Genomic DNA, 46957 nt, shown 5'->3' on the forward strand with positions numbered 1-46957 from the left:
TTGACCCAGCCGACTCGTAACTCCTGGGCCAACGAACACACAGTAAGAACGCGCCCCGAGTTTAACTTGCATTCGGGATTCCTTTTTATCATTGGATTTCAGCTTCACGAGACTTTACTCCGCAAAATCTTAATAATTCCATCCGCCACTTCGCTTGGTGATTTTTTGTCAGTTTGAACTTGCACAGAAGCCTCAGCATACTGCGCTTCGCGAGCTCGCAAAAGATTTTGCAAGTGAGTGATTCGATCACCGCTCGTCTTTAAAAGGGGACGTTCCTCCCATTCACTTGAAAGACGCTCCAACAGGCTTTCGGGGCTGGCCTTTAGATAAAACAAATCACCCGCCTGGCCAATCAGTCGGCGATTTTCTGGACTGATCAAGGCACCACCTCCCAGCGCACAAACGCCACCCGCCGAAATCCGGCGCAAAAGATCCTGCAATGCCTGACTCTCCCATCGACGAAATTCGATCTCACCGCCCTCAGAAAAAATTTGCGGGATTGATTTTCCCGCCAATTCGACAATCAATGCGTCTAAATCAAAAAAAGGGCAAGCCAATTTCTGGCTTAGGATTCTTCCCGCCGCCGACTTTCCGACACCCATAAATCCACACAAAAAAATCGGCCGCTGGAAGTCGGCCCGCGGCAAGGGCTTGGCGCTATCAAAACGTAAAATATCACGCAGAAATGCAGTCAAATCACTCGCCAAGACTTCTTTGGTCCTAGCCGACAATGGACCAAACCAAATTTGCCAAGTCGCCAAAGCTTGACTAACAAACATGGTCAATCCACCAATGGCCCGCAAGTTTGCACGCTGCGCCTCTTGCAAAAACAAGGTCTGCTCTGGCCGGTAAATCAAGTCCAGGGCCAAAGCTTGCCGCGAACAGCGAAGAAAAATTTCTGAAAAGTCGATAGGCCCTGAGCCCCTATTAGTCGGGCGAGTATTTGCTAGGTCCCCGTTCATGCGATCATCATAATGGACCATTCCCACGGGCGTCGCCTGCACCACCAGATCAGCCAAGACATCGATTGAAGCGGCCGTTGCCACCGACGAAAATTCTGTTGATTTGAAAACGGCCGACAGATCATTGAGGAGGTTCTGCGCCCTTTGCACTCCACGGTTGATCACTACAATCCTCTGCGCACCAGCTTTCGCACAAGCGTAAACGGTTGCCCGTGCAGCCCCTCCTGCGCCAATAATCAAAATAGTTTTTCCATGACAGACAAATCCAACTTTTTCCAAAGTGGCCTCTATGCCTGCCACATCAGTGTTGTAACCACGTAGTCGCTCGCCCATGACCTTAACAACATTGGCCGCACCAAGCACCTGAACTTCTGGGGCCAGTTCATCGAGATAACACAAAATCGATTCCTTGTGAGGAATCGTGACATTAAGTCCCAACCATTGAGCCCCCTCAGACTGTTTGCGCAATCGCTGACAGAAATTCTCAAGCTGCTGTGACTCCACATCCAGCGCCTCATATCGCAACCGATTGTCCCCCAAACTTTCACCAATAAAGCCAAACACCTGAGGAGAAAGCGAATGCGAAATGGGATGTCCGATGACGGCCGCACGTAAATTCATTTTGTGAGGTCTTGCAAAGTAGAATAAAATTCTGGATAAGAAATCCCGACACAATCAGATCCGCAGATCAGACTCTCCCCTTCGGCGATCAATGCCGCCACGCTGAATGCCATGGCGATCCGGTGATCGTGAAAGCTATTGATTTCTGCACCAATTAGCTTCTGTGGACCCTCGATAATAAATCCGTCCCGGGTTGTTTCAATCACTGCCCCCATAGCCCGAAGATTGGTGGCCACGGCCTCGATCCGATCGGTCTCTTTCACCCGCAATTCTTCAGCGCCCGTGACTTTCGTTGTTCCGTGTGCCTGCGTGGCCAATACTGCGAGGATGGGCAATTCATCAATCAGCGATGGGATCTCGTGTTCCGACACCACAACACCTAACAGCGGTCCATGGCAAGCCTGAATCTCGCCCATGGGTTCTGGATTTTCCTCCGTTAGGGCTACACGGATTGTCGCACCCATGCGCCGTAACACCTCAATAAATCCCGTGCGTGTTGGATTGAGTGAGACACCGCTCAGCCGCAAATCCGACCGGGGAACCAAAACGGCGGCCGCCAGCCAAAATGCGGCGGTGGAGGGATCGCCAGGCACACGTAAAATATTGGCCGAAAATTGTTGACCACCACACACCCGCACCTCCTCGGAGTTAGACTCAATATGCACTCCGAAATGTTTCAACAGCCTCTCTGTGTGATCACGACTATGAATCTCTCCCCAAATCCGCGTATCACCGTCTGCTAACAAACCAGCCAAAATAATCGCCGTTTTAATTTGGGCGCTGGCGATTTTCAGTTCGTAGTCGATTCCGTGAAGACGACGACCCAGAACTTCCAAAGGAGCGAAATCCTTGCCGGTTAGTTCGATCTGCGCGCCCATTTCTCTCAATGGATCTGCCACCCTCCTCATCGGCCGTTTTATCAGGGACTCATCACCTGTCATCTTCACCCGTATACCTTCTACGGCGGACAAAACACCCATCATCAGGCGCATGGTCGTCCCTGAATTCCCGCAATCCAATATTTGCGTGGTATTTATAAAACTTTCAGGGCCTCTTCCTTCTATAATAGTCACATGCCCTTCTTTGCGGATGGGCACTCCAAGTTGTCGAAGAACACGGGCTGTTGATTGGACATCAGCACTTTCTAAAATATGATGAACCTCGGTTCGACCCTGGCTAAGCGCGCCAAAAATCAGTCCGCGGTGGGAGATAGATTTATCTCCCGGCAATTTCAAAGATCCGCGAAAGTTACTTACCGGGCCCACGCGACTGTCCATCATCAATTCTCCAGTTGTATCTGTATATATCGCGCCCATAATAGGCATTACGCGAATACGCGTCAAACGCTAGAGTAAGATTTAACGAATTAGACGCGCTTCCGGGAGGTCTCAGCAGGCCCTTGAGGCTTCGGATCAATTTTTCTCCTGGTCACCTAAGGTTTTCAAAATCAAATCTGAGGTAATGAGTGCTTCTTTAGATGAACTAGAAGCTAATAGGGACAGTTCAACTAAAGAGACATTTAGCTCTTACAGCTATTTTAAATCTGATTATATCCGATTCTTTACCAATGGCTATATATCGCACTTAGCAAACAAATTTGAACCGGGTAGTCTTGAAAGTAGTTATGAAAACGACGGAGTTGAGGCTCTTTTTTATCAGATTAAAGGAATTGGAGGCTGGCTGTTAGAAGATGCTTTCAATGGTACATACACGGACAGGGAGATTAAATATGGTTACTGTGAGGCGAACCCAGGCAGCACGGAGTCTATATGCGAAGAAGGAGTTTATACCCCTTGTATGCTTTGATTGTTCGAAGTATTTCAACAGAGTCATTCATCAAGAATGCGTGTGGCCCTTTTACTGATGTTGTGGTTTGGAGGTTTGGCTGGAACTTGGTTAGTCCAAGCCCCAGAGCTCAAAAAAGATGAGTTCCTTCAGTCACTCGATAATTTTTTGGGCGCATTAGACTACCTTAAGAAGAGTGAAACATGGGACGTCTCCGAAGCTTTTATGAAGAAGCTTGATCAGTTTTCATTGGCAGGGGAAGTTAAACGTGCTCTGCGCAAACGTTATTACGATAGGGGGCCAAAGCTCATGGCGAATTTGGCTGACTGTGCTGCAAGAGCGAAGCAAAAGATAACCGATGCAACATCCCATGTAGTGCCCGACTCAGTAATGACCGAGAAAATGGATAGCGTTTTTGGTTTTAGAGAGTTTCGGTTGCCATACGATGAGCCTGATGTAAAGAACCCATTCAGTGACTCCATGATTTCTAGCGATTTTTCAACCAATGAAAACTTGTACCGCCTTTTCAGGCAGTTGCCGGATAGTTATCCGGTAGTTATTGATTTGAACTTTCAGGGAGCACGCTTAAGAAGCGACGATGGCGAAATAGTAATCAAATCGGGCAATATGCCGCAACTGTTAAATTTTGTAAATCTTATTGATCAGCGTTTTCACTATCAGATTATGACGGATAAGGATGTGGAAAAGGGCATTTACCAATATAACTATAATCAAAGGTATGAGTTTGGTGGCTTGGGGAATCATTTCTGTGTTTTGAACCAGGAGGAAGAGCTGATCTCAATCAATGTGGATACCGATAATGGCAGCGTCTCTTCTAAAAGAGTCAATGCGTGTTTAACCGATAGATACCTCATAGAAAGACGACTAAAGTAATCAATTACGATTTACCCGTATTTGTATTGCCCAAAAACTTTCGTGATCTGGGTCGGCTACTACAGCTCATGTCGGTTACCCGTGATCTAGGCAATAGAAGACCTAACCGAATGCCGTTCAGCGGAAGAATTCTAGTTTTTGCGCATAGAGAATCTACCAAATCACCAAGATCTGGGGTAGGTTTTTTCGGGGACAGTGAAATATACCAACGCCAGCTCGGGTGAAAGAGAGTGGACGGGTTCCGGGGTCAAGACTAGCAAGGATAAGCATGGTCCCGCATGAGAATTGCTACGGATACTTGAGTTTGTAAACATGACGGCCAGAAATCTCAAGCTGAACGCCCCAACTTGTGAGATGAGCACACAACCATAGATCCGGGTGAAAGCTGTATGTCTCTATATGAGCTGTAGGAGCCGACCCAGATCACGAAAGTTTTTGGGCAATACAAATACGGGTAAATCGTAATTTTGTGAGAAATGGAAACGAGATGAAATGTGTTTGGCTTGCAGTCCAATTACTAGCCCTCACCCTCGGTTGGACCGCGAAGGGAGCGATCCCTTCGACGGCTTGTAACCGACTATTGATGGGTCGCAATCGAGTCGTTGGTGTCGAGATCCGCACTACCTCTGAACGCGAAGCAATTCTTCCAGAAATTGGCAAGTCCTACGACCTTAGCTTCTTTTGGGAGGATCGACCGATACAATTTAGCGTAAGTTTTGGGGAAAGGTTCGTGACATGGCTCAAAGAGGGTGGACACCACTTTGACATCGAAGCTGGAATGATAGTGACAAAGGACTCTAAGAGATTTGCCGTCGGAGGAAACAATGAACTATATGAGGAACGCACGGGAAGAACCGCTCCTCCCTGGCTTTTCTACGCTGCAGACAAAAATGTGTTTGGCCTACCAAGAGGAGAATTTTTCCTTGATTTGCACGACTCCGCAGTTACGGCCAACTATTCCGCTCTAAACATTATTGATCGCGCAATTGCACCGTAAGCGATTCATAACCTGTATTTTTCAGGCTCGAGAATCAGGTGATAAAATGATCTCAGCGAGGCGCTCGAAGTCTTCTAGGGATTTGGCCAGTGGTAGCTCAGTGAGCATTCGAACCATGGCCGCGTAGGGGTTCACCCCATTGATTTTGGCTGTTACCGTGAAGCTGTACATGACACTGCTGGCCTCGGCCCCCGCGGGGTGTGTCGGAAAACAGCCACGCATTCCTGCCGATGGCATACTTGCGGATCGCTCTCTCCGTAAAGCCATTGTCCGCCTCCAGACGCCCATCCTTGAGGTAGCCTGTCAGGTACTCATACTCATTCAAAAAGTAGCGGAGGGCCCCTCCGATCTTGCTTTTACTGGAACCTTTGGCTGATGCCTTTCAGCCCACTCCTTCATCTCTTTCCAAATGGGCTCAGCTATTTCCAGCCTCAGGCGGTACCGCTCCTCAGGCGGCATCTCGCCGATTTTTTCTTCCAGATCATACAGTTTTTTAAAGTAACCAAGTCCTGCCTCTCCAAGGCTTCGGCCGGACTTAGCCCCATCCACTGTGGCGGATTCAAATTTCCTGCGGGAGTGCATCCCACATCCTATGCGGATCACGCCCTCTTGTTTTTCCAACACATCATAGGCATTCAATCCGTCACATTGCAGATATCCTGTAATTCCGTCCAGAAGCTGCCTGGCCGCTTCCTGGCTCCGGGATATGCGGTAATCAAACAGAACAATCTTCTTGTCCCCGTAGGGCGTACTCCTCACCCACATCCATGATTTGTCTTCGGCCTTCCTGCCATTCTCTTTGAGAACCTGCACTTGCGTCTCATCCACGGCCACATAAAAAGAGGTTATCAGCCGGTCTGAAAGAACATTCCAGACAGGCACGAGAGCCTGCGCCACTTGCACCACCCAGCGGGCCATCGTGCTGCGGGGAAGATCAACTCCCTGACGCTCCATGATCTCCTCAATCCGATACAGCGGAAGTCCATCGCAATATTTGGAGGTGATAATGGCGGCAAGCAACTCGGGAGTGGCAATCCCCTTAGGGATCACGCAAGGCACTGGCGGAGCGGTCTTCACATAGTCCCCGCTATCCACTCCATACTTGGCCCGCTCATAGCGGATCACACTGACTTTAGCTGGCTCATACTTGAGCTTCTCCGAGAACTCCCAGCCAATCACCTTGAGAGGTTGCCCCTCTTCAGAAAAACGCTCGTTTTCTGGAAGCTCGATCTTCACCACTTCCCGCTCAAGGTTCTCGGGGATTGGACGACGATGACCCCGCTGCCTCTTATGCGAAGGAACCGTGACCTCGACCTGCGCCTCATCCTCTTCGGGTGTCCCTTTGGAGACTTCAAGTTCCACTTCGTTGTAGAGAACCCTCTGTTCCGGCGACACCCAAGACTCCGACTTTCTACCAAACTGCGCTCGTTTGAGAGAACGGATCTGCTCATGCAACCAAGTGACCTCACTTTGCAGGAACTTGATCTTCTCTTCATCAAGACGAGCACGCGCTCTCAGGCCTTCATTCTCTGAGGACAACTCTTCTTGTTTTGAAAATAGCTCTCGCGGCTGCATGCGCGGGACTCTTCAACATTTTCTTCGAAAGATCAACAGACTCTTTCAAAATTTATTTCTGAAAATGGCTTCATTTTCCAAACATCATAACCTTCCAGAAGCCAGCTCAATTGCTCTGTGGATATGTGGACTACTTCCTGCAAAGATTTCCTCGGCCATGGGAACTTTTCCACATCCAATTGCTTTTGCCATAGACAGAACCCACTTCGATCAAAATACAGAATCTTGATCGTGTGCCGTCGTCGACCACAGAACACGAAAAGATTTTTCCCGTTCAACTTTCCCATCTGGGCACTCTCCACAATCTGACTCAATCCCGGAATCCCACGGCGCAAATCGACAGGATCTCGATGCAGAAAAACACCCTCAAATTGACTGGGAGATTTCACCTAGTACCTCCCTGCAGATAAAAGATCAGCTCAGCCACCCATTGTGCGTCAGGGAGCGAACGAACCGCTCTTGGTTTCTGAATTTCCACTGGCACAAAAGCAGAGCTCACCGGCTTTCGGCGTCCAACACTCCCTCTCTTGCTTCCCTTGGATAGTCGATACTTCCAGTTCTTGAACGTGGTGTTGTTCAGTCCCTCTTGCCGACAGAACTCGGTCTCGGAGCCAGAGAAATTTTCTGCCTCCCTGATTTTAGTTTGCCAATATTCTTTGGTTTTTAATCTTTGATCAGAATTTTCCACTCAAGCCTCCTTGGTTGTTGAGCAATATATGTGGAAAGTTCAAATCACAAAAATAGGGTTTATGGAGCGCTTACGAGGAGTCGATCTGGACATGCTAAATGATGATGTACTGGGCAGGTCGCTTGATGCGATCCATGCCTATGGACCCTCGAAATTCTTTTCAGATTTAGTATTTTCTACTCTATTGAAAAATAAATTGGTCTCAAAATTCATTCACATGGATTCGACAAGCCATTCATTTTTCGTGAAGAAATACAGCAAGGATTCTGGGATTGAGGTTAGGTACGGACATTCAAAAGGCCGAAAAGACCTCACTCAATTAGTTCAGTTATTAATGACTACTGATCAAGGGATTCCATTCTGGTCAAAAACCTATTCGGGCAATGCAAATGACCGTGAGATATTTCAGCAGTCAGTCCAGTCGGTTAATGAATATTTTAAGACGTGTGGATTTGCTGACGAAGTTTGCGTGGTATCTGATTCAGCGCTTTACTCAAAAAAGTTCCTACTTAACAAAGACATCACAGGCAGCTGGATGGCTCGAGTACCTGAGTCGATCAAGAGGGCAAAACAACTGGTTGAATCTGATCACAAAAAGGCCCCATGGATTAAGATCAACCAAGACTACAAATACCGAGAGGAATCGGTGTCCTACGGCGGGAAACGTCAGAGATGGATTATAGTTAATAATCGAGAGGCCAGGTATAAGGAGTTGAGCACACTCCAACGAAATTTGGACAAGGAAGAATGGCTCCTTGAGAAAAAGACAAAAAGCCTTATGAATACGGTTTTTCAAAGCCGCGAGACCTTGAATAGTGAGTTCAAAAGAATCGTTAAGCGACATCCTCTGTTTGAGCTGAGAAAAACAATCATTGGCCATTACAAAAGACGTCGAGGTAAAAAGCGCCCGATTCAGTCCGGATATAAGGTCATCATAGGATTTTCAAGGCACGAAAAGCTGATTAAGAAATTAGAAAATAAGAGGGGAAAGTTTATCATAGGAACCAATGACTTGGATCCAAAATTAACTCCTGAAAGAATTGTTGAAGTCTACGGTGGGCGAAACCAGAACATTGAAGGTTGCTTCAAATTTATCAAGGATTCAAGCTTTAGGCTGAACGAAGTATTTCTAAAACGTGTCGATCGAATCGAGTCCTTAATGGCGATCATGGCTCTATCGCTATTTGTAAATAACCTCGGGCAATTGAAGCTGAGAGAAGCGTTGAAGACCAAGCAGCTCAGTTTGCCAAGTCAAAACGGAAAAAGAACTCAAAGTCCGACCTTAAAATGGGCCTTTCAAACGATGAGAAATATCATCAAGGTACGAGTAAATATTTTTGGGCGCATCTATGAAGAGTTCAAAGGGCTCGAGGCCGCTCAGCGAATTATCATCGAGTGCTTCGGTTCGAGCGCCAAAATGATCTACGGCAGCAGCCCTTAGCTCCTTCAAATCGAAGCTAGATTCAAATGACCTCTGATCCCATTTCTTTGGGAAGGGGAGAGCTCCGTTCGGACTCCTTAGAATTGCTCTAGAAAACCCAAAACTTTAACCCGCCAGATAAAATTGAACAGATGGACGTTGAATTCGACCCATTTCTGCCCTCGACCAACAAAAGTTTGGAGGTGGATTTGAAGTTCAACTGCGAAATGTCAGAATATAGGTTATCCCGTCTCAATTAGGGGACCGAGATGGCGCAGACAAATCTTACAAAGGTGAGCTCGTTATGTGAGATTAGCCAGCACAGGGTGTGATACGGGACATCCGCACCCGCCTACACGTGTATGAGGCCAACCTTTTTCAAGTCTATACGGGCATTCGCAAAGCCGTTCATGAACTGGTTGAAATCGCCTAGCTGACAAAAAGTAGTTGATAACCCAGATAGGCCCTCATCAACCTGCAACTTGCGGTTATTTAATACCAGCGCTTCACCTTGCGCACACTGTTATTGTCAGAGTCAGATATAAATAAATTGCCTTCGCTATCAAAGGCAAGACTGGTCGGATAGGAGATACTGGCCGAAGTGGCGACAACTCCCTCTTGGGAAAGGTCGAGAGTTGTGCGCGCTAATCCCCCACCGCTTGAGCCCATCACTAAGGAAGCAGATCCTGACAATCTATCTCTACATTTTACAAAAGAAAGGTTGGAAGAAGTGCTAAATGAGCTGTAGCAAATTTGCTCAGCATTCGCCGTAAGACCATACAAAGTATTCGAGCTCAGTGCCGCATCCTGATAAAGGCTTTTCAAATAGTTGGCTGGGACTGTCACTCCCATGACATTGACGGATGATCCCGTATCATTGATATATTTAATTTTTCTGTTGGCTGAATCGAGCAAATAGTAGCCACCCGCCACGAGGGGATCAGCAATGATTTTAGTTGGTACCCCGAATCGAGCTGACAAAAGAGGGCTATCGATATCTCCAGTGGTGCCACAGGTGCCAGCAAAATCAGCTATCACACCGAAGGGATCAATTTTTGCGATACAATAAGCCGCATTTAGTCCCACCAAAAGTCCCCCACCACTTTCAAACTCAATCGTTTTGGGATCCACAATTTCTGAAATAGCGGGATTGTAATTCACATAAGTTCCACAAGTTGAGGTCCCCGCCACCCGACTTATCTTAAAAGGATTCACATTAACATTGAACAAAGAAGCGAGTCCCCCAGTTCGATTGTAGGCTCTAATTCGGCAGGTGCTCGATGTGGCCGTCGCATAGACAAGGGTACTGGCGCTGACCGTGAAGTCCTGAAGTTTATTGGCAGCAATCAAATTAGATAAGGGGTCAAGATCATCGATTGAATCAGCAGATCCCCCCCCACCAATATAGGTTTCTAAATATCCAGTCCCTAAATCCAAGCGACGAACTTCTGTCGAACTGGGCATATCCCCAATCAACAGGCTATTGGTCAATGCGTCGTAACTCAATTGTTTCGGAAAACTCAACAGAGAGCTCGCCGCCGCGTGAGCTGTCGAATTTATTTTGCCACCTCGGCCCAATCCAGTTCCAACAACTCCATTGATAAGATTGCTAGTGAAGTTGAGTTCCTCAATGTAACCATTTTGATTGTCAGCGACCAACAATCGATTACCCTCTAAAATCATGTCTTTTGGATAGTACAATTCAGAGGCAAGAGCTGGTCCCCCAAAGCTCGGGACCCCCAAGGTCCCTGTTCCCCAAATTGGACCTCCCATATAACCGCTAATACTTTGCCCACCCCAGACAAGGGGCGATGGGGAGTTATTTAGATAAGTAATTCGCGCACCGGTTGAATAGCTGATAAAAAAGCCCCTCACGATGGAAGGATCGTCAATCGTTAGAAAAGCCGGCATCGGAAATTGATTTGCCAGAGCAGTCATTTCAGAGGGATTGCCTGAGGTGCAGCCGCCAGCCATTCCCGCAATGGTACCGACGTTGCTTGAAAACACTGTGCTTGCCCCTCCAAAAAAGCTAATGGAGCCTCCCGTGGTATTTAAAACTCTTAAAGCACAAACGCCAGTATTGTACTCGACCCAATACATATTGCCCGAGTTATCAAAGGCAATATCCATCGGCTTTTGAATCGTCGCACTGCCAGCGGGCCCATTGGTATTTCCAGCTGCACCAGTACCCACCACGGTATAGGCCAGTCCATTGGATAAATCGACACGCTTAATTCGATAAATAGTGGAACAGCCCACATACAAATTGTTCCCATAAATAGCCAAGCCATAGGGGCCATTGCAAGCTTGGGTGGTGCCTGAAGTGCCATCCGTGTGACCTCCAGATGGTCCCAAGACAATGCTGACAGTTCCAGCGCTGGTCACGGAAAACACAGCATTCTGAGTGGTGGTTGTGTAGTAAAGAGTCTGAGTGGTCGAATCCCAAGCCATGCTATTGACAATGTTGATAGGCATATTGGCTGCTGTCCCCGAGGTGGCATTACTCACTCCACCCGTACCCACCAGAACCTTCATCTGACCAGGAGCTATCGCGGTTCCCAATTTTGTGACCGCAGAAGAGCTGGTATTGTAAAACCATATGAGACGATTGCCCGTATCACTGACAAAATATCCGTAACCGGAATCCTCAGCTAATGCCCACGGTTCTATCCTTAAACGACTCGCCTCAAGCGGAAGGATCGCACCGTTTCCGACGTCCGGCTGACCCACCACCGTGCAAACCTCGCCGCCCTTTAGTTTGTTACATGCCGAGCTAAATCCATTGACCGTGATATTCCAAGAGTGTGAAACCGTGGTCGTGCCATCGGTGACGCTCACTTTGAGCATATTGGACCCCAAAAAGGATGAATTTGAATTAAAAGTTGCCGTAGCACCCGAAGCCGTGAGAGCGGCATTGGCGGAATTGTTCAAGGTCCAAGAATAGGCAAAGGTCCCCGAACCACCTGAAGCATTGGCGGATAAACTGAGTGATTTATCGACTGTCACAAAATCAGAAGTCCCAGAGGGCGATATCGGTGTGACGGTCAGTGGTCCCCCGATCGGCGACGAAGCTCCAAACCGTGTGCAACTGGTGACAAAATCGGCTGACATATTGGCAGTGAGATCAAGGCTCACATCACCGGGTTTCAAATCGATCACTTTGCTGGCTAAGCGCACGGGACGCGAGAGATTGTCATAGTCGGGGGGAACCCCTTCAGGAACCTTTTTGCACTCAGCATTTATCGATCGCAATCCCAGCACAGTAATGACTCGGGCTGCACCGCTGGGAACAATCAGTTCAGCAGTGCCACCTGCTGGCACGAACGCAATTGAGGGACCAAACTGAATACTCGGACCTGAAGTGGTACAATTGTGTCGCATCAATCCAGGATCTGGACCACCTACTGTCACCATGTAGCAGTTGATATCGGCCAGTGACTGAGGATCACTCAGCGCCCAAGTTTCACTGTTCTGAGAAGAAACGCCTTGGCCAGCTTTTCTCGCTCCAGTTGCACTAATCATTGATGCGTTGATCTTCTCAGCATTTGATTTTGCCGCCGGAAATTGAATTCTAACGGTGCTGCCCGAGTTCGATTTTTTAGTACAGCCAAAAGCCATTGCCGCAATGGCAATACTCAAGCATGACAATACTCTTAAATCACAGCAAAACAAATTAAGTGCCTCCGATTTATGTCCCCTCCTGGCTTATCGGAGGTTTCATCTGGGGAACGAGATCCAATGTGAGAAAGATACTGAGAATCGAATAAAGATTAGGTACGAGGCGAAGGGAAATATGGAAGATGGAGATCTCTCCATCTTTATCAAAACAACACAAACTCATTTTTTGGCGAAAATTGCTTCGCCAATTAAAACCATGAGGCATGGATATTGCTGATTCAGCCCTCGTTTGACTTCTAACCCGATAGCGAGGTGATAAATGGCAATAACCCCTGCAATTGTTATAGCGTTGATACTTCGATCTACAGGTGAAACCCAATTCGGTTTGAACCTGGATTGTGCTCTAAAACAAAACTCCAACACCGGCGGTATCTCTTCTGAATATCAGGACACTCAGAGAGACTCAGATCCTCAGGCTGAAAATACCCAATTAAATATTCGCATTAGCGAGATGACTTCCTTATATGGTGAAAAATTCTACTGGATTAGTCTTGCCGCCAACGGAGAACACATCGGAAGTGGTTTTAAGGCCAGCCCGAGAAAAGTCCAAGTCTCTGTGGGCGAATCTGGATATTCGCTTGTCTGGAAAGAAAGACAAACAAGGAGAAGGGGCAATGCTAATTCAGGAGAAACCTTTCTTACAGTGAAAATGGCAGATCCTGATCAAAGACTTGACTTTGGGAGCACTCAATTGGGCGAAGATGAGTTTAGGGCGAATGTCTCTATTAATCCCATAATTGCTCCCTCGATGCCACCTCACTTCGTCAAGAGTCTCACCAACGCCACCTGCAAAATTAAGAATGCTGACCCCATCTAGGGATCAGACAAAGCAAACGGGCCAATCGTAGTGGCAATAATTGCAGTTCAGGCCGTCTATGTGCACTTCAATGTCTAGCCTGAAAAAATGAGCTTGGACTATCATTTGACCCGCCAACATGCGATTTTTACTTAGGCTGGATATTCGGTTGGAAGTCACGAGATCAAATTGGGAAATTGCTGGTCTCAAGATCAGTTTGATCTGGCAGATCTCAATATTATTGGCTTTAACGACGAAGGGAGCTCCTCCAGAATTGATATCTGCTATGATTTTTTTCAGCTTGAGATGACAAACAAGGTAAAAGTTCTAGTTACAGAGTGACAAATAAATGCAAAATCAATTCGCAACCGGTAATGAAAACGACCACAATAGCGACTACCTGTTGAAATTTCAATAGACGACCATATTTCGATTCAAATCGAAACGTTTTCACTGAAATTGCCCCGCCATTTTCATGGTAAACTAAATGGGAGTGTTTTTCAAACTGGAGGTGCTGGAGCTTATGACTTTTTAAAAAAGTGGGACCGTGAACTAAGGCACTCGTGCAACTCCACGAAAGAAGACGACAGGCGACCGGGGCTCAACGGTAAATTTTATGGATGAGACGGATATAAACGGCGACTCCGAGATGCGACGGCCAAAAGCGCGGAGCGGAAGGCCCACTTGAGCCACTGAGAATGGCTCCCATAGGAATTGTTAATCTTAAAAGTCTCTTGTTTAAAGAGCCCAGGCAATTCCGTTCAGGCACACGCCGCCGCCCGTTTGATATTCATTGTTTTGCAACAGGTAGTCACTGTGGCCTATTTGTATATCGTGGAAGGAATTTACAGTGGCCTCAAAGAGGGACAGAAATTCGGTCCAAATACGCTGGTAATATCGACGAGTGTTGGGGGCTTTTTGATAGAGCCAGGAGAAAAGTAGGCCCTGCTCCTGGCTTGAGAGTTTTGAGAAAACGGTTTTGCAGTTGAGGGAGATATTTTTACTAGCTGGCAAATCAAGGGCCTTATTCTCGGCTCGCGAGTTAGTTGGAGAGTTTGGTGAAATCAGGGGGCTTTTTGAGGGAATACCAAGGTGATTTGCCATATTAAAATCCTAGCACACCTGACGAATAGAGAAAGGTAAGAAAAGCCTAATAATCATACATGATTTTATGCGCTAAAATTCGAGTTTCAGATGGTACTTTGATGTTACGTTTGTTACGATTCGATTTGTGAAGCCTAGATTGTCCCCCCTTCATTATCCTGTTGTCATAAAGCAACATCTTGATTTTATTGTTCTTTCTGTGCCTGATTTGGGTATTAGTCTCGTTGAAAACGCTCCCCTCCAAGGCAAACTAAACCCCGAATATGTTCTTAAAATCGCCACTGCGCTCGCAAATGTTTGGCTTAAGGCTCAAAAAAGACTTCTTGAACATCAGTCCGCTGGGAAAAGTGCACCCTCCCCGTCTAAACAGAAAATGTCGGTTGATGCGAGGAGATTGCAATACATGACGGCCTCTGAGGTGGCGAAACGACTTGGCGTCAGCCGAATGACCGTTCATCGATTGGTTAAGAAGGGTTTACTAACTTGTACAAAAACAAGGGGCCAACACTCTCGCTTTTCCGAACTAAACCTAAAGGCCTACGAAAAGAAATACTGCGTCAAAAATGAATGATGATCCGTGTTATTGTTCTAAAAACATTAGGCTCAGCGCTAGTGATTCAAATTAGAACCTTCAGAAATCTCTGATTGTTTGATGGAAATTTCGTCTATCGATTCGGCCTCATTAGCTTCAAAAAGAACGCTGCCCTGACTGTCTGTGTCGATTCCACCCTCCGACTCGGATGCCTTCTTGACTGGTATTTTCTTAACGCCGGGCTTCTTCCGTTTTACTTGGGGCGACTTTGAGGATTCTGCCGCTTGGTCCACTCCGATGAGTCCTCCCATATTCTCCTTGAGAGATTGAATTCTATCATCGGTCAGTTTTTTCAGCTTAGCCTTAGAAAGATTGAACTTATCAGCCAACATCAGTGTCTCATCAAACTCAACTTTCGCCTGTTCAAACTTAAGTCTGGCTTGCTCAAGTTGATTTTTCGCGCATTCAAGATTTACAGAAGTCCGATCCATCTGAGACAAGAAGTCCATAAGTTGCATATCGTCTCCCACCTTCTCCGGAAATATCTGCCGGTTGCATAATGAAGCGCCTTACTTTTAAGTTCTTTTAATTCCCGAAACAATAAAAAAATGCACGTCATCGCTGATCAAAAGAGCCAGCTCTGATAAGACAGAATTCATAGTGTATCGTTATTATTACGCGATCGTTCGTTTTCAATAATTCTTGCCAAGACTAGTTTTTGATATGAGACACTGCCTAGCTTTGCAAGATGGCTCTCTGGCACCAAGTGCCGTTTCTCGTCGTCTGTCAATTTTTGAAATATCTCGGTGGCGGCTGCCACCAAGGCTGTCTCTGCTGTTTTCCGACGAAGATCTAGGGTTTCGCGCCTGCGAAGTTCGTTTGCCTCTACCTGCATCTTAAGCTCGCTCATATAGGCTTCCGAAACGTAGGCTCCAGAACGTCTCAAAATGCCCATGAGAAAGCCTAACTTGGACCCGCGGCTTTTCACCTGACCTGCATCAAGATCGTAGGCAAAAGCTTCCAAGGAATCCTGAACTTCCGTCGCTAAAAGGGTACCCGTATGGAAAAGCTGGCGAATTTGTGTTCTCCCAAATCCAATGTCCTGCAAGGAAGGAGGTATCTGAATATCCGACCAATCAATGGGGAGATCTATTGGTGTTGATGAAAATGACGGGTTGGTTTCTGATGTTGTGTTGTTAGTAGTAGTAGCTTTTTTGATTAAATTTACACTACTACTACTAGAGGGCGTTGTGTCCGGTAACGTGTTCGCTTTGTGTTCGCTTTGAGGGGTTTTTGTGTTCGCTTTAGAGGTCATTTGTATGGCGAGATAGCCGTCAAAATGCTGATCTGGAACGCCAAATTCGATGAGACATCCCCTTCCTAATCCAAGCGGTCTTTTTGTTAAAAAGCCGTCTAGTTTCATCCGTTGTGTCGTTGTTTTTACCGACCCAAGCCTAATATTTGAAGCCTTTGCGAGGTATTCATGAGTTGTTGAAATCGTGCGGCTTCTTGATTGCAAACAGAGCTCAAGAATGCTTTCAAAGATCTTTAAGCGATTGCCTGAAAGATTTTGCACGGAGTGTTCAGTTCGAAAAATGTGGCTAGACGGTGTGTTCGGGTTTTGTGTCCAGTGTAGTGTTCGCTTTGTGTTCGCGTTGTGTTCGCTATCTGTGTTCGACTCATGTTGTGTTCGCTTTGTGTTCGCTTTGTGTTCGCTATCTGTGTTCGCATTTGTCAAGCTCTTGCCAGCATCTAAAATTTCAAATTCTGAGTAATTTTTAGAGTATTGAGGCTGCCGTTTGTGTTTCTCTGATAAAGATTGTGTTCGCTTTAATGTTTTTTTGTGTTCGCTATCGTTTTGATTTAAAGCAACTACATCTCTACTTGTGTTCGCTATTTGTGTTCGGTTAAGCTCTGCGTTCTGTTCCGTTTCCGACCTACTGTCAGAGTCTAAATTACTTGAATTATTACTATTATCAAAAACCGTGTTCGCTATTCGTGTTCGCTTTTCTAGTGGAATGTGTTCGCTATTCGTGTTCGCTTTTCTCAGAAGATCTAGGTAGGTCTGCTCTTTAGATGTGTCCGATTTGTGTTCGTTATTTGTGTTCGCTTTCTGTGTTCGTATGATCTCCTGCGAAGGGTCTTTTGGAGTGAGAATCGACTTTGAAAAACCAAGGTGATTGCCATTTAGGTCTGCATTCTCAGCGAATTTGTGTTCGCTATCGTCGCTATTTGTGTTCGCTATTTGTGTTCGCTTTTTCAGAGGCACATCAGAAGCCTCAGAATTGAAAACTACCATGTCACTGGCTAGGGGTAATCCAGCGTGGTCTGCCGACAATCCTCGATCGTTTAAATCGATATCAAGATTGAATTCAATCTTAGGATCAGTGACTATCAAAGGCTTCGCATCATCCTCAAGATTTGCAGAAGTCTCTTTACTAGAATCTCTTTTCTCTTCGCTAGCTTTCAAAGAGGCCATGGTCTCCTTTATTCCATAGCCTCTTTTTCCAGTGCGCACCGAGGGCACCTTTGGTCCCTTCGATGCCTTTTCTAGGAGATCGTCAAGCTTAGCCATGTCCCGTCTGCCTTAGGCTTACTGACTTACATCAGCTGGAAGTTTGGAAAGACCAATGATCTCGTCTACGAGTTGAGCTATGTCTTTATAGAAATTCGAGGTTGGAGACAGGTCAGACTGTCCAGACTGAACACGATTTATCGTATTGTCTGCTCGAATTACCGTGGAAAAGAGCTCTGCTTTCGTGTTACTTTCTAAGGTTCCAAGGGATTCCTTTAAGGATACGACCCAGCCGAGCTGAGACGACAGGCGATTGTCCAGTTGGTTGATGAGAATTCTCACCTCTGGCTGGTAGAATTCATATTCCATCAACCATTCTCGCAAAGATTCAAGAGTCATCTGGACTCCTTCGATACTAAATCTGGTCAAAAGAGTGGGAATAATAATGAGATCTGCTGCCAAACTTCCAAGAAAATTGATCTGTGAAAAACTAGGCGACATGTCAAAAATAACAAAATTGGAATTCTGATCCTTAATGAGATTTCCAACGTAGGTTGCAGGATTTTTCTGAAAGCCACTCAGCTCAGTTTCAAGACGTGAGTTGAGGAGACTAGATGGCAGCACCTTAAGCCGTCATCAACATCAACAACAGCATCTTCGATACTGCACTTTCCAGTGATAACATCGTGGAGCACGTACCTGATCTTCTTTTGAAGACTTTCGTCATTGAGAAAAAACATGGTACTGTTTGCTTGTGGGTCCAAATCAACCACAAGTACCTCAAAACCGAGGTCTACCATTCTCCGGGCCATGGAAGTGGCGATCGAGGTCTTGCCTACTCCACCCTTATTGTTGCTAATCGCGATTGTCTTCTTGTTCGAATAGCTAATGCCGCGGTGGCTGAAGAGCTTTCGTACAGCCGCTCGCGTGTACATTCTTGTTCTCCCCTTGAGACTTGATTCTTCATCAAGAATATTGAGGGCCTTGCTTAAAGCGCTAATTCGCTGAGGAGTCACACTTAACGAATCCGATAGTTCTTGCGTGGAAATCATAAACCTACCTCCATTGGGTGGCTTTCGTAATTGGCCTGCTATTTCGAATAAAGGCCCTATTTGACATTATCGTGAAATAGTATTGCGCTTGGGTAAAGGAAAATTTTCTCTTTACTCTTCTTAAGTCTAATGGCGTCAGCAATAAATACTATAGCCCGGCTATTGAGATTGGCTGAAGGTGAACAATCCGCCTTTGCTCTGAGCTCGAACAAAAGCGTTGATTAATACATCGTACCTAACTTTGGCGAATCTCAAAACCGCGCGACAAATTCCAATACTGAGAAATCAATTGCGCAAGTCCGAAGCCCGATCAGGACCCGTCGCATCGCATTGTTTTCCTGGTAGAATGGAGCAGTTCTGAAAAAAGTGACATTTTCTAGCTGGATAAGGTTCACCCATGCTGCCTGATAGAACACATCAAATCTTTGTGCCCTATCTTGTGCTCGCCTTGATTTCTTCCTTCTCTTGTAGCATTGACACCACAATCAGGGGAGTTATCGGACTTCCTCTAGAAAATGATCTTCTTAATTCGACCATTTCATTTTCAGGCTCGGCCATTGCCGACAACACATTCCAGGTAGAGGTCACTGTTCTGCTCAAAAACTCAAATGGATCATCTATTGTCGGATCTCATCTAAACCTGGAAATTGAAAGTGGAGATGGAGTCACAGTGCTTGGGTCCGTACTCCGATTCAGACATCAATGGAAGGTCTTTATGCGTTATCACTACTTATGTACCAGGTACAAAGACCATACGAGTATTCGGTATTAATCCCTCAGTCATGCTTCGAAACTCGATTGAGTTTGTACCCCTTTTAACTGTTGGCCCCGTCTATCTAGCCAACAAGGACTGAAATACCTATGTCAAAGACGCTGGACCTCGTCTAGACGAGTATTCTCAGTTAGATGTCACATGTGCGACGGGAGCGAGACTGGTCCCTACACTTGTATTCATGGAGGCGAGAAACGCAAGGTAACAGTCACGGGTCATAGCAGTTGTTTGGATCTCAATCTTGCTGAATTGCTAGGAGCGTTTGACTGAGAATATAAGGTAAAATTAGGAGTTGCTACTTTCTTTACCAAGGCCTTGAAATCTAGCCATGGTTTGAAGAATCTGATCAGCGCCTCAGCTTGGAAAACCAATTCTGTGTCCGTCTACAAGGGAGCCAAATTGGTAGGTCAGAGTCTACCAGCTATTTGGGACTGGACTAACACCATGGGAGCAGCCCTAACTGTGTTATTTGGGATTTTTCGCTTAAGACGGCAGATAGTGTTTTAAAAAATACATCCGGAGCGGGGAATTCCTCCCTCGAAAACCAAGCTTTTATTCAGTGAAAGACCTGTCCATCTCCTGTGCATGGAAACAGGGCTATTTCGGATTCCCAACAGCGGGACTATTATCCATATATCAACGTTTTCGAAGACAATTTGGCGGCTGGCGGAAACGACAATGGAATCTGCGAGTCAGGAGAACAGTGCTACAATCAGTTTTTAGTAAACGCCATTGAGATTTTTGGCGACCGCGTTGGAGATGAGGATGGTCTATGCGAAAACGGGGAGGCCTGTGTCTATTCACCCAACTTCGGAGTTGATCAGGGATTGGGAGAGATAGATTTGTCAGGAACCTGTGTCTTTCAGAATGGGCTTGTCCAAGATGTTCTTTTATATCGCAGGATATAAGAAGAGTATTATATACGATCAGAACAAACTCATATTTCTTTACGAAATGAATTGTAGCTGGCAGCATTTATATTTGTGAATATTTTAGTCAGAATTCTTAATTCAATTATCATTCCTGTTGTTGCTATTTTTCTTTTAGAATTCGTGACTATTTCCTCTTTTTCGGAGGAATCAAGTAAGACAAAGCAGATCTTTCAAAGACTTCCTGAAGGCCATCTGAGCCTCGACTTTGTACTGGCCAAGTCTTTGGCTAGTTCAGATAGTTTCAAGTCCATTCAAGCACAAAAGGAATCCATCGAGGCCAGTGCTCTTGAATCTCGAGCGGGACTTGATACTCATGCATTTGTTACGACCAGCTACTACAAGAATGACAACGATGAAGCCTCCATTTTTGAACCAAAATCTTCAAGAACTTATTCCCTCGGAGTTTCTAAGCTCTTTGCAACGGGAACAAAGCTGGGTCTAGAATGGGGAGACTCTCAGTCCTCACTTCAGAGTCAGAATACCTTCCAGAATCCGAATGGTTCATTGGCAAAATTTACTTTCAAACAGTCCCTATGGAGGGATTCTTTTGGGTATTTGACTCGGCGGAATTTAGAATCAGGCGTGTTTACGTCCCAGGCTAGCCTCAGTATGATGAAAAGCTCAGTCGAGAATTGGGCCCTAGGTCTAGTAAACATGTATTACGGTGCGCTCCTTGCGCGTTCAAGGCTTTTGAGTTCAAAAACGAATTTTGAAAGTAGAAAAAGGCTGCTCGAGGTCACTCGAGCAAAACTGAGCCGCGGGACGGCCGAGCGTCCCGATTTCCTCCAAGTTGAAAGTGCTTTGCTGCAAACAAAAGCAAATTTTCAACAGGCTGCCAATGAGCTGCAACAGACTTGGCGCGAACTCGCTGTCAGCTTGAAGCTAGACGAAAAATGGATTGAGATTGCGGCCGAAGAAATCCCCTTGTCCTTTGATAAACCATATGAATCGGCCTTACTGCTATGTGCCGACAAGACGATAGAGGCTTCATCTCTTGAGAGGTCTATTGAGGTCCAGAGTTGGAAGAATAAACTTCAGGCGAGCGAAGCACTTCACAGAGCAGCACAAAACGCTTATTCACCTCAGTTAGATTTGGAAGGCGAAATTGGCGGCTCTGGTGCACTGGGTACTGCATCAGAGAGGGCGGAGAGCTCAATTAACGGAAGCAATCCCACATGGAAGATCGGGCTAAAACTGGAGCTACCTTTGGAATGGAGCCTTGAAAAAGCGCAGATTCAAAGGCGTGCAACCCAGCAGATATACGATCAAGCGATGTATGACATGGCTCAATCAAATCATCGGACGAGCTGGGTGAATAGCTGTTTAAAATTGAAAGTTCTGCTCGAAAGCAAATCTGATCTAGAAAAGGCAAACTTAATCCTGTCAGAAAGAGTATTGCTCGAGGAGAGACGATTTCAGATAGGATTGACAAACACTTTTAATGTGATTTTGGCTGGCGATGATAAGTCAAATTCAGATCTCATCTTGAATCAGACATCTGTGGCTCTTAATCAAACGGCTTGGCAGATCCTCAAGTTGAACGGAATGATTGAGTCTCATTTAAATGAAGTCATCCGAAAATATGGTAATTTTGAATTGAGTGAGATTCCATAGAATGAAAAACACACATAGGCTGGACGGTTAAACGTATCCGTTCATTGACCGTGAATGACTACTTCGAAATTTTGTGTGTAGTTCCATGGCATCCAGTTATCAGGGTTGGACCTGACCAGTTCAAAGTTTTTTTGAATGGACACCATATAGTCAAAAGCGTTGGCCTCACTGATGTCACAAGTTTTTATAACTGAGAGAAGAATGTCGCCCACGAAGGCCCCGTATTCACTTTTAAAGAAGAGGAAGTTTTTCGGTTTAGAAGGGGTAGGAGCTGTTGCTCGAGGATATTGTTGTCGATGGGGCCCTGGGTGCGGAGAAATGCGGTGAGCCCCTTCCAATGCTTCTGCATGTATTTGACGCCGGCTCCTAGTTTTGAATTGGGCCAGCGAGTTTGTTGGGAAAACTTGTCAACCAGGTTTTGAGTTCCCCATCGGCTGGGCACTTTTCTGGTGGTATTGGAGGCGCTCGGGGGATAAATCACATCTTACAGTGCCGTTCGTTTGCATAGACCTGGAAATAAGGCCCAGCACAAATTCGCTTTCTTTAAAGTCCTGCTCGATATCCTTAAATTGCCTCCGACCGTGGGTGAGACACAGGTATTTCAATATCTCCTGGGCTCGGTCTTTGATATTATTCATATTCAGAGCATCTGACATGATGGCAATGGGACCCTGACTTTGCCGCCGAGTCAGGAGCTCTTCCAAATTCCTCCACTGTATTCCTTCCGGTAAAATATAGAATGATTTTCCCCTGGAGTTTCAGAAAAGAATGCCGGTGTGCCGGTTCTGTTTTGGTATTTGGGTCCGGTCTCCCCATGAGGGAGAGAACCTGGCCTTGGTGTCATCAATATAGAACAACGCTCCCTCCGAAGCCTTGACCATGACCTTCCAAACCAGAATCATCGGTTGGCCGGTTTTCCGTCTGAGTCCAGAGTGTTGATCGAGCCACAGGGAGCCCGAGCTTTTCTTGTAACTTTTCAAGACGGTAAAATGGCAGAGAGGACTTATAGTGAAGAATGGCTATCATGGCTTTGGCTTGTGCGTCGAATTTTCCCCCCTTTTCCGATAAACTCAGCCTCAAATATTTTGCACGGTTACACGAGTTTCGGGTCTGTGACGCTCCTGAAAGTGGCGGTTGCCGTCACGCGCACATAATGCCTGGATTCCGTTGTACCCCCTTTTTGACAGTCGACAAGGGTCCTTCCTTTAATTCTGACCTCATGGGTAATGTCGTGGCCATGGCCTGCCGGTTCCCGAGCAGGCTTTTTCTCCTGAGGGTCTTTTGTTGAACTTCGATTGCTTTCCAAAATCGCGCGTGGTGGCACTTTGTCCCACCACTATCAATCAAGGCTCGAGAGATGATTAACTTCGAGTTTCCGTGCTATCGATGATCTATTGGAAAAAGAGCTCCACCGGTCCTACTCAAGGCCCCAAAATCCACAGCCCTAAATGTGAGGACGGACTGATTGAATCACAGAATCAATCGTCAAATCAGAAAGTCGTAAAACACTCGGTGCCTCACTTAGATCGGGGAAACTTAATAAAGGGCCCAGAATTCTTGCAGAAAATCTGAAGTCATTGGTTACCGCCTTTGAAAGTGTCAATCGGCGGATTTTACTTAAAAAAATATCAGATTCCATTCACGGTCAGTGAACGGATACGGTTAAACTGGCCATCGCTTAGGGGCGCCAAGTGTGTGGGCGCCAAAGATATCAGAATCAAAGTGATTCTGACAATTTACAGTAGGCAGGGTAGAGCTGATGAATAGACTCATTGAATTCTTTGTAAAGCAAAAAATGTTCAGTGACCTCATTATTGTGTTTGTTATTGTTGTTGGTGTTGCCTGTCTCCTTTTGATGAGACGTGAGGCCTTTCCCGAATATAAAATTTGATATTGTTATGGTTAGCACAATCTTCCCTGGAGCTTCTCCAGATGAAGTCGAAAGACTCATTACAAATCCGCTTGAAATGGAATTAAAAGAAGTAGAGGGGATTAAGAAAATCAATTCGGTGTCAATGGCGAGTACGAGTAACATTATTTTACAGCTCGATCCCGACCAAACAACAGATATGGAAGCAAAGGCCGATATTCAAGACGTGATCGATCGTTTTAAAGATTTGCCCTCTCAGTCTGAGCGTCCTGTTGTGAGTTCTCTTGACGGGGGATCCTATCCGATTATTCAAGTATCCCTTACGGGGCCTCTTACGCCCATCGATTTGAGAAAGTATGCCCGAGAAATCGAGCGGGATTTGGAGAGTTTACCGGACGTGGCAAAAGTGACGCCTACTGGGATGCAGGATCTCGAGATTCACGTCGAGACGGATTTGCGAAAATTGTCTGAATACCGAATCTCCTTTGAGGAAGTAATTGGGGCGTTAAAGAGTCAAAACGTCTCAGTCCCGGCTGGCAGTATCGTGAACTCCATGGGAGAGGAAATTCTGATTCGGACGGTCGGTGACTACGATACAGTAGAGAGTGTTGAAAGAACTGTGGTTAGGGCAAATGATTTGGCTCATCCCATTCGGATTAAGGATCTCGCTCAGGTTGGTTTTAAATTGAAGACCAACGATAGATTTTTTCGAACAAATGGCAAAGATGCGATCAATTTGACAGTTCTGAAAAAATCAAACGCAGACAGCATCCACCTCGTAGAAGCCATAAAAGAAAAGGTGAGTGAACTTGAGTTGAAGTATAAAGGAACATTGAACTTCAGGCTGCTGGATGATGAATCTGTCTGGATTAAAATGCGCCTCAATACTCTTTCGGGGAATCTCTTGATTGGGTTGGTTTTGGTTTTGCTTATTCTCTCTCTTTTACTTCCACCCTCCATTGCAATCTTAGTTGCCGTTGGAATACCCTTTTCATTTCTTGGTACGATGATTGTATTTTATCAAATGGGCTACAGTCTAAATCTTCTATCAATGCTTGGTTTAATTATTGTCGTTGGCATGTTGGTTGATGACGCCGTTGTCGTCACTGAAAACTCAATGAGACTTCTGGAAGAAGGATATTCACCGGAAGAAGCGGCGATCAAAGGCGCCCAACAAGTGGTTGGCGCCGTGTTTGGCTCTGTGATGACAACGGTCCTTGCCTTTATGCCACTTGTGTTTATGTCAGGAATTTTTGGAAAATTTGTCAAATTCATACCAGTTGGAGTGATTGTCGCGCTTTTAATTAGTCTCCTTCAGGCCTATTTCATTCTGCCAAACCACTTTGCCCGATGGGCCTATCGACCACAAGATAAAAAGCGCAAAAATATTTTCGAGAAAATATATGAAAAAATGGATCGTCACTGGAGCACAAAGGTGGCGCCTGTCTACGCTCAAATAGTCACCGTATGTATTCGATTTAGGTATCGAGTTTTGGCTGGTGTAGCAATCTTGTTTTTGATCAGCCTATTTACCGCCTCGAAGTTAAAATTTGTGCTTTTTCCGTCTGAGGGCATTGAGATTTTTTTCATAACAGCAGAGGCTCCTCTTGGAACTGAATTAAAAAAGACATCTGAACTGATAAAGCCAGTCGAAAGCAAATTGAGAGAGTTACCTTCTAATGAGGTTGAGAATTTTACAGCTCAAATCGGTTTGCAAATGAAGGATCCAGGTGATCCGAACACAAAATATGGATCACATTTTGGGATGCTTGTAGTTTATTTGACTCCAACTGGCTCACGACAGAGATCAGCCAGTGATATCGTTGAAGATCTCAGAATAGAAACGAAAGATATAAAAGGAATTAAGCTAGGTTTTGAAAAGGTGACGCCGGGACCGCCCGTAGGTAAGGCAGTGAGTGTTGGTGTGAGTGGATTGGAGTATTCTGAAATCCTTAGACTCGCAGAACTTATAAAGACCGATCTCTCAAGAGTGAAGGGGGTCACAGATCTTGAGCTTAATTATCAACCTGGAAACAAGGAAATTCTGATCAATGTCATACCGTCGGAGGCGGCAGCGGCTGGTTTGACGGTCGCGGGTGTAGGTATGTCAGTTAGGGCCGCTTACGAAGGAATTGTCTCGACTTCCATCAAGAAACTCGATGAAGAAATAGACATCAGAGTTTCGTTGCCGGACAAGGATGCCAATGATCCCTCGATGATGTCTAGACTGTTGGTTTCAAATGCGAGAGGAGGTTTAATCCCTTTAGGGCGAGTGGCTCAATTCAAGGAAGGGCAAGGCATAGCGGCATACGTGCATGAAAAAAATCAGCGAGAAGTCAAAGTGCTAGGGGAAGTCGACTCCGAGGTGACCGATGCCACGAAGGTGGCTGAAATAGTAAAGAGCAAAATTTCTGATTATAAGAAAATGTTTCCTGGCCTTGGTGTTTCTATCGGCGGCGAGAACGCGGACACTGAAGAGAGCATGAAATCTCTCTTCAGAACCTTTGGATTGGCAATTATTGGAATATTCATTATATTGGTTCTGACATTTCAAAGACTGAGTCAGCCTCTATTGGTTGGACTGACAATTCCTATCGGAGTGATGTCTGTGATCTATGCTTTCTTTATTCACAACAAGCCACTCTCATTCATGGGTCTTTTAGGAATTGTGGCTCTTGCGGGAGTTATTGTAAATAATGCGATCGTGTTAATGGATTTCGTCAATATCTTGAGAGCTGAAGGGAAGGAGAAATTAGAGAGCATCATTTTGGCCTCAAAAATGCGATTGCGACCTATATTTTTGACAACTGTGACGACGGTGGCTGGAGTGTTACCTACGGCCTACGGAATTGGTGGCACCGATGATTTTGTGAAACCGATCGCATTGGCCCTAGGCTGGGGGCTCTTGTTGGGATCTGTTTTGGTCTTGGTGAGCTTTCCATCTATGATTGCGGTCCTGGATGATGTCCACGAGCTCGGATCTCGATTTAGGAGTTGGCGCCACAGGGGTCAATAGCCTCTATGACCAATTGGGAGGAACTCCTCCTTTCAGGTTATACGTTGCGTTACTTGGCATTACTCCAGGAAATTATTCAGGAAATTTTTGACAAGCCGACCGCTGTGAAGCTAAGAACAGCAACTCCAAATAAAAGAATGTTCTAACCGACATAAGAGGACGATATGAAGTTAACATGGAAACCCCTATTTCTGTTTGCTGTTGCGGTCTTTGCTTTGGGCTCAACAGGTCGTGCATTTGGTTCAGAGGCCGATTTGATTTTGCCGAATTTAGACGTTCATTTTCCCTTAATGGGAAACCTCGGGGGAACACAGATTTTGGTGTTCGGTATTTTGGTTGCGGTTTTTGGTATTATTTTTGGTCTTAGGGAGTTCTTCCGTATTAGAAACTTGCCTGTTCATAGGTCAATGCTTGAAGTTTCAAATTTAATTTATGAGACCTGTAAAACTTATTTGTTTGAGCAGGGAAAGCTACTTGTAGTTCTTGAAGCCTGCATTGGAGTATGTATTATCGGTTACTTCGGTTTTTTGATGGAAGTTGGATTTGAGCGGGTGGCTCTCATACTTCTTTGGTCGGTCTTGGGGATTCTCGGTTCTCTTTTTGTAGCTTGGTTTGGAATTCGACTCAACACCTACGCAAACAGCCGGACCAGTTTTTCTTCTTTGGCTGGCAAACCCTATCCTGTGATGGATATCCCCCTTCGTGCAGGTATGTCGATCGGGGTGGTTTTGATTTGTGTTGAGCTGATTCTCATGATCTTGATTTTACTTTTGGTTTCACCAGAGGCCGCGGGTTCCTGCTTTATTGGATTCGCGATCGGTGAGTCTCTTGGTGCCTCGGCTTTGCGGGTTTGCGGAGGAATTTTCACAAAAATTGCAGATATCGGGTCAGATCTGATGAAGATCGTATTCAAGATCAAGGAGGATGATGCAAGAAATCCTGGTGTGATAGCTGATTGCGTGGGCGACAACGCAGGGGATTCAGTAGGTCCAACAGCGGACGGTTTTGAGACATACGGTGTTACTGGCGTAGCTCTTATTTCGTTTATTATTCTCGCCGTCGGAATGCAAATGAGTCCTGAAGGCGCGCGCGTTCTGATGGGTGATGGACAGACATTGCAAGCTAAATTTATTGTGTGGATTTTCGCGATGCGGGTTCTCATGATTCTCACATCAATAGGCTCCTATTGGGTTACCATGGCCATCTCTAAAGCCAAATACTATCAATCTAAGCATTTTGATTTTGAAGCCCCCCTAACGGCGCTTGTATGGGTGACGTCGCTCCTTTCAATTGGAGTTACTTATGGAGTGAGCTACTTGATGTTGGGCCAGCTTGCCGATGAACTCTGGTGGAAGCTTTCTACGATCATCAGTTGCGGAACTCTTGCCGCGGCGGTGATCCCCGAGGTAACGAAGATATTTACTTCCTCTAAGTCTAAGCATGTTGCGGAAGTCGTTGAGGCTTCAAAAGAGGGCGGAGCGAGCCTTAACGTACTGAGCGGCATTGTGGCGGGTAATTTTTCAGCTTTTTGGAAAGGTCTTGTCATTGTTGCTTTGATGTTTGTGGCCTATCTGACAAGTACGATGGGGCTTTCTCAGTTCATGATTCATCCGGCAGTATTTGCCTTTGGTTTGGTGGCCTTTGGTATGTTGGGGATGGGTCCTGTGACAATTGCGGTGGACTCTTACGGTCCTGTGACTGACAACGCTCAATCTGTATTTGAACTTTCTCAAATCGAACAGATTCCTGGAATATCCAAAGAGATCGAGAAGGATTTTGGATTCGTACCTGACTTTGAGCAGGGCAAATTGTACCTTGAAGAAAATGATTCAGCAGGGAATACGTTCAAGGCCACAGCCAAGCCTGTATTGATTGGAACTGCTGTCATCGGTGCCACAACCATGATCTTTTCTATTATACTGATGTTGAATCTCAAACTGGATCTTCTTGATCCTTTGGTTCTCCTTGGTTTGATCAGCGGTGGGTCTGTTGTGTATTGGTTTTGTGGAGCTTCCACCCAAGCAGTTGTTACTGGCGCCTATCGAGCTGTGGAATTTATCAAAAAGAACATTAAACTTGATAGCAGTGTTAAAAAGGCGTCTGTTTCAGACTCAAAGCACGTCGTTAGAATTTGTACGCAATATGCCCAGAAGGGAATGGTTAATATTTTTGGAGTCATATTTTTTCTCACTCTTAGTTTTGCATTTTTTGACCCAACTTTCTTTGCAAGTTACCTGATTTCAATTGCTGTATTCGGTCTGTTCCAGGCGATGTTCATGGCTAATGCGGGTGGTGCATGGGACAATGCTAAGAAAATGGTTGAGGTCGACTTGAAGCAAAAGGGCACAGAGCTGCATGCAGCGGCTGTCGTTGGGGACACTGTGGGCGATCCATTTAAAGACACGGCAAGTGTGGCCTTAAATCCTATTATTAAGTTTACGACACTCTTTGGACTTCTTGCTGTTGAAATTGCTGTCAAGATGAAGGGTGGCCATGGAGGACTTGAAGGAATAACGGGAGCCACTGAGGTTTCTATGAGTTCTTTGACTACGGTCCCAACAATGATAGCTTTGACTTTCCTCGTCTGTGGCCTGTTTTTTGTTTGGCGTTCCTTTTACGGTATGAGGATCAAAGGAAACTAAACTAGTAAGGCCATATAGGTCGGTACTAACACTGATAGTGAGGGGGCCTCGTGCGCAACAAAACTATTGTTGTGCGTAAACGGGGACCCAAAGAATGGTATCTTGTTCAGCGAGAGGCTTACGGTAATTGTGTTGTAGCTGGGCTTTCATCAAGTAGAGACCGAGTTACCAGGGAATAACTTGCCCATCTCTAAACGATTTTCCGCTCGGACCATCTTTTGGCAATTCCACGAGATAGAGAATCCCTTTGATTCCTTCATCAAGAGATCTGGTCGCAGAGGGGCCGCCCATGTCGGTTCTTACCCATCCTGGACACACGGCATTTACCCTAATTCCAAAGGGAATTGCTTCGTGATGAAAAAGAATTGTCATTACGTTCAGGACAGCTTTTGAAATCCGATAGGCTGGATATTCAGATCCCATCTCGCTTATAGCTCCCATTCCTGAACTGATGTTGATGATTCGGGGATTCTTGCTGATCTTTAATAGGGGCAGAAATTCTTGCATGAGGATCAATGGGCCTAGAGAATTCGTTTGGAGACTTTTGTAAAGGCTATCTTCAGTAAGGTTGAAAATGTTCATTTGCGATTCGTTCAGTATGCCGGCATTGTTGATAAGGCAATCAAGCCTTTTGAACTTTTGGGAGATGAAATCACGAGCTCTTTGAATCTCTTGCCTACTCGTAACGTCCAAAGGGAGAATGTCGGCTGACCCAGACTGAGACTCAATGGTGTTCTTAATCTTTTCCAGAACATCCAATTTTCTTCCTGTCAGTACGACGTGATAGCCCATGATAGCTAACTTTTCAGCAAGTGCTCTCCCAATTCCACGGTTCGCCCCTGTTATCAATATGATTTCTTTGCTCATTTGACTACCCCGCTACAATTTGGCGATTTGGTATCGTTTTGCCGAACCATACCGCACAACGTCGATTTTATTCGATCTTGTCACGAAAATTCACCTATGTTCAGATATTTTTAATGAATATCCAACCTATGAAGAGCCTGCCCTATTCTCGTTTTTGGCTTCTCGCTTCGGTTTTATCTGTCGCTATTCTCGTTACTCTCGTCTTTGTCCTTTCGAATTCATCAGATCTCGGATTGGATTTACTATGGAATTTGATTATTCCTCTTGCCCCAATCATTTTCTTTCTTGCTCCTAGTTTGTGGGTTAATGTCTGTCCATTGGCGATCGTGCAATCAATTCCACGTAGAATAAGAATCTCAAAAAATATTGATTTGTCTTACGATCAAGTTGGCATTCTGCAATTCTTTTCGTGGGTTCTTCTCTATCTTCTCGTTCCAGCGCGTATCTTCTTATTTAATCACAATGCAGAAATCGTACTCTGGATTATTCCGGTATTGGCACTTATGGCTTTTAGCAGCGGAGTTTTGTTTTCTGGATTTGGAGGCTGGTGCTCCGGCCTGTGTCCAATAAGACCAGTAGAGATGCTATATGGGCAATTCTCCTTAGAGTCATCCCGCCCGGAGGCCTGTCGACCGTGCAAATTGTGCCAGAAATCCTGCTCCCGGCTGTATGGCGTTGACCACCTCAACAAAGTAAAAAATCAAGAGCCTTTTAAGAATCAAATCTATTCCTTTCCAGGTTTTGTTTTGGGTTATTTTCTGAGTGATCAGGCCGATGGGATTGGTTTCATTTACTTGAAGTGCTTTGGGATGGCACTATTGAGTTGGATTGTCATTTATCTTGTCTTCAGAAGGAAGAGGAGCATTGAAATTTCTGCGGTTCTGGTTTTTCTTGTTTACTACGGATTTACAATCAAAAACGTAGCCAAAACTTGGGCCCTTTCATCAACGGCCTCAAGTCTCATTTACGCATCATTCCTGATAACACTAGGAATTGGGATATGGCGAGCACTCCAATCAGAAGGGCTTCAAAGGAAGCCCTCGGCCTAAGTATATGTCGGAATTTTGATATAGCAATTTCATACAGGTAAATTTCATATAGCCAACAGCAATTGTCGATATTTAAGACAGGTAGGTGGCAAAATTTGCCGATTTTTATCGGAGTGCCGAATGAGCAGGTCCAATCCTCCAAATACCTTTTCAATTCGACCAAACCGATGGGTTTGGCTGGCACCGTATTTGAATTATTCAATGGTAGAGCAAGCGATCAATGAAGGAGTTGGATTTGAAAGGTAAGCGCTCCATAAACCCTATTTTGTGATTTGAACTTTCCACATATATTGCTCAACAACCAAGGAGGCTTGAGTGGAAAATTCTGATCAAAGATTAAAAACCAAAGAATATTGGCAAACTAAAATCAGGGAGGCAGAAAATTTCTCTGGCTCCGAGACCGAGTTCTGTCGGCAAGAGGACTGAACAACACCACGTTCAAGAACTGGAAGTATCGACTATCCAAGGGAAGCAAGAGAGGGAGTGTTGGACGCCGAAAGCCGGTGAGCTCTGCTTTTGTGCCAGTGGAAATTCAGAAACCAAGAGCGGTTCGTTCGCTCCCTGACGCACAATGGGTGGCTGAGCTGATCTTTTATCTGCAGGGAGGTACTAGGTGAAATCTCCCAGTCAATTTGAGGGTGTTTTCTGCATCGAGATCCTGTCGATTTGCGCCGTGGGATTCCGGGATTGAGTCAGATTGTGGAGAGTGCCCAGATGGGAAAGTTGAACGGGAAAATCTTTTCGTGTTCTGTGGTCGACGACGGCACACGATCAAGATTCTGTATTTTGATCGAAGTGGGTTCTGTCTATGGCAAAAGCAATTGGATGTGGAAAGTTCCCATGGCCGAGGAAATCTTTGCAGGAAGTAGTCCACATATCACAGAGCAATTGAGCTGGCTCTGGAAGGTTATATGTTTGGAAAATGAAGCCTTTTCAGAAATAAATTTTGAAAGAGTCTGTTGATCTTTCGAAGAAAATGTTGAAGAGTCCCGCACATGCAGCCGCGAGAGCTATTTTCAAAACAAGAAGAGTTGTCCTCAGAGAATGAAGGCCTGAGAGCGCGTGCTCGTCTTGATGAAGAGAAGATCAAGTTCCTGCAAAGTGAGGTCACTTGGTTGCATGAGCAGATCCGTTCTCTCAAACGAGCGCAGTTTGGTAGAAAGTCGAGTCTTGGGTGTCGCCCGAACAGAGGGTTCTCTACAACGAAGTGGAACTTGAAGTCTCCAAAGGGACACCCGAAGAGGATGAGGCGCAGGTCGAGGTCACGGTTCCTTCGCATAAGAGGCAGCGGGGTCATCGTCGTCCAATCCCCGAGAACCTTGAGCGGAAGTGGTGAAGATCGAGCTTCCAGAAAACGAGCGTTTTTCTGAAGAGGGGCAAACCCTCAAGGTGATTGGCTGGGAGTTCTCGGAGAAGCTCAAGTATGAGCCAGCTAAAGTCAGTGTGATCCGCTATGAGCGGGCCAAGTATGGAGTGGATAGCGGGGACTATGTGAAGACCGCTCCGCCAGTGCCTTGCGTGATCCCTAAGGGGATTGCCACTCCCGAGTTGCTTGCCGCCATTATCACCTCCAAATATTGCGATGGACTTCCGCTGTATCGGATTGAGGAGATCATGGAGCGTCAGGGAGTTGATCTTCCCCGCAGCACGATGGCCCGCTGGGTGGTGCAAGTGGCGCAGGCTCTCGTGCCGTCTGGAATGTTCTTTCAGACCGGCTGATAACCTCTTTTATGTGGCCGTGGATGAGACGCAAGTGCAGGTTCTCAAAGAGAATGGCAGGAAGGCCGAAGACAAATCATGGATGTGGGTGAGGAGTACGCCCTACGGGGACAAGAAGATTGTTCTGTTTGATTACCGCATATCCCGGAGCCAGGAAGCGGCCAGGCAGCTTCTGGACGGAATTACAGGATATCTGCAATGTGACGGATTGAATGCCTATGATGTGTTGGAAAAACAAGAGGGCGTGATCCGCATAGGATGTGGGATGCACTCCCGCAGGAAATTTGAATCCGCCCAGTGGATGGGGCTAAGTCCGGCCGAAGCCTTGGAGAGGCAGGACTTGGTTACTTAAAAAACTGTATGATCTGGAAGAAAAATCGGCGAGATGCCGCCTGAGGAGCGGTACCGCCTGAGGCTGGAAATAGCTGAGCCCATTTGGAAAGAGATGAAGGAGTGGGCTGAAAGGCATCAGCCAAAGGTTCCAGAAAAGCAAGATCGGAGGGGCCCTCCGCTACTTTTTGAATGAGTATGAGTACCTGACAGGCTACCTCAAGGATGGGCGTCTGGAGGCGGACAATGGCTTTACGGAGAGAGCGATCCGCAAGTATGCCATCGGCAGGAATGCGTGGCTGTTTTCCGACACACCCGCGGGGGCCGAGGCCAGCAGTGTCATGTACAGCTTCACGGTAACAGCCAAAATCAATGGGGTGAATCCCTACGCGGCCATGGTTCGACTGCTCAGTGAGCTACCACTGGCCAAATCCCTCGAAGACTTCGAGCGCCTCGCTGAGATCATTTTATCACCTGATTCTCGAGCCTGAAAAATACAGGTTATGAATCGCTTACTTTGAAAGAACAAGAAGCAGATAAATTCAAGTTTGGTAAAGAAGGTCCGCAAAACCGTTTAACAACCTGGAGACTTGTCATTCCAGTAATTTTGTTTCTTTTGGCACTGCCGGTAAACGAGCAAAGAGCGATCGCCCAAGATCAAATTTCTGCAAGAGTTGTCAATTCCTGGTTCAAATTCTACGGGCCTCGCGATTTTCGCAGAAGTCAGTACCCCTTCTTTTCATCTTCGAATGGCTGTGGTCCGGATATTATGAGAGAAACTGTTATAGGGTCGGCATTAAACAGGATGTTGGATGAAGTAACTTTGAACGTGGATGGAAGATCAATCAAGATTAATTTTGCGAATCTGTGCAATGCTCATGATCGCTGCTATATGACAATCGGAAAGACGAAAGCGGAATGTGACCGCAAATTCAATGAGGCAATGTCTGAGCAATGCAGTAAAATTGAAGTTGGCTTTCAATCCAAGTGTGCCGACGTCGGAGAGACCTATATGAGATCGATTCGCAGTGGTTTGGGTGATAAGTCATTTAAGATTGCTCAGGAACAGCAAAAGCGATACGAGTCCATCATATCGGATAGCACTCCTGAATTGCGAGCCTATGCTCTAAGGACGTCCCAAGTATCCGTAGCGAAGAGTGAAGGAAATCTCTCGGAGGTCGGTGCACCTCTCACTGACAAATCTGAGGTTCATGGCACAGTAGGCGGAACCACTCCTTCCTCCTCCTTTTCTTTATACGAAAGAAAGCCATCGACGGGTCACGGAGCTATATAGCAGTTTGGAGCCCTTTGTGCCGACTGTTCTGCCATGCTCTGTCGTGTTGCGTTGGGTTGGAATAGTTTTTGCTCACAACGAAGGGGTTTCAAAGAATTCTTGGAGTAACTTTTGTGAGTTTTTATCGCTGTCCCGCTTTTGTGGCCTTCTCAATCACAATGACCCTGTGTTCTTCCTGTGGGAACAACCCAGAGAAAAAAGTCTCTGGAGTCAGTGTGCGTTCACAATTTTTGGCATCCAATCATGGAAAATATACATCAGTCTCTGGGGATTTTCTATCTGTCGCCAATGATGGTTCAGCGGTTCAAGGAAAAGTCGTGTCCCACCATTTGACACTTTCTGCAGAAAACGAATATGAAATCAAAGTTGAGCACGATCAAGGACCCTCTCGCACGATCCCTGTCACCCCAAGTTCAGAAATCAAGGCTGTTTTGACGGAGAATCACTCACCAGTTGATAGAAGTCTACAGCGCGTATCGTTTACCTGCTTTTACGGTCAACGAGGGCTGTTAAAGGATGTGATGATCGTTCCCATTCGCAAAAAGGGACTCAGTTACGTTTGGGAATTGGAACGCTTTATGTTGGAGCCGGTCAAATATGTGGCTAGTTTCGCATTAGATGGCCAGAACTTTACCGAGGTAAGAAAAGAATCGGTTGAGGGTGGTCTTGCAGAGGTTCTTTCCTCCCAGGTCCTTCTCTCGTTGATGAATGAGGTCTGCAGTGGAAATGCTCCGAGCTATTTCGACTTTAAAGGGACCTTGGGATTGATTAGTTATGATGATAACAAGATTGAAATAAACCCTGGCAATAGTTACTCAAGTCAACAGCTGGACTCGATACATCGGATAGATCAGCGCTTCCTGTTCAAAGATGGAATTGGCGAGGTGGACATTGGCAACCGCTTTTGGGCTCTGGCAGATGGTCTTTTTTTGAAGGCAGATCATCGCTACAGTAGACAGGCCAATAAATACCTTGGATGGGAAATCAAAAGTCCCAGGGAAGAACTGAATTTTTCCTCGAAAGACCATCGTTTAGTGTGGAAAAAAGACCCAGACCCATCTTCTGGTCAATGTGGATTTGAGATAGGGCTGGATATCACGGGCTGCTATGTCAGACCTGTAGCAAAGCGATCACCAGGATTCTTTGAAGCCGACTTTCAGGTCCTTAACTACAGCGTGAATTCAGTCACGGGAGCTAAATATAGCTATTCTTGTGAAATAGAGGGGATCTTGGAAGGTTTGAAGAAAAATGAGGTCGGAAAAGACAAAATTAGACTGTTTCTAAAAGTCAATGAGGACACAGGCAATGGTATCTCAATTGAAATGCGGGCGGGATCTAAAATAATTCTCTCCCTTGATCAAGCCTTGCCTTGGTCAGACAAGGAAAATGCCTTGAAGCCACGTTTCGGTGGCGGAGCATGAGCATGACTGTGAGTATGAGTGTGATGAGGCAAAGGTGTACTTGCAGTTATTTTTTTGTTTGCGTTTTATTAATTGTCCTCTTGACGACGCCTGTTCGGGCCCTAGAGGTATATTCAGTTTTAACCAAAGACTGCGAATTAACTGAGGGCTTGATCATTGGGATGAACTCATCCAGAATTGACGTACTCACTCTGAAGGGGCAGTACAAGTCCGTCTTACAGGATGACCTAAGATATTTGGCCATTTATAATACCATTGATAACCCCATTGAAAAATTGAGCAGTCATCCGCGTCTGGCGCGAGCCCTATTAGAAGTGTATGTCGATGATCAAAAGACTCCGCTTTTTATCGGTTGGCCAGTTAAATTTGTAGAAAACCTTGTTATCTTTTATGATCTTCAAGGTAAAAGCCACGTCTTTGAGTTGTATAAGATCCGGAAACTTCGCCCTTATTTCGAAGAATCAATCAAGTCAGATAGACTCGAATTTCAGCCAGTTTCTCTGAGTTATAAGTCATGGGTCACACAATGCCAGTTGCCGGAGTCCAAAGCTGGGGAATTTGTTCGTCCAACGAGAGTGATTGGTGATCAAATTCAGATCAGTGAATTCATGTCTCAGATGGAAGAGGGTTTTGAAAATGTTAAAAGCTTTCAAGAGAGAACCTACGTTTACTCTCGTCCCTTTTTGTTTGATCGCCAAACCAGGCTTGGATTTCTGGTGTTTGACAAGGATAATTACGTACTTTCTCCCTCAGCCGCCTTTCCAATGTATTTTCAGTGGACTAAGGGGAGAGAATTTCGCTTTCAGAGTTTTAATCAAATTGGATCTGTTCCCATTGAGTACTTGCCCACGGTTGAGCCCTTGACAGTTTTTCGTTCAGATCTCAAATCTCATGTTTTTCACGCGAGCTTTGTTGGAAATCTTGAAGCCCTTTCTGCTGGAACCGAATATTTTACTCCAATCATGACTGGAGGAGGAGGAGACGCAAGCAAATCCCGTCGGCCATATGATTCAAGTAAGCCCGGATTTAGGGCTCATTCTGCAGCTTCGATTAACTATATGGCTTTAATGGGCGGAGACTGGGGGTCCTGGTCTGTATCTGCAGGTACCTATTTTCCAAATTTTATGGTGCAGGCTGGAGATAATTTTCGCGAAATATTAGCTTCCAAATTGGCTCCATTGTTTCGCCTCATGTACACCAGAAAAAATTTTCGTTTGAGAGGAATTCTGGGCTTCACTAAACTAGATCAAAGCGACGAAGTACAGGATTCCCAAATCAGTCGTGACAGTGAATTGAGCGTTGTTGGCTATTTGAATCAGTTTTCGTTTTCCTCTCATTATTTGCGGGCTGGAGTTGACTATCGCTTTAGTCCAGAGATTGAGGTATCACTTGATCAGCTGTGGCTAACGGCTTCTTACGAAGAGACTTTAAACACTGCCGAAAAAAATAATTTTAATTTTTCTCACTTAGTCACTCAGGCGTCGATTCGTCATTCTTTTGGGGATTATGTGGCGCTGAGAGCTTATCTTCATCTCTTTCAGATCGATCAGGATTTTCGATTTTTTGGGCGGAGTGAAAGTGAAAAACTCAATCATATAGTCTATGGGGGAGCCTTTGAATTCATTTTCTAAGTCAAAGAGGAAGTTCTTCAATAGATTATTAATTAGTTTTGTTCGTTTGATGAGTTTCACTCTGATTTCAGTTTCGATGCTACCGACAGCTCAGGCCATTAACATCAATTCGATCTATACAGCCGCGTGCCGTCGTGATGTGGGCCTCATCATACAGGTCGATGATCATGCTATCCAGTTTTTGAGTTTGGACGGAGAGATGAAGAGAATTCCGAAACATGAAATAATTTATCTTGCCTATTATCCTAGCGACATTCTTCCCATGAAGGAGTTTAAAAATCCTGAAACTACCGATTTTTATCGTGTTACGACATCGACTTCGAATGGAAAACTGACTCCCCTTGTGAATGGTTGGCCGATTGGATTTACTGAGGACAAAATCGCATTTCTGAGCGTTGATGGGAAGGAATCTGTCGTTGGTCGTCGCAGTATTTTTCAAATCTCTCGTGAAAGAATCAACTCAGCGCAAAAGTTCACCTATCCTCGCGACTTTAAGATATTTCAATTTGTGCATCCGCATCAATTCCGGGATTGCCCGAGTGATCGATTTGGAGGAGGGCAAACTCAAGTATTCCCTCAGCAAATTTTGAGTCAACCCGTTATGATTAAGAGAGAGTTGGATCATTTTCAAGCTGAGGCAGTTCGCCTCAATCGATATTATCGAGAACAGAATTTTTATTCTGTTCCTGAAATCTATGGAAATCTTACTTCGCTGGGATTGTGGCATACCTTTGGATATCGCCATGGAGGGTCCTCTAAACGAGTCAGTAATTTCACGCCGGTTTTAACGGATTCCTATTCATCTGACATTTTTGACTACCAGCACACATTTGTCGCAGGAAGTGCCCCTCTGATGACTTCCTTTCAAGAGGAACCTCAGGTGCATTCGCTCTATGCTTTCAAGGCATCATATTTTCATTTCTCAGCTATGGTAGATCCGAATTTAATTCTGGTTGGACGTAATTACAAATGGCAGTTCAATGACTTTGAGTCTCCAGACGATAAGTGGAACAGCGTAACACAAATTGAAACAGGGTTTGATTTTGGTAATTGGTCGCTGATGTTCTTCCTTGGGGATTCCTATCAAATTGGTGTTTACAATGGCGTTGATATCTCTAGCGAACATTATCCAATTAGTCGAGTTGGCATTCAGTATCGAACTCATCGATTCGGATTTGAATTGAGTGGAGGAAGTGGTTCAAATATTGATGATCGAGGTGGAGGGCTTGTTTACAAAACTAAGTTAGATGGATTGAGAGTCAACTTGTCTGCTTATAAGCTTTTGAAAATAGATTGGGCACTGAGTTTTATCCGGCGAGGTATTGACTTTCAATCGGAGCAATTTTTTTATATTTCCGACGATCAAACTCTCGCGCTTTATGGATCTTATCCGCTTTCGGCTCGATACCGAGTTGGAGGTTTCGTTTCAATAGAGGGCCATAGTAATGAATTCACGCGAGATAGCATCTGGTATTCTGAATCAAACTCCTACTTAAAAATTGGAACCCAATTCTCGCTGAACTTTTGAACTTCCGCTTTCTTTGGTACAGATAGAATTTTCTCCGAAGAACCTGTGAATTCTCATTATGGGATATCTCAGAATTGGATTTTGCCGCCTCAACTGTTTCTCCTGCCAATAGCAATAAGCTATTTGTTGCATTTCTTCTGATACCAATATCGAGTAGTCCGTCAGTTGAAAGTTAGGCAACAATAAGCGAACTGAACCAACGATGATTAGACGTTTCAAGACAGCTTCTGTCCAAGGGACCACAGTACAGGCAAATCCATACTCTATCTCAGAACTCATCAGACTATCAGCTTGTCGGAGTTTCAGGACTTTAGGCGAAGTCCAGTTTTGCCCTCAAAAAAATATCTCGACGAGGGATTGCTTTATAAGTTCATGGTAGCAAAATAGTTCTTTATCCACCGATTTCTGCCACGTAAGCCTCACGGGATGAGGCGCGTTGGTTTGAGACTAGAGACTAGAGACTTGAGACTTGAGAAAATTAAGGCAACAATCATACAACTATCTAAAGGAATATATTATTTTTTCGGATGGGCATAGATACGGCTCATTCTGAATCTTGATTGCGCGGAGGACCTATGGGATTAAGAAAGCTTCCTGAAATCTGCTTAATTCGCCTTCCGATTGTCCCATTGGGTTGCTGGATTTTTTCAGTGTCAATTCAGTTCCCGGCTTGGGCGGCACTCAATTTATCTCAATATAGAACTCAAGTTGAAAATAGTTACTCAGGCTTTGTATCTTCCCAACTGAGTCAGCAGGGATCAAAGACTCTTGAAAAGAATCTACCTTCTTTGGGGGATACGCAACTGACTGCAAATATTTACTCCAATGATGACCGGCGGCCGACCGGCAATCCGTCCTTCCAGGGGTTTCGAACAAACACAGTTGGAGCTTCCGTGGGAATTCAGAAACAGTTTCTATTTGGACCAAAATTGGAGCTCGCTCAACACGTTTCTCATTCGAGCATTGCGGGTGCCTCGTCAGTGAGTCTTCCTTTAGCTGATTATTATGATAGCTATCCAAAATTATCATTAAATATTCCACTTTGGCGAAATCTGTCTGGGTCGGAAATTAAACTTAAAGAGGAATCGCTGAAGGAAGAGGCACGAGCTGATTCTATTCGTACTCATCTACAATCTGTTCAACTGGGCATGCGAGTGAACATGGCTTTCTATTCACTAGCGGCCGCGCGAGAAAGCATACAAGTTCAAAAGGAAATCTTAGATCGTGCGACGGTTATTCTCGATTGGATTACAACAAAATTTAGGCGAAATTTAGTGGACAGCTCTGACTTATATCAATCAGAGGCCGCTGTGACCGCGCGAAAGATGCAACTAGAGGAGGCAATAGCGTGGCTAGGGGAGGCTCAACGTGAGTTTAACATTTTGAGAGGAGTCAATTCGAACGGCGAGGTCCCTGAGGAACTCCAGGTAGAAGTCCTTCCTATCGAAGATTTGGTTAATTTGGGTGATCAAATGAAACAACGAAAGGATCTAGCACTCAGTTATGTTGGAACTAGGATTCAAGAGTTGAATCAAAGAGGAAGAGCACAAATGTCAAAACCAACATTGGATATTGCGGCGGAGGGACAGTGGAGCGGACGAGATGCTCGACTTGACGAAGCACAAAAAGAAATTCTAGATAAAAATCAGACTCTTTTGTTTGTTGGCTTGAGGTTTTCTATGCCACTTGATCCTTCAAAAAGCACAACAGTGGGAGACAGTTTTCAAAAAATGGCAGAAGGCAGCCGGCTTTCAATGCAGTCTCAAGAAAGCGACCAAATGCGAATATGGTCCGATTTTGTAAGCTTAGGAAAATCTCTCCATCAGCAAATCAAGTTAGTTCAACAACTTGAAATCATTCAAAGAAAAAAAGCAGATGAGGAAAGAAAGAAATTAAACGCAGGCCGCTCCACAACCTTTCAGACTTTGAGCTTTGAACAGGACTATAGCGCGGCAAAGAGTCAGCGTATCAATATTGAATTGAAAGCTCGTCAGTATATTGCGCAAAAAAGTCTTTTCGAAGAGGTCCCATAGCAGTTATTGCGAGTTCAACAGGAGATTTTATGAAAATTTGGGAACTTTCCATTCGACGGCCGATTTTCATGTCTTGTATTTTAGTGGCGCTTATTGTCGTTGGGCTTTTCAGTCTCAAAAAATTGCCCCTTGAACTTTTTCCTGACGTCACTTTTCCCGTCGTGACAGTGACCACCATATATCCTGGTGCAGGGCCTTCTGAAATTGAGACTTTGGTAGCGAAACCCTTAGAAGAGGAACTGAGCACATTAGCAGGCTTGAAGGTCGTTCGATCTATCAGCAGGGAGAGTGTCGGAATTGTCGTTGCTGAATTTGGTCTCGATGTTGATATAAAATATGCTGAACAACAAATCCGTGATCGGGTTTCTGCCGCTAAACGAAAGCTTCCAGACGATATCGAAGAACCTGTTATTCGCAAGGTCGATCCTTCTGCTCAACCAATTGTAGTGGTTGCCATTAAGTCAAAATTGGCGGGTGGAAAGCTCTATGATTTGGCGAACGAAGTGATTCGGCCAAAATTTGAACAGCTCAGTCAAGTCGGACAGGTTGAAATATTTGGAGTCAGGAAGCGAGAAATTCAAATCCAATTGGATCGAGATAAACTGCGGTCTCGTCAGATTTCAGTGAGTCAAGTTGCTAGAGCTCTGACAAGATCAGGAGACAATATTCCGGCTGGTAAACTAACTCAGGATGATAGCGAGACTGTCTATAGAACAATGGGTGGATTTGATTCTCTTGGAGATTTGAGTCAGTTTTTGGTGAATTTCTATGGAAATGACGTGTCGACGCGAGTCCGAGATGTTGGCCGGGTTGTCGATACATTGGAAGATGAGAAAATGCGGGCTTATGTTGACGGTCAACCGGCAGCACTTCTTTATGTTTATAAGCAATCTGGCGCGAATACGGTGAAAGTATCAGATGCTATTTTCAAATTGGTTGAAAAGTTGAATTCGGATCAAGCTGGTGTCAAAGATCCTGTATTTAGCGTCGAAGTTGTTCGTGATTTGTCTCGTTTTGTGCGCGCGAACATTTTAGACGTTGTAGAATCAATTGGCTTTGGAATTCTATTAACTGTGATTGTGGTCTTTTTATTTCTTGGGTCGATTCGTAGCACGATCATTACGGGCTTAGCTATACCAGTTAGCTTAATAGGTTCACTCATTTTTATATCGCTTGCGGGCCTCAGCATAAATATTATGACTCTCCTGGCTTTTTCTTTAGCGGTCGGACTTCTGATAGATGATGCGATTGTGGTCAGAGAGAATATTTTTAGGCATCTGGAAATGGGCAAAACGGCTTTCAGAGCGGCACTTGATGGAACCTCTGAAGTGGCTCTTGCCGTGACGGCTGTAACTCTCGCCGTGGTTTCTGTTTTTGGTCCCATTGCCTTTTTGTCAGGTGTTGTGGGTCAATTTTTTAAGGCTTTCGGTCTCGGTGTGTGTTTTGTTATGTTGATCAGTCTCTTTGATGCCCTAAGTAATGCTCCGATGTTGTCGGCCTATTTTGGCGGAATGCATGAGAAAAATTCGAGCGAGAAAATTTCTTGGTCGAGCCCGGTGGCCTCGCTACTCGTCATTTTTGAACGTTTGCAGACGAGGCTTGCGATGGGATACGAGAGGCTTCTTCGTTTAATTTTGAGACACCAGCTTATCACTTTGCTAGGGACTCTCATTGTTGTATTTTTTTTGGGGTACTCGGTTAAGTTCATCCCTAAGACTTTTCTGTCTCCTCAGGATAATGGTGAATTTTTGGTTTCGCTCGAGCTCAAACCAGGAGCTTCTTTGGATGAAACCACGAAAGTGGCTATCGAGGTTGAAAAGCTTATCAAAAGCAATCCCTCTGTCGTTCAGACGATATTGTCGGTGGGAGATACGAGTGGTACTTCATACAAGGCAGATATTTTTGTACGTCTGCTTAAGTTTGGGCAACGTCATCTGACTACGACGGAGGTTAAGGATCAGGTAAGGATCGCCCTCTTGCAATTCTCAAAGGCTGCACCAAAAGTTAAAGATGTAGACATGGTGGGCGCCGGCCAACGCCCATTTGTTTTAAATATTAGAGGATATGACTTAGATGAGGTAAGACTTGTAGCCAATAAGATTTATGAGAAGCTGAAGCAGCATCCTGGGCTGATTGATCCGGAGATCACCGACAAGCCTGGAATTCCCGAGTTCCAAATGAAAATTGATGGAGGCAAAGCTCTCCAGTATGGGGTGACGCCTGCCTTAGTGGGTGCGGAACTTCGGGGTCAAATTGAGGGGCTAACGCCAGCAAAATTTAGGCAAGCTGGTTTGGAGTACGACATTAGAGTTCGTCTTCAGGACGATCAAAGAAATCTAGAGGAATCCTTTCGTCTTATTGAGATACCAAATATCAATGGGAGGTTGGTTCCTCTGCATGAATTTACGTCCTCTAAGAGGGAAACGGGTGCTGCTGCCATCAGTCGTGAGGATCGAGCCAGGTATATCAGCATAGAAGCGGATATTAAACCTAATGGGCCTGGCATGGGGGGAGTGATCTCTGATATTCGCGCTTGGTTTGAGAGTGGAGAGGTTGCCCTTCCTGAGGGAATTAGCTATCGTTTTGTTGGACAGGCTGAAAATTTTCAGGAATTGGGTCAAAGCATCATAGTTGCGGGCATTTTTGCTCTGGTATTTATTTATTTGGTTCTAGCTAGTCTTTATGAATCTGTAGTGACTCCTTTTGTTATCATGCTGGTTATTCCATTGGCGGTATTTGGCGGCTTTTTTGGACTATTTATTATGAAATCTAGCTTAGATCTGTTTTCCATGATCGGATGTATTATGCTAATGGGTCTAGCGACGAAAAACTCAATTATTTTGGTCGATTACATCAATCAAAAGCTTCAGGAGGGATTGGATTTAACTGAAGCTATCGTAAAGGCTGGAACAACGAGACTCAGGCCCATCGTCATGACCTCACTGGCGCTTATCATGGGTATGATGCCAATCGCGATCGGTTTGAATGAGGCCTCCAGTCAAAGAAGGTCATTGGGAATTGCGGTTGTGGGAGGAGTATTCATCTCCACTCTTTTGACTTTAATCGTAATTCCGGCCGTCTTTAGTTATATAGAGCTTGGTCGCCGGTGGATGATCAGTAGAGTTGGTTCGAAAATTGTTAACGCAGATGTTGAGACCAAATGATTTTTTTGTTGCTCTCATTTATTCAAGGTCAACGTCAAGTCCAAGCCAAGCACCGAGCAAGCGTCGATAGTAGTCGTTTTCATGTTCTCTTGTCTCAGTTGAATGACCTGAGTTTTGTGAGTCTGCGATATGTAACGAATCCAGACTACTGTCTTGTTGAATGATGTACTCCATTGTTTGAGTGTATAACCTTTCTGGGTCATCTATTGCAGCCAAGACAGAAGTTCTAACCGCACTGACTATTGTGATCTCACTCGGATCAAGATCTCTAAAATGTCGATAAGTTAACATGGCAGCGTCACCCAATAGATGCGCAATTTCGGCCCTGTTACCGGATTGATTCAATTCGCGAATGACCAAGAGATTGAATTGCAGTGCGCCCCTGAGTGACAGGATTCGATCTGTTGCATGTTGCTCTCGCAGAGTGTAGGTCGCTTGAACGAGATCAGCTTGTCTTTCTAAACTCTGGTGCTCTGGGCTGATGCTGCCATTTTTCCGGGCTAAAGCAAAAGTTGCCCGCCTTATCCGACTGGATATTGGTTCAAGAAAAGGTGCTAGCAAATTAGCTGTGAGAAGAGAAATTTGACCGAAAACGGCCACGGTGAAAGCTGGAAAAAAATCGATGCCCTGATCGTTAACCAGTGCCAAAGTTCCCGCAGTTAAAGCGGAAGTACCTGCTATACCAGCAACGAGATAAAAGTAGCGTTTGCCCCCCGAAAAATTCAGTTTCTCAAACGAAGTTTCGATTGCCTTAGCAAGAGTTCTCTCTAAGCATTCGTCTCCTTCATGACACTCTTTCAAAATGCGATTACGAATTGAATTCCGTGCAAACAATTGAATGTACCATGATTTCAAAACGGGCTGCTGGTCTAGCTGTCTTTTTATTTCAAGTTCAAAAAAATTTGATGCCTTGCTATTGAGAGCGCTTGTGCAAGACGTCTCCTTACCAAAAGACGAAGATCCAGAAAGAACGATAGCCGTGAGACAAAATCTGAGAACTGAGTTTCTTAGCAAGCTGATGGCCACGGTAAAATGCCTCTAAAAAAATTTAGGTTATCGGGTCTATTTAGATTTGATTGCGATCAAAGTCAAAATTGAAAAGCCAGTGTGAAAATAGACCAATGAATATAAGACGGGGAAAAATAAAATTTGCCCTGATTTCGAATCCAGAATCAATTGAGGGCGCAGTAAACTCAGTGTCCGTGATATGCTTACTATCAAAGTCATTCAAAAAATGGGCTCATTCTGAGTTTTTGCCACTTTTAAATTTGTGAGATCCAATTGATTAAGTTCATTGAGTTCCCATCCGATAAATTGCCCATCCTGGAGCATGGAGAAATGAATTTCCCCCAAGGGTATCATGATATTTTCAGATAAAAGAAGATCCAGGCCTTTTTGGCAGAGTTGGCGCATTTTTGGAGATGGCTTTGTTTTTCGCATGATCTTCAAAATATTATCAAACTTTATATTAGAGTACTTGAGATAATTTTCAGGACTGTTGCTTCTGAAAACCTCTAAAGCAGCCAAACATGTTGGTCTATCTAGAGTGACCCCCTTGCGAAATACAGTAGAGGGACGCACTCGGAGATCGTTCATATAAACCCCCTGTTCCTTACCCTCGATGGCAAATTGGAGATTAAGGTTGTCGCTCCATTGTGCTTGAACCCATTCCATCCCTTTTTGGATGTCATCTCCGCCCATTGTGCTAAATGAAATTCGAGCATTTGATAGAATCTCAGATTGGATTCGGGTGGACTTGAGCATCTCCCTGGCCTTGTCTGGATCAAATGGGTAGCAAGAGGACCTTTCTCTGTAGTTCTCGGGAAAACTTGGACAACCTGGTCTGCCGAGAGCGGAGAACAGCCGTTTTAGACTGTCGTAATCAAGAGCCAAAGTCAGGGCATGTCGAAGGTTTGGTTGATCCTTCAGGTCCGGGCCAAAGCCCAAGTAATCAAATCTTGAAAGTGGTAATTGAAAGAAATCAGATCGTTGGCGATATTTCGACAGCAAAGAAGTTGGTACACGACGAAGAAAATTTAAAAATCCGGTCTCGTAGAGGCGCAAAGCCGTTGTATCGTCATTGACGAAGAGAATTTCTACTTCTGGACGGGCGTCGGGATTTGGGTAATACGGATTGGGGCTCAAGCGAATTGAGCCTGATGTCTTCCAGCTGGTAATTTGGTAGGGGCCGTTGACGATCAGTTGGTTGGCCTGTTGAAGAGGTGGGAATTGCCCAGAAAAAAGAGGGGCTGTCGAAGGGGATGCGAGGCGATATTCAAATTCAAAATCGGGCTCTGAAAACTCAAACTGCAATCTTAGATCATCCAAAGCCCTGACTCCCAAATCCTGAGGTTTCAGGTGGCCTGAAAGAATTTCTCGCGCGTTTCTAAGGCTCAACAGCAACTCCGTTTGGGTCGTTTTCAATTCGGGATTCATCAAACGCCGAAAGGCGTGTA

42 protein-coding genes (1 of these 42 running past the window's edge) are annotated in these 46957 nt (G+C 45.2%); 24 read left to right on the plus strand and 18 right to left on the minus strand.

What is annotated here, in order from left to right:
• The 3 genes in view from aroB to aroA are tightly spaced (each overlapping or abutting the next) and all read right to left on the minus strand, a layout consistent with a single transcriptional unit that may run on beyond the window.
• A protein-coding gene (gene aroB, locus IPL83_06945; protein MBK9038881.1) for a 3-dehydroquinate synthase crosses the window boundary here: on the minus strand, positions 1-108 show its start. 1047 nt of this gene lie to the left of the window's left edge; only the first 108 of its 1155 coding nucleotides appear in the window; the start codon lies at positions 106-108; its stop codon lies off the left edge, out of view.
• Entirely contained in the window at positions 105-1583 is a 1479-nt protein-coding gene (locus IPL83_06950) for a hypothetical protein (GenBank protein ID MBK9038882.1), read from the minus strand. Before IPL83_06950 ends, aroB begins: the two co-directional genes overlap by 4 nt.
• Positions 1580-2899, minus strand: a complete 1320-nt coding sequence (gene aroA, locus IPL83_06955; GenBank protein MBK9038883.1) for a 3-phosphoshikimate 1-carboxyvinyltransferase — start codon at positions 2897-2899, stop codon at positions 1580-1582. The genes IPL83_06950 and aroA overlap by 4 nt, the downstream gene beginning before the upstream one ends.
• 145 nt (positions 2900-3044) lie before the next feature.
• Here aroA and IPL83_06960 point away from each other — a divergent pair, with 145 nt between their 5' ends.
• From IPL83_06960 to IPL83_06970, 3 genes are all read left to right on the plus strand, one after another.
• Positions 3045-3389: a hypothetical protein gene (locus IPL83_06960; protein MBK9038884.1), complete on the plus strand. Its 345-nt coding sequence runs from the start codon at positions 3045-3047 to the stop codon at positions 3387-3389.
• Positions 3390-3425: 36 nt separating this feature from the next.
• Positions 3426-4262: a hypothetical protein gene (locus IPL83_06965; protein MBK9038885.1), complete on the plus strand. Its 837-nt coding sequence runs from the start codon at positions 3426-3428 to the stop codon at positions 4260-4262.
• Positions 4263-4749: 487 nt separating this feature from the next.
• On the plus strand, positions 4750-5259 hold the full coding sequence (locus IPL83_06970; GenBank protein MBK9038886.1) for a hypothetical protein: 510 nt from the start codon (positions 4750-4752) through the stop codon (positions 5257-5259).
• A gap of 97 nt (positions 5260-5356) precedes the next feature.
• Here IPL83_06970 and IPL83_06975 read toward each other — a convergent pair whose 3' ends face one another.
• Genes IPL83_06975 through IPL83_06990 form a run of 4 tightly spaced genes read right to left on the minus strand, consistent with a single transcriptional unit; the run spans position 5357 to position 7522 of the window.
• On the minus strand, positions 5357-5608 hold the full coding sequence (locus IPL83_06975) for a transposase (GenBank protein ID MBK9038887.1): 252 nt from the start codon (positions 5606-5608) through the stop codon (positions 5357-5359).
• Positions 5581-6834: an IS66 family transposase gene (locus tag IPL83_06980; GenBank protein ID MBK9038888.1), complete on the minus strand. Its 1254-nt coding sequence runs from the start codon at positions 6832-6834 to the stop codon at positions 5581-5583. The genes IPL83_06975 and IPL83_06980 overlap by 28 nt, the downstream gene beginning before the upstream one ends.
• 32 nt (positions 6835-6866) lie before the next feature.
• Positions 6867-7223, minus strand: coding sequence for an IS66 family insertion sequence element accessory protein TnpB (gene tnpB / locus IPL83_06985; GenBank protein ID MBK9038889.1), 357 nt, complete (start codon positions 7221-7223; stop codon positions 6867-6869).
• Positions 7220-7522, minus strand: a complete 303-nt coding sequence (locus IPL83_06990) for a hypothetical protein (GenBank protein ID MBK9038890.1) — start codon at positions 7520-7522, stop codon at positions 7220-7222. The genes tnpB and IPL83_06990 overlap by 4 nt, the downstream gene beginning before the upstream one ends.
• Positions 7523-7550: 28 nt before the next feature.
• On the opposite strand from IPL83_06990, the gene IPL83_06995 reads away from it, so the two are divergent.
• Positions 7551-8963: an IS1634 family transposase gene (locus IPL83_06995; protein ID MBK9038891.1), complete on the plus strand. Its 1413-nt coding sequence runs from the start codon at positions 7551-7553 to the stop codon at positions 8961-8963.
• A gap of 471 nt (positions 8964-9434) precedes the next feature.
• Here IPL83_06995 and IPL83_07000 read toward each other — a convergent pair whose 3' ends face one another.
• Positions 9435-12581: a hypothetical protein gene (locus IPL83_07000; GenBank protein ID MBK9038892.1), complete on the minus strand. Its 3147-nt coding sequence runs from the start codon at positions 12579-12581 to the stop codon at positions 9435-9437.
• Positions 12582-12879: 298 nt separating this feature from the next.
• Between IPL83_07000 and IPL83_07005 the strand changes: the two genes are divergently transcribed.
• Positions 12880-13437, plus strand: coding sequence for a hypothetical protein (locus IPL83_07005; GenBank protein ID MBK9038893.1), 558 nt, complete (start codon positions 12880-12882; stop codon positions 13435-13437).
• Between the two features lie 168 nt (positions 13438-13605).
• Positions 13606-13758, plus strand: coding sequence for a hypothetical protein (locus tag IPL83_07010; GenBank protein MBK9038894.1), 153 nt, complete (start codon positions 13606-13608; stop codon positions 13756-13758).
• Between the two features lie 396 nt (positions 13759-14154).
• On the opposite strand, the gene IPL83_07015 is transcribed toward IPL83_07010, so the two are convergent.
• Positions 14155-14520, minus strand: a complete 366-nt coding sequence (locus IPL83_07015; protein MBK9038895.1) for a hypothetical protein — start codon at positions 14518-14520, stop codon at positions 14155-14157.
• A 127-nt stretch (positions 14521-14647) separates the two neighbouring features.
• On the opposite strand from IPL83_07015, the gene IPL83_07020 reads away from it, so the two are divergent.
• The gene (locus IPL83_07020; GenBank protein MBK9038896.1) at positions 14648-15091 is read left to right on the plus strand and encodes an excisionase family DNA-binding protein; all 444 of its coding nucleotides are present in this window, start codon (positions 14648-14650) and stop codon (positions 15089-15091) included.
• 38 nt (positions 15092-15129) lie between these two features.
• On the opposite strand, the gene IPL83_07025 is transcribed toward IPL83_07020, so the two are convergent.
• The 4 genes from IPL83_07025 to IPL83_07040 form a co-directional block, all read right to left on the minus strand.
• Positions 15130-15570, minus strand: coding sequence for a hypothetical protein (locus IPL83_07025; GenBank protein ID MBK9038897.1), 441 nt, complete (start codon positions 15568-15570; stop codon positions 15130-15132).
• A 137-nt stretch (positions 15571-15707) separates the two neighbouring features.
• A complete protein-coding gene (locus tag IPL83_07030; GenBank protein MBK9038898.1) occupies positions 15708-17627 on the minus strand; it encodes a hypothetical protein in 1920 nt (639 codons plus the stop codon).
• 18 nt (positions 17628-17645) lie between these two features.
• Positions 17646-18191: a ParA family protein gene (locus IPL83_07035; GenBank protein MBK9038899.1), complete on the minus strand. Its 546-nt coding sequence runs from the start codon at positions 18189-18191 to the stop codon at positions 17646-17648.
• A complete protein-coding gene (locus IPL83_07040; GenBank protein MBK9038900.1) occupies positions 18146-18619 on the minus strand; it encodes an AAA family ATPase in 474 nt (157 codons plus the stop codon). The genes IPL83_07035 and IPL83_07040 overlap by 46 nt, the downstream gene beginning before the upstream one ends.
• 397 nt (positions 18620-19016) lie before the next feature.
• Between IPL83_07040 and IPL83_07045 the strand changes: the two genes are divergently transcribed.
• The 3 genes from IPL83_07045 (at position 19017) to IPL83_07055 (ending at position 21937) form a co-directional block, all read left to right on the plus strand.
• Complete coding sequence (locus IPL83_07045) at positions 19017-19391, plus strand: hypothetical protein (GenBank protein MBK9038901.1); 375 nt, start codon at positions 19017-19019, stop codon at positions 19389-19391.
• A gap of 581 nt (positions 19392-19972) precedes the next feature.
• The gene (locus tag IPL83_07050) at positions 19973-20299 is read left to right on the plus strand and encodes a hypothetical protein (protein ID MBK9038902.1); all 327 of its coding nucleotides are present in this window, start codon (positions 19973-19975) and stop codon (positions 20297-20299) included.
• Between the two features lie 75 nt (positions 20300-20374).
• Positions 20375-21937 (plus strand): TolC family protein, encoded by a 1563-nt coding sequence (locus tag IPL83_07055; protein MBK9038903.1) that lies wholly within the window; start codon positions 20375-20377, stop codon positions 21935-21937.
• A gap of 184 nt (positions 21938-22121) precedes the next feature.
• Here the strand turns inward: IPL83_07055 and IPL83_07060 are convergent, their stop codons facing one another.
• Both IPL83_07060 and IPL83_07065 read right to left on the minus strand, forming a co-directional pair.
• On the minus strand, positions 22122-22418 hold the full coding sequence (locus tag IPL83_07060) for a transposase (protein ID MBK9038904.1): 297 nt from the start codon (positions 22416-22418) through the stop codon (positions 22122-22124).
• Entirely contained in the window at positions 22345-22641 is a 297-nt protein-coding gene (locus IPL83_07065) for a hypothetical protein (GenBank protein ID MBK9038905.1), read from the minus strand. Before IPL83_07065 ends, IPL83_07060 begins: the two co-directional genes overlap by 74 nt.
• A 1194-nt stretch (positions 22642-23835) precedes the next feature.
• Between IPL83_07065 and IPL83_07070 the strand changes: the two genes are divergently transcribed.
• Both IPL83_07070 and IPL83_07075 read left to right on the plus strand, forming a co-directional pair.
• Positions 23836-26823: an efflux RND transporter permease subunit gene (locus IPL83_07070; GenBank protein MBK9038906.1), complete on the plus strand. Its 2988-nt coding sequence runs from the start codon at positions 23836-23838 to the stop codon at positions 26821-26823.
• A gap of 164 nt (positions 26824-26987) precedes the next feature.
• Positions 26988-29465, plus strand: a complete 2478-nt coding sequence (locus IPL83_07075; GenBank protein ID MBK9038907.1) for a sodium-translocating pyrophosphatase — start codon at positions 26988-26990, stop codon at positions 29463-29465.
• Between the two features lie 165 nt (positions 29466-29630).
• Here the strand turns inward: IPL83_07075 and IPL83_07080 are convergent, their stop codons facing one another.
• A complete protein-coding gene (locus IPL83_07080) occupies positions 29631-30332 on the minus strand; it encodes an SDR family NAD(P)-dependent oxidoreductase (protein ID MBK9038908.1) in 702 nt (233 codons plus the stop codon).
• A 128-nt stretch (positions 30333-30460) separates the two neighbouring features.
• Between IPL83_07080 and IPL83_07085 the strand changes: the two genes are divergently transcribed.
• From IPL83_07085 to IPL83_07140, 12 genes are all read left to right on the plus strand, one after another.
• The gene (locus tag IPL83_07085; GenBank protein ID MBK9038909.1) at positions 30461-31381 is read left to right on the plus strand and encodes a hypothetical protein; all 921 of its coding nucleotides are present in this window, start codon (positions 30461-30463) and stop codon (positions 31379-31381) included.
• A gap of 743 nt (positions 31382-32124) precedes the next feature.
• Positions 32125-32250, plus strand: a complete 126-nt coding sequence (locus IPL83_07090; GenBank protein MBK9038910.1) for an IS66 family insertion sequence element accessory protein TnpB — start codon at positions 32125-32127, stop codon at positions 32248-32250.
• Between the two features lie 305 nt (positions 32251-32555).
• Positions 32556-32717, plus strand: coding sequence for a hypothetical protein (locus tag IPL83_07095; protein ID MBK9038911.1), 162 nt, complete (start codon positions 32556-32558; stop codon positions 32715-32717).
• A complete protein-coding gene (locus tag IPL83_07100) occupies positions 32711-33100 on the plus strand; it encodes a transposase (GenBank protein ID MBK9038912.1) in 390 nt (129 codons plus the stop codon). The genes IPL83_07095 and IPL83_07100 overlap by 7 nt, the downstream gene beginning before the upstream one ends.
• A gap of 34 nt (positions 33101-33134) precedes the next feature.
• Entirely contained in the window at positions 33135-33452 is a 318-nt protein-coding gene (locus IPL83_07105; GenBank protein ID MBK9038913.1) for a transposase, read from the plus strand.
• Positions 33453-33558: 106 nt separating this feature from the next.
• Positions 33559-33921 (plus strand): transposase, encoded by a 363-nt coding sequence (locus IPL83_07110; protein ID MBK9038914.1) that lies wholly within the window; start codon positions 33559-33561, stop codon positions 33919-33921.
• Between the two features lie 26 nt (positions 33922-33947).
• On the plus strand, positions 33948-34724 hold the full coding sequence (locus tag IPL83_07115; protein MBK9038915.1) for a hypothetical protein: 777 nt from the start codon (positions 33948-33950) through the stop codon (positions 34722-34724).
• A gap of 113 nt (positions 34725-34837) precedes the next feature.
• Positions 34838-36145 carry a hypothetical protein gene (locus IPL83_07120; GenBank protein MBK9038916.1) on the plus strand — a complete coding sequence of 436 codons (1308 nt, stop codon included), beginning with the start codon at positions 34838-34840 and terminating at the stop codon, positions 36143-36145.
• 2 nt (positions 36146-36147) lie between these two features.
• A complete protein-coding gene (locus tag IPL83_07125; GenBank protein ID MBK9038917.1) occupies positions 36148-37776 on the plus strand; it encodes a hypothetical protein in 1629 nt (542 codons plus the stop codon).
• Positions 37760-39304 carry a hypothetical protein gene (locus tag IPL83_07130; protein MBK9038918.1) on the plus strand — a complete coding sequence of 515 codons (1545 nt, stop codon included), beginning with the start codon at positions 37760-37762 and terminating at the stop codon, positions 39302-39304. The genes IPL83_07125 and IPL83_07130 overlap by 17 nt, the downstream gene beginning before the upstream one ends.
• Before the next feature lie 575 nt (positions 39305-39879).
• The gene (locus IPL83_07135) at positions 39880-41337 is read left to right on the plus strand and encodes a TolC family protein (protein MBK9038919.1); all 1458 of its coding nucleotides are present in this window, start codon (positions 39880-39882) and stop codon (positions 41335-41337) included.
• Between the two features lie 29 nt (positions 41338-41366).
• Positions 41367-44501: an efflux RND transporter permease subunit gene (locus tag IPL83_07140; protein ID MBK9038920.1), complete on the plus strand. Its 3135-nt coding sequence runs from the start codon at positions 41367-41369 to the stop codon at positions 44499-44501.
• 18 nt (positions 44502-44519) lie between these two features.
• Here the strand turns inward: IPL83_07140 and IPL83_07145 are convergent, their stop codons facing one another.
• Entirely contained in the window at positions 44520-45527 is a 1008-nt protein-coding gene (locus IPL83_07145) for a hypothetical protein (GenBank protein MBK9038921.1), read from the minus strand.
• Positions 45528-45728: 201 nt separating this feature from the next.
• Positions 45729-46957: peptide ABC transporter substrate-binding protein (locus IPL83_07150; protein ID MBK9038922.1), on the minus strand; the 1229-nt coding region annotated here is incomplete at its 5' end.

The organism is Bdellovibrionales bacterium (assembly GCA_016716765.1).
In the GTDB taxonomy this organism is placed as follows: Bacteria; Bdellovibrionota; Bdellovibrionia; order Bdellovibrionales; family UBA1609; genus JADJVA01.

Excerpts from the sequence above, each read along its gene's own strand:
- IPL83_06970 (MBK9038886.1), top strand. The coding sequence starts at position 4,750 with ATGAAATGTGTTTGGCTTGCAGTCCAATTACTAGCCCTCACCCTCGGT.
- IPL83_07015 (MBK9038895.1), bottom strand. The coding sequence starts at position 14,520 with ATGGCAAATCACCTTGGTATTCCCTCAAAAAGCCCCCTGATTTCACCA.
- IPL83_07140 (MBK9038920.1), top strand. The coding sequence starts at position 41,367 with ATGAAAATTTGGGAACTTTCCATTCGACGGCCGATTTTCATGTCTTGT.
- IPL83_07075 (MBK9038907.1), top strand. The coding sequence starts at position 26,988 with ATGAAGTTAACATGGAAACCCCTATTTCTGTTTGCTGTTGCGGTCTTT.
- IPL83_07025 (MBK9038897.1), bottom strand. The coding sequence starts at position 15,570 with ATGCAACTTATGGACTTCTTGTCTCAGATGGATCGGACTTCTGTAAAT.
- IPL83_07045 (MBK9038901.1), top strand. The coding sequence starts at position 19,017 with ATGCTGCCTGATAGAACACATCAAATCTTTGTGCCCTATCTTGTGCTC.
- IPL83_07085 (MBK9038909.1), top strand. The coding sequence starts at position 30,461 with ATGAAGAGCCTGCCCTATTCTCGTTTTTGGCTTCTCGCTTCGGTTTTA.
- IPL83_07005 (MBK9038893.1), top strand. The coding sequence starts at position 12,880 with ATGGCAATAACCCCTGCAATTGTTATAGCGTTGATACTTCGATCTACA.
- IPL83_07080 (MBK9038908.1), bottom strand. The coding sequence starts at position 30,332 with ATGAGCAAAGAAATCATATTGATAACAGGGGCGAACCGTGGAATTGGG.
- IPL83_06965 (MBK9038885.1), top strand. The coding sequence starts at position 3,426 with ATGCGTGTGGCCCTTTTACTGATGTTGTGGTTTGGAGGTTTGGCTGGA.
- aroA (MBK9038883.1), bottom strand. The coding sequence starts at position 2,899 with ATGGGCGCGATATATACAGATACAACTGGAGAATTGATGATGGACAGT.
- IPL83_07125 (MBK9038917.1), top strand. The coding sequence starts at position 36,148 with ATGACTGTGAGTATGAGTGTGATGAGGCAAAGGTGTACTTGCAGTTAT.
- IPL83_06995 (MBK9038891.1), top strand. The coding sequence starts at position 7,551 with ATGTGGAAAGTTCAAATCACAAAAATAGGGTTTATGGAGCGCTTACGA.
- IPL83_06950 (MBK9038882.1), bottom strand. The coding sequence starts at position 1,583 with ATGAATTTACGTGCGGCCGTCATCGGACATCCCATTTCGCATTCGCTT.
- IPL83_06960 (MBK9038884.1), top strand. The coding sequence starts at position 3,045 with ATGAGTGCTTCTTTAGATGAACTAGAAGCTAATAGGGACAGTTCAACT.
- IPL83_07040 (MBK9038900.1), bottom strand. The coding sequence starts at position 18,619 with ATGATTTCCACGCAAGAACTATCGGATTCGTTAAGTGTGACTCCTCAG.
- IPL83_07030 (MBK9038898.1), bottom strand. The coding sequence starts at position 17,627 with ATGGCTAAGCTTGACGATCTCCTAGAAAAGGCATCGAAGGGACCAAAG.
- IPL83_06980 (MBK9038888.1), bottom strand. The coding sequence starts at position 6,834 with ATGCAGCCGCGAGAGCTATTTTCAAAACAAGAAGAGTTGTCCTCAGAG.
- IPL83_07070 (MBK9038906.1), top strand. The coding sequence starts at position 23,836 with ATGGTTAGCACAATCTTCCCTGGAGCTTCTCCAGATGAAGTCGAAAGA.
- IPL83_07135 (MBK9038919.1), top strand. The coding sequence starts at position 39,880 with ATGGGATTAAGAAAGCTTCCTGAAATCTGCTTAATTCGCCTTCCGATT.